Origin of the sequence: Ruminococcus sp., from assembly GCF_019417665.1 — a bacterium.
Lineage (GTDB): Bacteria > Bacillota > Clostridia > Oscillospirales > Ruminococcaceae > Ruminococcus_C.
Genome location: NZ_DXUU01000010.1, coordinates 1 through 57,671 on the forward strand (window position 1 = coordinate 1; position 57,671 = coordinate 57,671).

The 57,671-nt window shown below is 47.9% G+C and carries 44 protein-coding genes, 3 tRNA genes and 1 other RNA gene (1 of these 48 running past the window's edge); 27 read left to right on the forward strand and 21 right to left on the reverse strand.

What is annotated here, in order from left to right; all coding sequences use genetic code 11:
* Positions 1-235: 235 nt before the first annotated feature.
* Positions 236-1,684, reverse strand: a complete 1,449-nt coding sequence (locus QZ375_RS04215) for a serpin family protein (protein WP_295215739.1) — start codon at positions 1,682-1,684, stop codon at positions 236-238.
* A gap of 183 nt (positions 1,685-1,867) precedes the next feature.
* Positions 1,868-2,962, reverse strand: coding sequence for a M15 family metallopeptidase (locus QZ375_RS04220; RefSeq protein ID WP_295215741.1), 1,095 nt, complete (start codon positions 2,960-2,962; stop codon positions 1,868-1,870).
* A 302-nt stretch (positions 2,963-3,264) separates the two neighbouring features.
* Between QZ375_RS04220 and pdxS the strand changes: the two genes are divergently transcribed.
* The 4 genes from pdxS to ssrS all read left to right on the forward strand — a co-directional run bounded on the left by pdxS (position 3,265) and on the right by ssrS (position 5,441).
* Positions 3,265-4,137 (forward strand): pyridoxal 5'-phosphate synthase lyase subunit PdxS, encoded by an 873-nt coding sequence (pdxS, locus tag QZ375_RS04225; protein ID WP_295215745.1) that lies wholly within the window; start codon positions 3,265-3,267, stop codon positions 4,135-4,137.
* Complete coding sequence (gene pdxT, locus QZ375_RS04230) at positions 4,137-4,706, forward strand: pyridoxal 5'-phosphate synthase glutaminase subunit PdxT (RefSeq protein WP_295215748.1); 570 nt, start codon at positions 4,137-4,139, stop codon at positions 4,704-4,706. Before pdxS ends, pdxT begins: the two co-directional genes overlap by 1 nt.
* A gap of 137 nt (positions 4,707-4,843) precedes the next feature.
* Positions 4,844-5,161, forward strand: a complete 318-nt coding sequence (locus tag QZ375_RS04235) for a DUF1292 domain-containing protein (protein WP_295215751.1) — start codon at positions 4,844-4,846, stop codon at positions 5,159-5,161.
* Between the two features lie 89 nt (positions 5,162-5,250).
* Positions 5,251-5,441: non-coding RNA, 6S RNA (gene ssrS, locus QZ375_RS04240), on the forward strand.
* 123 nt (positions 5,442-5,564) lie between these two features.
* Here the strand turns inward: ssrS and QZ375_RS04245 are convergent.
* The 3 genes from QZ375_RS04245 to QZ375_RS04255 all read right to left on the reverse strand — a co-directional run bounded on the left by QZ375_RS04245 (position 5,565) and on the right by QZ375_RS04255 (position 12,153).
* Entirely contained in the window at positions 5,565-6,527 is a 963-nt protein-coding gene (locus QZ375_RS04245; protein ID WP_295215754.1) for a glycosyltransferase family 2 protein, read from the reverse strand.
* Positions 6,528-6,541: 14 nt separating this feature from the next.
* Positions 6,542-9,082, reverse strand: coding sequence for a hypothetical protein (locus tag QZ375_RS04250; RefSeq protein ID WP_295215756.1), 2,541 nt, complete (start codon positions 9,080-9,082; stop codon positions 6,542-6,544).
* A gap of 380 nt (positions 9,083-9,462) precedes the next feature.
* A complete protein-coding gene (locus QZ375_RS04255; RefSeq protein ID WP_295215759.1) occupies positions 9,463-12,153 on the reverse strand; it encodes a YhgE/Pip domain-containing protein in 2,691 nt (896 codons plus the stop codon).
* A gap of 211 nt (positions 12,154-12,364) precedes the next feature.
* Between QZ375_RS04255 and QZ375_RS04260 the strand changes: the two genes are divergently transcribed.
* Both QZ375_RS04260 and QZ375_RS04265 read left to right on the forward strand, forming a co-directional pair.
* The gene (locus QZ375_RS04260) at positions 12,365-12,982 is read left to right on the forward strand and encodes a TetR-like C-terminal domain-containing protein (protein ID WP_295215760.1); all 618 of its coding nucleotides are present in this window, start codon (positions 12,365-12,367) and stop codon (positions 12,980-12,982) included.
* A 138-nt stretch (positions 12,983-13,120) separates the two neighbouring features.
* Positions 13,121-14,632 (forward strand): glycoside hydrolase family 43 protein, encoded by a 1,512-nt coding sequence (locus tag QZ375_RS04265; protein WP_295215761.1) that lies wholly within the window; start codon positions 13,121-13,123, stop codon positions 14,630-14,632.
* 67 nt (positions 14,633-14,699) lie between these two features.
* Here QZ375_RS04265 and QZ375_RS04270 read toward each other — a convergent pair whose 3' ends face one another.
* Positions 14,700-15,182, reverse strand: coding sequence for a small multi-drug export protein (locus QZ375_RS04270; RefSeq protein ID WP_295215762.1), 483 nt, complete (start codon positions 15,180-15,182; stop codon positions 14,700-14,702).
* A gap of 287 nt (positions 15,183-15,469) precedes the next feature.
* Here QZ375_RS04270 and QZ375_RS04275 point away from each other — a divergent pair, with 287 nt between their 5' ends.
* On the forward strand, positions 15,470-18,166 hold the full coding sequence (locus tag QZ375_RS04275) for a hypothetical protein (protein ID WP_295215765.1): 2,697 nt from the start codon (positions 15,470-15,472) through the stop codon (positions 18,164-18,166).
* 89 nt (positions 18,167-18,255) lie between these two features.
* Here the strand turns inward: QZ375_RS04275 and QZ375_RS04280 are convergent, their stop codons facing one another.
* From QZ375_RS04280 to aroB, 4 genes are read right to left on the reverse strand one after another with little or no spacing between them, the layout of a single operon-like run.
* A complete protein-coding gene (locus tag QZ375_RS04280) occupies positions 18,256-18,825 on the reverse strand; it encodes a DUF4364 family protein (protein ID WP_295215849.1) in 570 nt (189 codons plus the stop codon).
* 43 nt (positions 18,826-18,868) lie between these two features.
* Positions 18,869-19,960: a chorismate synthase gene (aroC, locus tag QZ375_RS04285; RefSeq protein WP_295215769.1), complete on the reverse strand. Its 1,092-nt coding sequence runs from the start codon at positions 19,958-19,960 to the stop codon at positions 18,869-18,871.
* On the reverse strand, positions 19,938-21,185 hold the full coding sequence (gene aroA / locus QZ375_RS04290) for a 3-phosphoshikimate 1-carboxyvinyltransferase (RefSeq protein WP_295215774.1): 1,248 nt from the start codon (positions 21,183-21,185) through the stop codon (positions 19,938-19,940). The genes aroC and aroA overlap by 23 nt, the downstream gene beginning before the upstream one ends.
* Positions 21,182-22,234 (reverse strand): 3-dehydroquinate synthase, encoded by a 1,053-nt coding sequence (aroB, locus tag QZ375_RS04295; RefSeq protein ID WP_295215778.1) that lies wholly within the window; start codon positions 22,232-22,234, stop codon positions 21,182-21,184. Before aroB ends, aroA begins: the two co-directional genes overlap by 4 nt.
* A 417-nt stretch (positions 22,235-22,651) precedes the next feature.
* Between aroB and QZ375_RS04300 the strand changes: the two genes are divergently transcribed.
* Genes QZ375_RS04300 through folD form a run of 4 tightly spaced genes read left to right on the forward strand, consistent with a single transcriptional unit; the run spans position 22,652 to position 27,241 of the window.
* Entirely contained in the window at positions 22,652-23,944 is a 1,293-nt protein-coding gene (locus tag QZ375_RS04300; protein WP_295215783.1) for an insulinase family protein, read from the forward strand.
* Positions 23,931-25,214 (forward strand): pitrilysin family protein, encoded by a 1,284-nt coding sequence (locus tag QZ375_RS04305; protein WP_295215786.1) that lies wholly within the window; start codon positions 23,931-23,933, stop codon positions 25,212-25,214. The genes QZ375_RS04300 and QZ375_RS04305 overlap by 14 nt, the downstream gene beginning before the upstream one ends.
* A 42-nt stretch (positions 25,215-25,256) precedes the next feature.
* The gene (lgt, locus tag QZ375_RS04310) at positions 25,257-26,384 is read left to right on the forward strand and encodes a prolipoprotein diacylglyceryl transferase (protein ID WP_295215789.1); all 1,128 of its coding nucleotides are present in this window, start codon (positions 25,257-25,259) and stop codon (positions 26,382-26,384) included.
* Between the two features lie 5 nt (positions 26,385-26,389).
* Positions 26,390-27,241 (forward strand): bifunctional methylenetetrahydrofolate dehydrogenase/methenyltetrahydrofolate cyclohydrolase FolD, encoded by an 852-nt coding sequence (folD, locus tag QZ375_RS04315; RefSeq protein ID WP_295215791.1) that lies wholly within the window; start codon positions 26,390-26,392, stop codon positions 27,239-27,241.
* A gap of 141 nt (positions 27,242-27,382) precedes the next feature.
* On the opposite strand, the gene QZ375_RS04320 is transcribed toward folD, so the two are convergent.
* The 6 genes from QZ375_RS04320 to QZ375_RS04345 form a co-directional block, all read right to left on the reverse strand.
* Positions 27,383-28,270, reverse strand: coding sequence for a carbohydrate ABC transporter permease (locus QZ375_RS04320; RefSeq protein WP_295215793.1), 888 nt, complete (start codon positions 28,268-28,270; stop codon positions 27,383-27,385).
* Positions 28,270-29,313: a sugar ABC transporter permease gene (locus QZ375_RS04325; protein WP_295215795.1), complete on the reverse strand. Its 1,044-nt coding sequence runs from the start codon at positions 29,311-29,313 to the stop codon at positions 28,270-28,272. Before QZ375_RS04325 ends, QZ375_RS04320 begins: the two co-directional genes overlap by 1 nt.
* Before the next feature lie 115 nt (positions 29,314-29,428).
* The gene (locus QZ375_RS04330; RefSeq protein ID WP_295215796.1) at positions 29,429-30,925 is read right to left on the reverse strand and encodes a carbohydrate ABC transporter substrate-binding protein; all 1,497 of its coding nucleotides are present in this window, start codon (positions 30,923-30,925) and stop codon (positions 29,429-29,431) included.
* 345 nt (positions 30,926-31,270) lie between these two features.
* The gene (locus QZ375_RS04335) at positions 31,271-32,053 is read right to left on the reverse strand and encodes a helix-hairpin-helix domain-containing protein (protein WP_295215798.1); all 783 of its coding nucleotides are present in this window, start codon (positions 32,051-32,053) and stop codon (positions 31,271-31,273) included.
* A gap of 288 nt (positions 32,054-32,341) precedes the next feature.
* On the reverse strand, positions 32,342-33,520 hold the full coding sequence (locus tag QZ375_RS04340; protein WP_295215800.1) for a malic enzyme-like NAD(P)-binding protein: 1,179 nt from the start codon (positions 33,518-33,520) through the stop codon (positions 32,342-32,344).
* A 130-nt stretch (positions 33,521-33,650) separates the two neighbouring features.
* The gene (locus QZ375_RS04345; protein WP_295215802.1) at positions 33,651-34,601 is read right to left on the reverse strand and encodes an L-lactate dehydrogenase; all 951 of its coding nucleotides are present in this window, start codon (positions 34,599-34,601) and stop codon (positions 33,651-33,653) included.
* A 463-nt stretch (positions 34,602-35,064) separates the two neighbouring features.
* Between QZ375_RS04345 and QZ375_RS04350 the strand changes: the two genes are divergently transcribed.
* Entirely contained in the window at positions 35,065-37,239 is a 2,175-nt protein-coding gene (locus QZ375_RS04350; protein WP_295215803.1) for a glycoside hydrolase family 9 protein, read from the forward strand.
* A gap of 79 nt (positions 37,240-37,318) precedes the next feature.
* Entirely contained in the window at positions 37,319-38,647 is a 1,329-nt protein-coding gene (locus tag QZ375_RS04355) for a cation:proton antiporter (protein WP_295215805.1), read from the forward strand.
* A 105-nt stretch (positions 38,648-38,752) separates the two neighbouring features.
* On the opposite strand, the gene QZ375_RS04360 is transcribed toward QZ375_RS04355, so the two are convergent.
* Positions 38,753-39,937, reverse strand: coding sequence for a serine hydrolase domain-containing protein (locus tag QZ375_RS04360; protein ID WP_295215808.1), 1,185 nt, complete (start codon positions 39,935-39,937; stop codon positions 38,753-38,755).
* 71 nt (positions 39,938-40,008) lie between these two features.
* Positions 40,009-40,084, reverse strand: a tRNA-Lys gene (locus tag QZ375_RS04365).
* 302 nt (positions 40,085-40,386) lie between these two features.
* Here QZ375_RS04365 and QZ375_RS04370 point away from each other — a divergent pair.
* Together QZ375_RS04370 and QZ375_RS04375 are read left to right on the forward strand one after the other, a co-directional pair.
* Positions 40,387-40,632, forward strand: coding sequence for an AbrB/MazE/SpoVT family DNA-binding domain-containing protein (locus tag QZ375_RS04370; protein WP_295215811.1), 246 nt, complete (start codon positions 40,387-40,389; stop codon positions 40,630-40,632).
* A 242-nt stretch (positions 40,633-40,874) separates the two neighbouring features.
* Positions 40,875-40,951: transfer RNA gene (locus QZ375_RS04375), tRNA-Arg, on the forward strand.
* Between the two features lie 302 nt (positions 40,952-41,253).
* Here the strand turns inward: QZ375_RS04375 and QZ375_RS04380 are convergent.
* Positions 41,254-41,340, reverse strand: a tRNA-Leu gene (locus QZ375_RS04380).
* A gap of 77 nt (positions 41,341-41,417) precedes the next feature.
* Between QZ375_RS04380 and QZ375_RS04385 the strand changes: the two genes are divergently transcribed.
* From QZ375_RS04385 to QZ375_RS04435, 11 genes are all read left to right on the forward strand, one after another.
* On the forward strand, positions 41,418-42,440 hold the full coding sequence (locus QZ375_RS04385) for a DnaD domain protein (RefSeq protein WP_295215813.1): 1,023 nt from the start codon (positions 41,418-41,420) through the stop codon (positions 42,438-42,440).
* Positions 42,441-42,451: 11 nt separating this feature from the next.
* The gene (locus tag QZ375_RS04390; RefSeq protein WP_295215815.1) at positions 42,452-43,450 is read left to right on the forward strand and encodes an ATP-binding protein; all 999 of its coding nucleotides are present in this window, start codon (positions 42,452-42,454) and stop codon (positions 43,448-43,450) included.
* Positions 43,451-43,516: 66 nt separating this feature from the next.
* On the forward strand, positions 43,517-43,870 hold the full coding sequence (locus QZ375_RS04395) for a zinc-ribbon domain-containing protein (protein ID WP_295215817.1): 354 nt from the start codon (positions 43,517-43,519) through the stop codon (positions 43,868-43,870).
* 98 nt (positions 43,871-43,968) lie between these two features.
* Positions 43,969-44,796 (forward strand): zinc-ribbon domain-containing protein, encoded by an 828-nt coding sequence (locus QZ375_RS04400; protein WP_295215820.1) that lies wholly within the window; start codon positions 43,969-43,971, stop codon positions 44,794-44,796.
* Positions 44,797-44,937: 141 nt separating this feature from the next.
* A complete protein-coding gene (locus QZ375_RS04405; RefSeq protein WP_295215822.1) occupies positions 44,938-46,935 on the forward strand; it encodes a leucine-rich repeat protein in 1,998 nt (665 codons plus the stop codon).
* Positions 46,936-47,143: 208 nt separating this feature from the next.
* Complete coding sequence (locus QZ375_RS04410) at positions 47,144-48,025, forward strand: LysR family transcriptional regulator (protein ID WP_295215824.1); 882 nt, start codon at positions 47,144-47,146, stop codon at positions 48,023-48,025.
* Between the two features lie 222 nt (positions 48,026-48,247).
* Positions 48,248-49,816, forward strand: coding sequence for an N-acetylmuramoyl-L-alanine amidase (locus tag QZ375_RS04415; RefSeq protein WP_295215826.1), 1,569 nt, complete (start codon positions 48,248-48,250; stop codon positions 49,814-49,816).
* A 271-nt stretch (positions 49,817-50,087) separates the two neighbouring features.
* The gene (locus QZ375_RS04420; RefSeq protein WP_295215828.1) at positions 50,088-50,501 is read left to right on the forward strand and encodes a phage holin family protein; all 414 of its coding nucleotides are present in this window, start codon (positions 50,088-50,090) and stop codon (positions 50,499-50,501) included.
* 1 nt (position 50,502) lies between these two features.
* Positions 50,503-51,216: a glycoside hydrolase family 25 protein gene (locus QZ375_RS04425; RefSeq protein ID WP_295215829.1), complete on the forward strand. Its 714-nt coding sequence runs from the start codon at positions 50,503-50,505 to the stop codon at positions 51,214-51,216.
* A gap of 501 nt (positions 51,217-51,717) precedes the next feature.
* A complete protein-coding gene (locus QZ375_RS04430; protein WP_295215830.1) occupies positions 51,718-52,188 on the forward strand; it encodes a MarR family transcriptional regulator in 471 nt (156 codons plus the stop codon).
* Positions 52,160-53,239 carry an FUSC family protein gene (locus QZ375_RS04435; protein WP_295215831.1) on the forward strand — a complete coding sequence of 360 codons (1,080 nt, stop codon included), beginning with the start codon at positions 52,160-52,162 and terminating at the stop codon, positions 53,237-53,239. Before QZ375_RS04430 ends, QZ375_RS04435 begins: the two co-directional genes overlap by 29 nt.
* A gap of 523 nt (positions 53,240-53,762) precedes the next feature.
* Here QZ375_RS04435 and QZ375_RS04440 read toward each other — a convergent pair.
* On the reverse strand, positions 53,763-56,900 hold the full coding sequence (locus QZ375_RS04440; protein WP_295215832.1) for a YfhO family protein: 3,138 nt from the start codon (positions 56,898-56,900) through the stop codon (positions 53,763-53,765).
* Positions 56,901-57,106: 206 nt separating this feature from the next.
* Between QZ375_RS04440 and QZ375_RS04445 the strand changes: the two genes are divergently transcribed.
* Positions 57,107-57,487, forward strand: a complete 381-nt coding sequence (locus QZ375_RS04445) for a hypothetical protein (protein WP_295215834.1) — start codon at positions 57,107-57,109, stop codon at positions 57,485-57,487.
* Here QZ375_RS04445 and QZ375_RS04450 read toward each other — a convergent pair.
* Positions 57,462-57,671: the end of an RsmE family RNA methyltransferase gene (locus tag QZ375_RS04450; RefSeq protein WP_295215836.1), read on the reverse strand. Its footprint extends 510 nt past the window's final position; only the last 210 of its 720 coding nucleotides appear in the window; the start codon falls outside the window, past its right edge; its stop codon occupies positions 57,462-57,464. The two genes, QZ375_RS04445 and QZ375_RS04450, sit on opposite strands and share 26 nt — an antisense overlap.

The window sequence follows — 57,671 nt, forward strand, 5'->3', positions numbered from 1 at the left end:
TACTTCCAGACATTCTGCTTGCCATTCAAGGGCTGTTTTAAGTTAATGACATTGCGAACAAGACCGCCCCGCCTTGTGAAACCATCTTAACAAGTAAACCCTTGGAGACGTCCCGGTGGGATGTTTTCAACGAAATCAGTTCTTAAACACCGGATACTATAAACCAACAAAAAAAACGTTCCAAGCGCTTTCCATTTTGCGCCTGGAACGTTTTTCTTTCAAACAATTTTAACGATTATTCAGCCATAGACAGCATCGTGCCCATAAACACCGGCAATGAAGTTTCCGTATCCACAATGCAATAGACAAACGGCCGGTCAAGAACCACTTCATGCCCTATGGGAGCGCAGCCAGCCTCCATCATGACAACTGTTGCTGCACCGGCTCTGGTACCGTTTTCATCCACATCAATATGCGTCTTGTGCAAAACATCGCCGATATAGAGTAAACCGCTTGCTGTATCTGCCATGTTGGAGAAATCTGCTGTCGGTTCAAATGCACCAGGCATGCCCATTGCCGCAAGAGCTTCGTTCAGACTATTACCATAGTCACAGCTGAACTTCGGCAGTCCGGTGATCACAGAGGTACGTTCTGGACTTGCCAGCGTCTCATGGAGCGACTCCGGCGTCAGTCCGTCCAGATATTCTGTAACTGTGATTCCCTCATTGGGCAATAATGCCGCAAAGGCATATCGTCCACCCTCATAATATTTGTAGAATCCGGTGGCATTTTCATCCTCCAGATAGTAATATTCATCAGAATACATCATTTCAACTGTCTGGGTGCTGCCGTCATAAGCAGTAAACGTCCCATCGCTGATCTGATTCTCAAAATAGGGACTCTGCCATTTTGCATCAAAGGTCACTGCATTGATCAAACACATAACGGTAGCCGGGTCCAGCTCTTCGATCATCTTCGGGATCATGTAATCTGTATTCTTGGCGATCCAGCTGTTGATGTCCCGTACTGTGCTGTCATCAAAAGGTGCGCTGTATGCCGCTGCGTCATAATAATCTGTGTTGGTTTGCAGGAAATCCTGAGAAACTTGGAGACGCTCTGCATCATCCCGATACCAGATGGAATTGGCAGTCAGCAGCTTGCAGGAATCGCTGTCCGGCTGAGAGGTACGCTGGGTGTACAGGTACTCGTTCAGCTCGTCCAGCGGCAGTCCTCCCAAAGCGGTTTCCATTTCTGCTTTTGTCTCACCGTTCGCACCGTTCGCCGTCATAGCAAGGGCTTGCATCACAGAATATGGAGAAATCAGTGTGTTTTGGTCATTTTCCGCTGTATGCTGCAGCAGAGACAGGGCAAAGTCCGTCTGCGCCAGAACAAAATCATCATCAGCTTCTGCACCTGCCACATCTCGTGATACCAGATTTCTGAGAAGATCCTCTGCATCAAACACAATGCCCTTTTCCAGCAAAGCATGTTTTAGCAGCGACAGATCAAACGCATTGACAGTTTTGTCCTCGTTCATATCCGCCGCCAGCCATTCTTCCTGTGTAAAGTTTCTTGTATTCAACAGATACCGCTGCATCAGCACGGCATCCGAAATACTCAGGTTTCCGTCCAGATTGATATCCCCGGCAGTACCTGACGCCGCTGCACTGCACACAGGCAGACCAGTGACACTCAGTACCACTGCGGATAAAGCTGCGATCCATTTTTGTTTCATAAGTTTCATAAAAATACACCTCTCATTTTTGTTTACATCATTCATATCTCCATAGAACCGATTCCCGGCACGTGACAAACCCAGGGAATCTTTTCTCTCTATCAGGTATAACGAAACAACTGGGAAAAATTGCGGGCTTATTTTGTAAATATTTCAAAAACAATAAGTGCATACCGAAACAAAATAGAATCTTTATTGGCAGGTAACGATATATCCGCTGATATTGTCGCCGGATGCAGTGTAATTTTCGCTTGGGATGGTCACATCTACATCATTTGTGCCGCCAATAGAAACATAGAATACGGAATAGGTTGTCTCATCCACAGTGATTTTCAGAGGATCATCAGCAGAATATCCGTGTACCTTTTCTACATATTCTTCCAAACAAAGCTTGTGCTCCGTCATGTACACTGCATGGGGAACGCCTACATAGCGGAAAGTATAGGAACGGCTTTCCTCTCCGGTGATGCTGTCCTTGCCGTCCGGATAGCGGACAATAAAGCCATACTCTGCCGCATGTTCGGAAATCCAGGCATAGTCCGGATATTTCTCCGCATTATAATAGTCGGAGGTACCGTCCCCGAAGTTGATCTTCAAATTAAAGCTTCTGCCGCTGTGATAGTCGGAATAGCCGCCACGGAAACCTGTGCTGCCGCTGTCATGACGGCTATCCTGATCTTCCTTGGTACGATATCCGCTGAATACCTGCATACCGCTGAAACCGGTTTCCTCCTCGAAAGCTGCCATCATGGCATTCAGCTGCGCAATGGTCTCCTCGTCCAGCTGTACTTCCATGTCGCTGACACTATAGGAACTGTTGCGCTCCTCATAGACGCTTTTCAGCTTCGGGTCACCAGTAGGAAAATCATAGCTGTGGTCATTATTGATAACGATCAGATCGCCCTTGTTGACACCTTTTTCTGACAAGGTGATCTGCTTTGCGTTTGCGCTGACATTGGCACTGCTTTCCGTGGTAATCGCTGCGGCATCTGTAGTATCTTCTGTTGTAGACTGTACTGTTTTGTTCGTGGCAGTTGCAACCGGAGTCGATTCCGTACTGCTCTCACCGATGTTCAGTCTGCCGCTTTTGTTGCAGCTGTGCAGACAAAGTGCGCCGATCAGAATGATGATCAAAAGCATAGGAATGACCACAACGGCGATCCGGTCGAATCGGATCTTTCGGCGCTTGGCGTGACTTCCACCCTTAACACGGGGTTTCTGGTCGGATGTTGGTTTTTTATGCGGCTCCTGAGGAGCGTGTTGGTTTGGATTGGGTTTTGTGCTCATGCTGCATGATTCCTTTCTCAATGGGTTTCTCAGAATCCGGCAGAAGCCGGATCTCGCTTTCTTTTCTGATTTTTCTATTATACCATAAACCCATTCTCTTTTCAAGTCAAAAAATTCTTCTTGGCATTCCGTTCTCATCTGGTATTGAAAAAAGTTGCAAAACTGGCAATTGCAGCAGAGCCAATTGCATGGTATCCTAGTAGCAAGGTGGAATGAATTAGAAATGTAAGAGCAAAACAAGCACCGTCATTCCTAACTCCTATTTCACATTATTTTAAAAAGCAAATTCAGGAGGAACAGCAATGGGAAATCGTTATGAACTCAACAAGAACCTGGCACAGATGCTCAAGGGCGGCGTCATCATGGATGTCACCACACCGGAACAGGCAAAAATTGCCGAAGCAGCCGGTGCATGTGCCGTTATGGCACTGGAGCGCATTCCGGCAGATATCCGTGCAGCCGGCGGCGTATCCCGTATGAGTGATCCGAAGATGATCCGTGGTATCCAGGAAGCTGTCAGCATTCCGGTAATGGCAAAGTGCCGTATCGGTCATTTCGCAGAGGCGCAGATCCTACAGGCAATCGAGATCGACTATATTGATGAGAGTGAAGTGCTCTCTCCGGCAGATGACAAGTATCACATCGACAAGACAAAGTTCGATGTTCCCTTTGTCTGCGGCGCAAAGGATCTGGGCGAAGCACTCCGCCGTATCAACGAGGGTGCTTCTATGATCCGTACCAAGGGCGAGCCGGGCACCGGTGACGTGGTACAGGCAGTACGCCACATGCGTATGATGCAGGCAGAGATCCGCCGTCTCCAGTCTATGGCTGAGGATGAGCTATTCGATGCTGCAAAAGAACTGCGTGTTCCCTACGATCTGGTACAGTATGTTCACGACAATGGCAAACTGCCGGTAGTAAACTTTGCAGCTGGCGGTGTAGCTACTCCGGCTGACGCTGCACTGATGATGCAACTGGGTGCTGAAGGCGTTTTCGTCGGTTCCGGTATCTTCAAGTCCGGAGACCCGGCAAAGCGTGCCGCTGCTATCGTAAAGGCTGTCACTAACTATCAGGACGCAAAGATGCTGGCTGAGCTGTCCACTGATCTGGGCGAAGCTATGGTTGGTATCAACGAAGATGAGATCTCCCTGCTGATGGCGGAGCGTGGTAAGTAATGCGTATCGGTATTCTGGCACTGCAAGGTGCATTTGCAGAACACAGTGCGATCCTGCGCCAACTGGGTGCAGATTCCTTTGAGATCCGCCAGAAGCGTGATCTGGATCAGCCTATGGACGGTTTGATCATTCCCGGCGGCGAGAGCACGGTTATGGGAAAATTGCTGAAGGAACTGGACTGCTTCGATGATATTCAGACACGGATTCGGAATGGTCTTCCGGTATTCGGCACCTGTGCCGGGCTGATCCTGCTGGCAAAAGAAGCCGAGGGCGGCAAGGTACAGCTTGGTACCATGGATATTTCCGCACGCCGCAATGCCTACGGCAGACAGCTGGGCAGTTTTTCTGTGACTGCGGAAATGAAAAGCGTAGGCGAAATTCCCATGGTCTTTATCCGTGCACCTTATATTACGGCAGTTTCCGGGAATGCAGAAGCGCTGGCAGAAGTGGACGGCAAGATCGTTGCCGCACGGCAGGGCAATCAGCTGGCAACAGCATTCCATCCAGAACTGACAGATGATACACGAGTACACCAGTATTTCCTGGAAATGATAAGTGCTGCAAAATAAATTTAAATTCAAGTGGTTTGAAAGAAAAAGCATATCTTTCACAAAACCACTTGATTTTTTTGTGATAATCCTGTATAATAAGGATACCGGCATTACATCCGGAATAACCGCCGATTTGGCAGATAGGAGAAAGTCCCATGGCAGAAGAAAACGAATTCGGATCAGGTCTGCTGTACACTCTGGAAGATGAGGACGGCAATGAACAGGAATTTGAGGTGCTGGGCGAGCTGGAATACAACGACGCCATCTACTGTGCCCTGATCCCGTTCTATGAAAACGAGGAAGATTTGCTGAATGATGACGGTGAATTTGTCGTTCTGAAAAAGGAAATGGTTGACGGTGAAGAAATGCTCTGCACCATCGAAGATGACGCTGAGTATGAAACAGTCGGTAATATGTTCCTTCAGCAGCTCAACGAGCTTTTCGACGAAGAGGACGAGGAAGAAGAAGCATAATCCACGTCTGATAGCAGGATAACAGAAAAATTTTCACAAATTTCCTATTGATTTTTGTGAAAGATTATGTTATACTAAACATAGAAAAATAAATACTGCCTGGTGCGAGACATTGCGGTTTTTATAATCCAACACTCTTTTTTAGGGAATCCTGACTCCAGCTGTGGATTGCAGACCTCCCGCTTCGGCGGACGAAGGGAGCGTGAAGCAGACGGGAGGATACCCACCTTGCTGTAATGGCTTGGTTTTATTCGCTGCAAGACGGCCAGGCGGTTTTATTTTTCTATAGGAACACAATGCACCTTGAGATGATTGTCTCAAGGTGCTTTTTGTTTTGTTGATTTTTATTGAAAAGATCCTATTCAAACAAAAAGGGCGAACCATGTTCACCCTCCTGCATATATTAGATATCCGCTGCATCCTCATCCGAGAGATACTGTTCTACAATATATTTTGGACGTTCCTTCGTCTCCAGATAAACTTTTCCGATATACTGCCCGATGATGCCAATGGCAAGCAGCTGCAAGCCGCCGATCGCCCAGACGGACACGATCAGAGAAGTCCAACCAGTCGTGGTAGCGCCCATAAAATGGCGTACCACAGAATAGATCAGCATGACGATACTCACCAGAAAAATCACAGTTCCAAGCCGTGTAATCATGCTGATAGGCTTTGTGGAAAGTGATGTGATACCCTCCCAGGCAAAGGAAAGCATCTTTTTCAAAGGATATTTTGATGTACCGGCAAAGCGTTCCTTTCGTGCATAATACACCTTGTCACTGCGATAGCCAATCATAGGCACTACGCCTCGCAGAAACATATTCACTTCTTTGAAAGAACCAAGACCATCCAGCGCTCTGCGGCTCATGAGACGATAATCGGCATGGTTAAACACCACATCTGCACCCATATACTTCATGACTTTATAAAATCCCTCAGCAGTGAATTTCTTGAAGAACGTATCCGTGTCTCTGGCATTGCGCACGCCGTACACCACGTCATTTCCTTCGTAATATTTTTCTACCATTTCGTCAATGGCATCAATATCATCCTGCAAATCTGCATCCAAGGAAATTGTCATGTCGCAGTGATCTTTTACTGTCATCAATCCAGCAAGGAGCGCATTCTGATGCCCTTTGTTCCGGGACAGGCAGACTCCTTGATACATGGGATTATCCCGATGCAGCTGTTCGATGATTTCCCAGGTGCGATCCTTAGAACCGTCATTCACAAAAACGATCCGGCTCTTTTCCGAGATTTTCTGTTTTTCGATCAAAGCTGTCATCTTCGCCAGCAGTTGTCGAGAGGTCTCCGGCAGTACTTCCTCTTCATTATAACATGGAATTACCAGATATAACGTATCCATTCTAAATTTCCTCCTTACTTCCAGAATGCAACCAGCTGATACAAATGGTCACATAATGCTGGATACTGCTCCTGCGGAAATGCAAAGTTGAAGATCTGCACCCCATTGACAATAATGGCACAGATCATAGAAACCGCCATGAATTTCCGCATCAGATCCTTTTTTGTCTCATTCTGGGATTTCCCATACAGGAAAAACAGAACGACATATGCGCCCAGAATAATCTCCCAGGAGAAGTCCGCCGTATACCGGATGGCATAGCCGCTTTCCCAAATCGAGCAGATGATGACCAGCGGCATAATCACACAAGGCAGCCCCACCAAGAGTGCATTTTTCCAACGAGACTTTCGGTCGGGAAGTTTTTGGAGGGCTTTGCAGCAGAAAAAGTATGCGAATACCGGAATTGCCAAGAACAGGATACCTGAAGTATTGCCCGTATCGGAGAAATAATAACCATTGGCTTCCATTTTCGAAAATGGCGTTGTAATAAAGGGATATTCCGCCGAAAATGCTGGCACTGCAAAGAGATAATTCAGCAGTCCGATGAGGACAAAATGTGTGTGATACTGAGAATTGGTAAAATCGTTAATGGTCAGGGAATACTGGATGCCAAAGTCAAAGGGCGAATCAAACCGTACATAGTTATACCACATCTGCGTGATCCCCAGTGCTGCCAACGGCAATACCGCACATAAAATATATCCGATGCGGCGCACTTTGTTGATACCATTTACTGTACCCTCTTCCAAAATCAATCCTGCCTTTGGAATACCCACTAAGAAGTAAATGCAGGCACAGACGGCATAGACTGCCAGGGTGGGACGACAGAGCACAGCAATGCCCAAGAACAGCGAAGCCAATGCTGTTCGTATCAGCGAAACCTTTCCCTGACCCAGGATATTAGAAGTGATCAAACAATAAGCTCCCATTGCTACAAAAGCAAATCCCGATGAAATTGAAATCTCATAGAACAATGTTCGTCCGACGCTGAACCAGATGCCACAGGCGCTGAACACAATCGCAAGTCCGGCAATGATACAGCCGGCAGGGATCTTCCGGAACCATCGCTTCACAAATGCCAGATAGGTCATGCCCAGGAAGAGCAGACCGATCAGGCTGAACAACAGCACTGACAAATTGGTAGAACAATAATACCCAGTCAGCTTGTGGTAAGGCAAGTACAGCAGAACAACCGGCGCAATACCATAATAGGAATAATACTTCCCATCATATAATACATGATCCCATTCGGCCGGTGCATTTGCACTGCCGCGCATACTCCAGTCATAGGGATTTTCCAGTGCCAACAGTTCCTCCGACGGTTCTTTCAGCAAAGAAGTCTGTCCGCTTTCAAAGGCATCTACCAGTTCCTGCGTGATCTGATTCCCTGTTTTTTGGGTCAATTGCTTTTTGATGCCGCCGTCCGGCAGTTCAACCATAACAATGAGAACAGCAAACACCATGACAAGCGCCGTCATCCATGTTACTACCTGGCGGCAGAAACGAGTTGTTTCTTCATAGGGCTTTTTCATCAGTGGCGCAACGGCAATGGCATACGCCAGCGTCCCCAACCCCACAATCAGGATCATGCGAAGAGGCGATACCCCAAAAGGAACGGGGGTATTCAGCTGAATTTTTTGCAGCGTTACTATATCGTTGTCATTGTATCCTGTCAGCTTCACACGAAGTTTCTGGACATCCCCAGACAGCTGGCAGGGTATATACTGGGTGTTTTCACGCCCGTCAATGAGATCAGCGGTAGCAAAATCATAACGATATTCCACGTGAGTTACATCAGCGGCATCCAGCACCACCTTCGTATGCTCGGTATTTTTGTCGAACTTCGCTTGTACCTGTACCGTACCCACTGGGATATCCAACCCCTCAAAGGTAATGACAACTTCATTTTTTCCCTTGATTTTCAAACTCTTGGTGGTTTCATCCAGTTCATAGTCCCCGGATTCGATCTTGGCTTCTGAAGGAAGCAGCGTTTTCTGGGGATATTCCCCCAGGAGCAGATGATAGGAAGGAAACTGAAAAATCGTCAGTTCCAGTACTGTTGCCGCAAGAAGCAGCTTTCCGAAAAAGCGAACCGTTTTGTTTGCTCTGTACTGATATAAAAGGCAAACGCCATACTCCAGCAGCGCAGTACACCCCGTCAAAACAAATGCGCCGTTATAGGGTGCGAAATCCACAATGTGAAACAAATCGACCAACCCCAGCAGCACCAGTATGCCCAACATAACCAGCAACACGATATCTCGCACCGACAAAGAGTGGCTGGGTGCAGACACTGATTCCCGCACAGGCTTTTTTTCTTTCTGTGTATGCAGTTTTTGCTTTTCATGAGAAGAACTTTTTTCTGTATCCGTTTCTCCCTGATTTACAATTTCTTCTTTTTTTGATTTTGACAGTGTAAAACCAGCACGTAACTTATACAAAGGCCATAGCCAGTCCTCTCGGGAGCATGTTTTTCTTGCACTACGCAGCAACCCCACGGATAGCCCGGCAGTCAGCAACAATGCCAGAAAAAATACAACAGTTGCAACATTCATACTTTTCAAGTCCTTTCTTCTTTTTCATAAAACAGCGCATTCCCATATTGTAAATTGTAACATATCTTCTTATTCTTGTCAACTGCGATTCACAATACAGAATATTCCCACCTGCCCTTGTCAAAAAGGAAATCCATTCTTATACATAGGCATTTTTGTGAGCGTCATGTTATAAAGAACCGACAGAAAAAATGAAAAACCTAACATCTTCTTTATATCTTTGTAAGACTGCACAAATTATATTTCCTATATTTATGCAAATTTGCAGTTTTATTGGCACAATCCGATATAAAACATTTCCCAGCAAGACAGCTTTTCTAAATAAAAAAATCACGCTGCACCAATGTGATACAACGTGACAAAATGAGAAATTGTCAGAATTATGCCTGCACGGGAGTACCGGAGAGCACTGTCTCAGATACGGTATCTTCTGCCTCTTGCTGACGCTTCAGACGTGCATGGAAGCCCATGAGAAGTAATCCTGCAAATACTAAGGCAATGACCGCCAGTACAACACAGTCCATTGTGACATCCTGACCAGATGCGATACCGCTCCGGAAGCCGTGCACAGTATAGGTGAAAGGCATAAAGGGATTCAGGATCTGATAAAACCGGGTGGATAGTTCCAGCGGATAGGTGCCGGCACATCCGCTCAGCTGCAATACCATGAACACCAGCAGAACAAAGCTGCCAATGATGTCCAGGAAGAAGTTCGTGCAATATTCCAGTGTCAGGAATGCAATAGAAGAAAGACAAGCGATAAACAGCGTTCTGCCCAGATTTTCCGGCTGAAAATCGTTGAATGCCATCAAACAGCCGACCATCAACACTGCCTGCACAATTGCCAAAAGCCAAAGGGTGCCGAGCTGCTTTGCCCATGCCACACCGGCATTTCTGCCTTTGATCTTTTGGTCGTGAGGTGAGAGCATAACGCAGAACGCCAGACCAGCCACCCACAGTCCTACTGCCATCATATATGCTGCCATAGCATTGCCATTAGAAGGCACTTCTGTGGCAAAGGATTCCTCTGCTTCCACCGGTGCGGAAAACATATCATAGGTCAGTTCGCTGGCAGTAATGCCGTTTACTTCTGCGGCACCGTCGGACAATGCCAGCTGCAGTGTATCTGCACCCTCGGACAAGGTGCTCAGACCATCTCCCAGTTCCGCTGAACCATCAGCCAGCTGGGATGCACCGTCCTGTATTTGCCCTGCACCGTCAGTCAGCTGCGCCGCACCACTGGTGAGGACTTCGTTATTGGCAGTCAGTTCCGCCGTACCGTCCGCAAGCTGCGCTGCACCGCTTTGAAGCTGAGATACTGCGCCGGTCAGAGTCGGTGCACTGTCCGCCAGAGTCTTCGCACCATCATACAGCGATGAAGCGCCACCGACTAGAGAAGCTGTATTGGCGTCCAATGTTCCCAGTCCATCTGTCAGGCTGGAAACACCGCCGGTATAAGATGAAACGCCGGATTCCAGAGCACTGCTGCCGGAAACCAACTGATCCAGTCCGGCGGTAATGCTTTGTGCACCGGGCAGCAACTGACCATCCACTGCCTGCTGTACTGACTGCAATCCACCGGAAAGAGAAGCTATCGCCTGCTGTGCCCCTGGGATCGCCTGATCTGCACCTGCCGCCAAAGCACTGACGCTGGTTTGCATCTGAGAAATGGCTTCGCCAGTACTGCTCAGATCTGTCTTCTGAAGTGCAGAGGAAAGTGCAGTCACCTGGGTGCCGATATCTGAAATATCCGTTCCGAGGGATGCCATGGGTACGGAGAAACAATTCAAAAGCTCCTGTTGAGACGTCGCATCCAGAGACTGAAAAGCCGTTGTCTGCGTCATAGCTGTCAAAGATGTCTGCATGGCAGTCAGCTGTGCACCGGCATCCTGTGCACTGGTGCCGATCGCTGTCAGGCTTGCCGTCAGTGTCTCCGTGAGACCGCTGACATCCGGCAATTCTGTAGACTGCAATGTTGCATTCAAAGCATCTATTCCCTGCTGCAGCTGCGTCAGTCCGGCATTAAGCTGTTCCATCTGTTTGGTACTGTCTGTTGAAAGGCTGCTGCTTAGAGAATCGGAAAGGTTCTGCAGGCCGGCAGTCATCGCTGCACTGCCCTGTTGAAGCTGTACTGCACCGTCCGACAAAGAAGCGACGCCGTTTTTCAACTGACTGCTGCTGCCAGACAAGGTCTGGGCTCCACTGTATGCAGCAGCCACACCGTTGGTATAACTGTCCACACCATTGGAAAGAGTACCCGAACCATCAGAAAGTGCCGTCGCACCGTCTGCCAAAGTCCCTGCACCTGCCGCCAGCTGATCCATGCCGTCTGACAAGGTTTTTGCACCGTCATTGACTGTGGAAACCCCGGCAGTATAGGTTTTTACACCGTCCTCCAGTGTTTTGGCACCATCCACGAAGGTAAGCGTACTGTCGGAGAGAAGTTCCAGATTTTCCGTAATCGTTATATTGCCCTCTTCCAGCTGTGTCACGCCATCAGATATTTCCGATGCACCGTCAGCCGCTTCTGTCATACCATCGCCCAGAGTACCCATCTGCTCAAAAATCGTTTCTGTATACTCCTGCGTCACACTAGCGGAGATTTCTTTCTCCATTTTTGCAAGGGCAGATTCACTCATTTTTGAGGCAATGTAGTTCGTTCCCGGATTTGTCTCGTAGAGCAGCTGCATCTTTTTTGGATCTGCATCCATCAGCGTAGACGCATTTTCCGAAAATTCTGAGGGAATCGTGATCACCATATAATAAGTGCCGTCCCGGAGACCATCCTGAGCTTTTGCGCTATCCACAAAGTGGAAATCCATCTGCTGGTTTTCCTGGAGCTTTTCCACCAGCTCGCCGCCCACATCCAGAGTCTTTCCCTCATACTCCACTGCCTGATCCTCATTGACTACTGCAACTGGCAGCTGATCCACATTCCCATAAGGATCCCACATAGAACCAAGAAACAGCGTCGTATAAATGGTCGGGATCAATACGATGGCTGTCAGTGCGATTCCTTTGAAATGCCGATTCAAAAAACTCTGTTTCTGCTTTGAATCGCTTTTCTGCATGTTTCCTACACCCTTTCTTTTCGTACGCCGCCGAACCCCGAATACGGCTTTGTACACCTGAAGTGACGAAAAACATTTGTCTACAAATAGAAAGTTGTTGACTTTTCGTCCTGTTTCTATTATAATATAGGAAAGGTTGATTTGCAACCGTTGATTTCACGAATTATGTCTATTATTCAACATTGTGTTTATTATCGAAAGGATGGGTCAAATGACGGATTCCCTAAAACAGGAACGGCGCTATCGCCGTACAGAAACTTTGATTTTAAATGGACTGACCACACTGCTCCAGCATAAGAGCATCAAGGAGATCACAGTCCGGGAACTTGCAGATCTAGTGGACATCAACCGTTCCACCTTTTACCTGCACTACACGGATATTTACGATCTGCTGGAAAAAACGGAGCAACGGCTGTTACAACAGCTGACCGCCGCTATTAATGACAAATGGGAAAATCAGGGGGCACCTAACCATTTCTTCGAATTTCTGGAACAGGCATTTACGATTCTGTCTGAAAACGCCCTGCTCTGTTCTGCACTCATGGGACCAAACGGTGACATTGCCTTTCTGCGCACCATCGAGACATTGTTCCGGGACGAAGGTGTCAAAACGCTGCGTGCCTTTGCACCGAAAGAACTGCGGGATCAGGATCTGCAATATGCCATTTCCTTTGCCCTTGCCGGATGCATGGGACTGGTGGAACGATGGCTGAACAACGGCTGCCAGGAAACGCCTACCCATATGGCAGAGCTGACCCTGCTCCTTCTTCGGGAAGGCACCACTTCCATCGGCACACCGCCGCTGCACGGCGCAATGGTATATCGATAAGCACACATTTTTTGCGGCAAAACATGAAAATTTGATTTCCTCACTTTTTACATGATATATGGTGACAAGAGAGAAAAAACATGCTATAATAAACCTATCAAACCGCCGTATTGTATTGCGGCAGAACGGAGTTTCATCATGCAGTACACCAACCCCATTCTCCCGGGCTTTCATCCAGACCCCAGCATTTGTCGTGTGGGAGATGATTTTTACCTGGTAACAAGTACATTCGAATATTTTCCGGGCATTCCCATATTCCACAGCCGGGATCTGGTGCACTGGGAACAGATCGGGCACTGCCTGACACGGGATTCCCAAGTGAAACTGGTGCCAGGCGCACCCAATTGCATCAACATCTACGCCCCTACCATCCGCTATCACGAGGGAACGTTTTACGTTATCGTCACGAATGTTACCGGTGATAACCACGGCAATTTTATTGTCACGGCAACAGACCCCAGCGGCGAATGGTCTGAACCTATCACTCTGCCGTTTCCAGGCATTGATCCGTCCCTGTTTTTCGACGATGACGGAAAAGTATACTATCTGGGGACAGACGGTGAAGTCTACCTCAACGAAATGAACATCCAGACAGGAGAAGCCGTCGGCGAACCGCATTCCCTCTGGCAGGGCACAGCGAATAACCCGGAGGGCCCTCATCTGTACAAAATTGAAGGCATGTACTATCTGCTCATTGCCCAGGGCGGCACGGAGATGTGCCACATGGCAGTCATGGCACGGAGCAAAGATATTCTTGGCCCGTATGAACCGTGTCCGCACAACCCTGTCCTCACCAATGTGGGACATGCTCTGCCCATAAAGGCAGCCGGACACGCTGATCTGGTAGACGACCCGGCTGGAAATTGGTGGGCAGTATGTTTGGGTAATCGTCCCCTTGCCTATCCGTTCCGGCACAATCTGGGGCGGGAGACCATGCTGGTTCCCGTGAAAAAGGAAAACGGCTGGTTTTCTATGGGCTCAGACAGTGCAGTTCTGACCGAATTTGATGTGCCGGAGCTGCCGCCGTTCCAAACCAACGGCTATGTACCAGGAAGTGCCGTGGAAGATCATTTCGACGGAAAAGTTCTGCATCCGTCCTGGAATTATATCTACAATCCAGTGCCAGAATTGATCCGGCTGACAGGAAAGCAGTTACAGCTTCGTGGGAATGCCGTCGGGCTTTCGGAAGATGCCCCCAAAGCATGGCTTGGCAGACGGCAGGAACATTTCTGCTGTACAGCCGAGGCGGATATTACATTTGCACCGGAACGTGATGGCGAAGAAGCCGGTCTGACAGTCTACATGAACCCGGGACATCATTATGAGATTGCAAAGACCCGCCTGGACGGAAAAGCATACATCATTCTCCGCCGGATAATCGGTTCACTCCAGAATGTGGAAAACATGATTCTTTGCGATGCGGAACAAGTGACCCTGCGCCTGGAATGCGACAGGGATTGGTATCGTTTCTTCTTTGCAGTTGACGGCGGAGAAATGGTGCTAGCAGGCAGCGGCGAGACCCAGTACCTGACTACCGAAGCAGGCGGCTGCTTTACTGGAAATTATATTGCACTGTTTGCCAGCGGAAACGGTGCACCTTGTGAAACGCCGGCAGATGTTACAGCTTTTCGCTATCTCCCCCAGGAATAACCGCTGACAAATATAACAACGGCGCACATTCTCTCTCCGGAATGTGCGCCGTTTCTGTTTTAGTGAATTACGAAAAAATTGAGGTGATGGCGGAAAATACGCCTAAAGTACCCAGAGTCATAATAATGCCGGCAAGCAGTACACCCAGTACCACCGCAATCACGCTTCGCTTAAAACCCATATTGAGCAGACTTGCAGCAAGCGTACCGGTCCATGCGCCAGTACCCGGAATGGGGATACCTACGAACAGAAGCAATGCCAGGGACAGTCCTCGCCCCGCCTTTTCCTGGAGCTTTTTGCCGCCCTTTTCCCCTTTTTCCAGACACCATTTAAAAAACTTCCCGATAAAACGCTTATCCGAACCCCAAACCAAAATTTTTCTGGCAAAGAAATAAATAAACGGTACAGGGATCATATTTCCGATCACGCAAACGATCAGTGTAGGCAGCCAGGGCAGACCCATAAAGCCTGTTCCGATGGGAACCGCGCCACGCAGTTCAACGATGGGAACCATTGAAACGAAAAAAACAGCCAGATATTTTAAAAACATATGTTACTCCTTTATTTTTCTAAAAATGTCACACAATAATGACTTTAACCTCTGCAAATATACAATATGCCTTTATAGAATACACGAAATCTCAGATCTATTGGTGAATTTTTATATGATATATTCTGAATTTTTTTAAAACGCACGGATAATTGATTCTATAAGGATTGCATAGTGCTTTGATATGGCAATACCGTGATTTTTTCTGTTGCAGAATTTGTCGAATTATGTTATAATATAGGAAATAATGTCGAATTGCTTCTTCTCACAAAAAAAGGAGGCATCCAATGCAAGCCAAACACACCGCATCAAGTTCTCGATTACAGAAATTCTTCTGCTTCATCATCGCAGGAATCTTCCTGAGCCTATACTGCATCCGTCCCTTTTCCATCTCCGCCGTCCTGGAAGTGTCACCAAATGGCAGAGGCACGCCGGAATCCCCCTATGAGATCAGCACCGTCCAACAGCTGTTCTGGTTTGCTGAAGCCGTAAACAGTACAGATACCGCCAACGGACAGCCAGGTCTCTACGCAATCTTGACCGATAACCTCACCATCAGCAACAATCCCTGGACGCCCATTGGTACAGAGCAAGCCCCTTTCACCGGAACATTCGATGGTCAAGGGCACACTATCACCGGAATGTCTTTTCAAAGCAATTCGTTGATCTATGGCGGTATGTTCGGTGTCATCGGTACAGATGGTGTTATTCAAAATTTAGGTGTAGAACAGATCTCTTTCTCTGGAAAGAGCTATGTGGGTGGGATTGCCGGAAAAAACAACGGCACCATTCGAAACTGTTACTGCACCGGCGAGATCTCTGCGGTCAGCCGTGCCGGCGGCATCGCCGGGGACAATGTATCTACCCTGGAAAATAGCTATCACATCGGGAACATTGTCATCGCAGACAGCAATGCTGGCGGAATCGCAGGAACTAGCAGCGTTTCTCCTCGCTGCTGCTACCACTTGGGGGACATTATCCCCACTGAAACAAACGAAAATATTGGAATGCTCCTAGGCAAATATTCCGGCGATTCCGATGCTCTGCTGATTTCCTGCTACATGTCCCAAGAAAGTGATTTTGAAGCGATAGGGGCAAACTACAGTTCTATTGATCCTTCTTCAGAAACAGCAAAGCCCTTACAGGCATTTCAGAATGGTACTATAGCAGCCCTGCTCAACGAATTTGCCGAAACACAGACTGGCTGGTCTGCCTGGACAATTCAGGACGATACCACAGTCCTGGCCATTTTCGCCGACACGCCGGCGGAAAGCACTACTGCGGCAACTACGGAAACCACAACACTGACAGAAACGCAAACAACATCCCATACAAGTACCACCTCTGAGACGACCTCCTGCACAGAAACTACCGTTCCAGAAACTGTAACAACAGAAACCTCTGTCACTGATTCTCATTTGACAACAAGTGAGATCACTTTTACCACAACAGAAGAAAGTACGGATTCTTCCGAAACAGAGACAACAATGATCACAACAACAGAATCAGCAATAGAAACTACCTCCGATACAACAGCTCCCAGCTCAGTTACCACCGAAACTACGTCTATTGTTTCTGCCACAGAAATAGAAACAAGCACTTCGCCCCAGACTTCAAGTATGGAAGCCACCGTACAAACCACAAGTACTGCCACAGAAACCACGACATTTTCTGAAACACTCACTTCCGCCGGTCCTATCAACACTACTTCTTTTACTGTTACAACGGAAACCCAGACTACGACCACTTTCTCCGATAAAACCACATCCGACAGTATCAGTACTTCCACAACAACAACAACAACAACAATAAGCTACGTTGTAACCACCACACTAACATCCTCCAATTCCACCGCCGTCACAAGCACTACTAACCTGACGACAGCACCCACAACAACTACCGTCCAAAAGACAACCGATTCCCCGGTGACAATCGTTTCCTCGGCAACAACCGTTTCCTCGACAGTTTCTACAGCTAGTTCCACTTTTACTACTACCACAATTGCAATAATAACGAGCACAACCTCCGCTTCTACAGAAAGCGTTACTCCTGCTACAACACAAACAAGTACAACTCCTGAGGTCACCGACACCAAACCTCTAACGACTTCCGCAGAGACGACATTTTCAACAACTTTAACTTTTACAACAGAAACCACAACCGTTTCTACAAGCACATCCTGCCCGACCACACCGACTTCGGCAGGTCCAACCAATACCACAAGTCAGACCATAAAAACAGAACAGACCAAAACAACCGTGACAACAGCTTCCTCTATGATTTCTACAGCCAGTCTTGTTTCCGCCACTTCCACAACAGCAGTAACAACAAGCACAACTTCTGCCCCTACAGAAAGTGTTACCTATACGGCAGCGAAAACAAGTACGACTTCTGAAATCACCAGCACCGAGCACCGGACAACTTCCACAAGCACGTCACACCTGACTATACTGACTTCGCCAAATCCCACCAATACCACAAGTCGGACCACAGAAACGGAACAGACAGAAACAACCTTGACAACAGTTGTCGAAACAACGACACAAAGCACCACTTTTTCTTCAACCTCAACTGCCACATCAACTGCAACGACTTCCATAACAACAACAACATCTGTTACAACAGCCAGCCAAACCACGCAAAGCACGACAGTTTCCACAACTGTCACCGAAACTTCTTCTACAGACGCAACAAAAGATGCCAATGCAGACTGGACACCGAAACTCCGGGGAGATACAGACCGAAACGGACGCATTGATTGTGATGATGCATACCTGGTGCTGGTGTATTATGCAAATCATTCTGTAGGAAACTCGAATTTCACCCTTACAGCATACCCAGAGGTGGAGGAGCAGCTTCTGAAATTGATCGATGTCAATAAAGACAATGCCATTGATGCTCAAGATGCCTATCTGATCTTGATGTATTATGCCATGGAATCCGTAGGCGAACATCCTGTCTGGGATGAAATTGCAGCAAGGTGATACAAACCAGTTACTTGTGTTCCCACACATATCAAAAAGGCACAGAGCAGTTCAACCGTTGCTCTGTGCCTTTCTTATTATAAATTTTCTTAATTACCGCTCAGATCGTAGTTTTCTTCCTCGTTAGAGAATGCAGCGTCCAATATTTTCCCATAAAATCCGGCAGGGTTCAGCATAATCTGTTCCCCCAGATATTTCGCCTGGGTATAATCCGGCGCATACAATTTCAGATCCAGCAGATCGTCCTGGACATCCAGACAGCGTACATGCACATAATACCCCTTTTGTAGGGGAATGTAGTCGATCTTCACCTCATTTTGCCGCTTGATCCGGGCAAAATAATGCAGTGCCGCAGAGACAAGCTTGTCCCGATACGCCTTTCCCACATAATTACGCAATTCTTTCGCCGTGCGAATGCCATTTTCCGTCAAGGTGTAATATTCTATCCCGTTGTTATGTTTCTGCACCAGCACAGAACCATGACTGGTCAAGTAGGTAATAGAATCCTGATAGGCAAAATAATTGATGATGTCACTTCCCACAGCAATATCATACAAATGGGCTACACGAACCGGTTTGTCGATCCGATAGAGCAAATAACAGATGAGAATATTCGCTGTATGGGGATCCATAATCGGCGGCGTTGCCATTTTTGACATTTTCAAAAGGTTTTCTTCCTGCACAGCTGCCACCTCGAATCAGTTAAAAATTCGGATAATCCATCATATGAGAAAGCAGCGCAATATTCACTGCCGCTTCCACGCACGGCACAGCACGGGGAACGATACATGGGTCATGCCTGCCATGAATTTGCAGTGTCTCATTGGTTTTGGCACGGAAATCCACCGTTTCCTGGGGCTTTGCAATAGATGCCGTCGGCTTGACTGCCACATTCAGTGTAATGGGCATACCCGATGAAATGCCTCCCAGAATGCCGCCATGATTGTTGGTTTTGGTTTTCACGTGGCCCGCATCATCAATATAAAACGGGTCATTATTCTGACTTCCCACCATTTCTGCCACTTGGAAACCAGCGCCAAATTCCAATCCCTTCACTGCCGGAATGCCGAAGATCAGCTGAGCAATGGTATTTTCCAGTCCCTCAAAAATGGGAGAGCCCACGCCGGCAGGTACATTGATCGCCACGCATTCAATAATACCGCCCAGAGATTCTCCACCGTGACGGGCATTGCGGATATCTTCCCGCATCAGTTCTCCCTGTGCATCGTTGCGCACCGGAAATTCCTTTTCCCGTACTGCCAGAATATCCTCTTTGGTCACCTTTGTGCGGCTGAACGCATCGTCCTGAATTCCGTGAATGGACGCAATGTGTGCACCGGTATAAATGCCGCGCCGTTCCAGGATCTGACCACATACTGCACCAGCAAAACAGAGAGGTGCTGTGAGACGACCGGAGAAATGCCCGCCGCCGCGCACATCATTAAATCCCCGATACCGCATAGCACCTGTATAATCCGCATGACCCGGACGGGGCAGACGTGCCAGATTGCTATAATCCTTGGAACGGGTGTCCGTATTCTGAATAAACGCACAAAGGGGCACGCCGGTGGTGCGATCATTGAGCAGACCAGACATGATCTGAGGCAGATCTTTTTCTCCCCGGGGTGTCGTGGTACCGTCCTTTTTCGGAGCACGACGTGTCATAAACTGCCGCAGTTTTTCCAGATCAATATACTCCCCCGGCGGCAGGTTATCAATGACCACGCCGATTGCCGGGCCATGGGATTCCCCGAAGATAGAAATGGAAATATTACGATTCCAGAACGATGACATGGGCAATTCCTCCTAATTGTTGATAATCCTCAAAGAATCGTGGATATGATTTTTCCACGCAATCTCCATGTATAATAGTAACCACGCCTGTACAGCGTGTGGCAGCGACCGCAGCGCACATAGCGATGCGATGATCACCGAAGCTGTCCACCATACCGCCGTGCAGTTCCTGCACCGGTTCGATCTCCAGTCCGTCTGCCGAAGCTGTCACCTTTCCACCCAATCGATTCAGCATATCAGCCGTAGCTGCAAGCCGATCGCTTTCCTTGATGGCAAGGCGGTGTGCACCTGTGATCCGGGATGGCGCTGTACCGAATGTTGCCAGCACTGCCAGAATGGGCACAAGATCGGGAATGTCCGATGCATCTACAGTGAAGCACACCGGCTTTCCCTCTTTTTGATTATAACACATTTGTGATGTAATTTCAACGATTTTTTTATCACCTTGGACGCTGTCCGGATTCAGATTAGTCAGTTCCACATCACTTCCCAGGGCATTTGCAACATAGAAGAACGCTGCCTGAGAGTAATCTCCCTCCACAGCCAAATCACAGGAATGGAGTTTCTGCCCACCGGGAATATAATAACCGTTCTTCGTCTCCCTGATCTCCACGCCAAACTGCCGCAGACAGTCAATGGTCAGATCCACATAAGGTCTGGATTCCAGCCGGGATAGCATCCGGATCTCCGAATCTCCATCCAACAGGGGCAATGCAAAAAGCAGACCCGTTACATACTGAGAAGAAACATTCCCCTCCAGTTCGTAAATGCCGGACTGGAGCTGTCCCTCTATGGTAAAGGGCATGGTATTCTCATAGTGGAAGGTGATGCCCTTGGGGGGCAATTCCCGGAGATATGCTGTAATGGGTCTCTGAGGCAGGCGTCCCTGGCCGAAAAATGTGGTGTGTATGCCCAACGCCGCAGCCACCGGGATCAGAAAACGAAGCGTTGAACCGCTTTCGCAGCAATCAGCAATGGCTTCTTTCGCCGCTGTCCTGCCGCCGACACCGGTGACGGTAATGGTACTGCCGTCCTGGGAAAAAGATGCCCCAAAAGCAGTGAGCACTTCCATTGTAGCGGTAATATCTCTCGAAATATCCACGCCGGAAATCACTGAAGTTCCCTCTGCCAGCGCCGCACAGATCAGCATCCGGTGCGCCACACTCTTGGAAGCGGGAATACGCACGGTACCGTGCAGCTTCGACGGTGTGATCTCTACGTTCATGCCGTTGTGCCTCCCATCCATGCTGCAAATTCCCCGAAGGGCATGGTACGGATCTGCGCCGCTCCGATAGTCTCGCAAACGATAAACCGCAGGGATGCGCTGGCACGCTTTTTGTCATTGCTGCAAAGGGGCACAAGTTGATCCATAGGTGCCTCCACGGAAGTTGGCAGTCCATAAGATGTCACGCAATTACAAAGCCGCTGATAAACCTCGGCTGCACAAGTCTTTTCTGTCATCATGCACATACCTGCAGCCACTGCCGCACCGTGGGTATATGTTTCATAGTGATAGTAACTCTCCACCGCATGTCCCAGGGTATGTCCGAAATTCAGGATCATGCGTTCACCAGCTTCAAATTCGTCATGCTCCACCACATCACGCTTGATGTCGATGCAAGTGGCAATGATCTCTTCCATGACCTCTGCCACGTTTTCCAGGGTATGCTGTTCCAGCAGGGAAAAGAGTTCTGCATCCCGGATCATGCCGTACTTGATGACCTCTCCCATGCCATCTGCCAGGAATTCCTTGGGCAGCGTTTGCAGGGTATCCGGATCGCACAGCACTGCAACGGGTTGTTTGAATGCACCCACCAGATTTTTACCGCCGGGCAGATCAATGGCAGTCTTTCCGCCTACAGAGGAATCCACCTGTGCCAGCAGACTGGTAGGAATCTGCATATAATCCAGCCCACGCAAATAGGTTGCCGCTGCAAAGCCGGTAATATCTCCCACAACACCGCCGCCCAATGCGACCAGGCAGTCAGTACGTGTAATGTTATTTTCACACAAAAAGTCGTAGATCTGATTCAGCGTGGTGCTGCACTTAGACGCTTCTCCATGGGGAATGACGAATTTCAACACACGAAATCCGTTCTGTTCCAGTGACTGCACCACAATATCCCCATATATGGCATCCACATGGTCATCTGTAACCACCGCCGCCGTCTGGGCTTTGGTCTGTTTCCGCAAAAGTGCGCCGCACTGCGCCAGCAAGCCCCGTTCAATCCAAATGGGATAGGTCTGGCTCGCATGTACTGTAATCGTTCTCATTCGCTTCGGGCTCCTTCCTCCGGAGCAGCGCCCCGGACTGCAAAATCCAGCCAGCACGTACAAGCTGCGCTGGTATATCAATTTTATTATACTAAAAATCCATTTTCTTTTCAACAACAAATTGTAAACCCTGCAAAATAATTTCTGATATTGGATGTGGTATTCCGTTGAAAACGTCCCGCTGAGGTGTTTCGCCGCCAGCATTTTCGAGAAATTGCTGGATCAAAAAGTTTCATTGCCGCCTGCGGCGATTTCTTCTGGAAAAATTATTCTGATAATTTGGTGAAAGGCATAGCAATTCTCACAGAAATGTGGTATAATACTTTTGTATGCTTATGCCCGGTACAGAATTTCTCTGCTGCTGCCATTTCATACGCTCATAAAATGTACAAATGATATCGCAGAAAGGACGATTTTATGACAACCTCATATCACCGGATCCCCCTTTCAGAAAGTATTGGCTTCACTGAAATTCTGGATCCCAAATTCAAGACCAATGCGCTGAGAATCCAGCTCATCCAGCCCCTCTCTCCAGAGACGGCTTCTGCCTGCGCACTTGCAGCTGATCTGGCAACCTCCAGCAGCAAGGCGTATCCTACAAATGCTGCCATGAACCAGAAGCTGCACCTACTGTACGGTGCAGATCTCAGCTGCACCATTTCCAAACAGGGCGATCTGCAGATCATCACCCTGCGTGCGTCTGCCATTGCTGACCGCTATGCCCTGAACGGAGAAAAGGTATTCGACGAGCTGGTGGACATTCTCATGGGCTGTCTGCTTGCACCCAATGCCGAAAACGGCGCTTTTGACGAAACAGAATTCCGTATCAAGCAGAGCAATCTGCTGGACTGCATTGATGCAGAGATCAATGAAAAGCGCAAGTACGCCCTGCAACAGACATACAATACTGCCTATACCAACGAGCCTGCTGCACATTCCTGCTACGGCACACGGGAGAAAGCGGCTTCGCTGACGTCATCCGGTGTCTATCAGGCTTTCCAGAAGCTGTTGCAGCAGGCAAAGATCGAGGTCTTTTTTGTAGGACCGGAATCGCAGCCGACACTCCCCGGAAAATTCCAGGATGCTTTTTCTGCTATTCCCAACCGCAGTGTACCTGATTTCCCTTTCCTATCCCCCAGCCCGGCAAAGCCGGAGCCTGTCACAGTACGGGAAGCACTTCCGGTGAATCAGTGCAAGATGGTCATGGCATGGAAAACCGCTTATCCGAGCCGTTATGCCGTCAAGCTTATGGCTGTGCTTCTGGGCGGTACGCCAAGTTCCAAGCTGTTTGCCAATGTCCGGGAAAAAATGAGTCTTTGCTACTACTGCGCCGCCAATTATAACGAGGCCAAGCAGACCATGTTCGTGGATTGCGGTATTGAAACAGAAAATATCGAGACAACACGCAATGCCATTCAGCAGCAGCTGGACTCCATTTGCAGCGGTGACATTTCGGACGAAGAGATCCGAAACGCTTTGATGTCCATCCACAACACCATGCGGAGCATCGGCGACACGGCTTCATCTTATATCACATGGTATTTCGGACAATTCTGCCGGGGCACAAAGCTGACGCCGACGGAGGAAGAAGAGCAATACCAAAAGGTCACAAAGGAAGAGATCATTGCTGCGGCAAAGTCCATGCAGCTGGATACCATTTATATTATGGAATGCAAGGAACAGGAGGAAACACCTCATGGAGACAACTAAGACAATCGTCCGTTCACCACAAACCGGTGATCAGTATGTGCATATTCACCACAAGAGCGGTCTGGAGATCCTGGTGTGCGAAATGGAAGGCTTCAGCACCACAGAAGCGATGTTCGGTACAAAATACGGTTCCATTAACACCCAGTTCAAAACGGCTGCGGATCATGACTACTGCACTGTCCCCGAGGGAATTGCCCATTTTCTGGAACATAAACTCTTTGAAAATGAGGACTGCGATGTATTCGATCTTTACGCCAAAACCGGCGCAAATGCCAACGCATTCACTTCCTTTGACAAGACTTGCTACTATTTTGACTGCTCAGACAACTTCAAGGCATCCCTGGAGATCCTGCTGTCCTTTGTCCAGTCTCCTTATTTCACCCCGGAGAGTGTTGCCAAGGAACAGGGCATTATCGGTCAGGAAATACGCATGTGCGATGACGATCCCGGCTGGCGTGTCTTTTTCAATATGCTGGGCGGACTTTACCAGAAGCATCCGGTACGCATTGACATTGCTGGTACGATTGAAAGCATTGCCCAGATCACAGACGATCTGCTGTACCGCTGCTACCGCACATTCTATAATCTCCACAACATGGTACTGGCGGTTGCCGGAAACTGCAAGGTGGATGAAGTACTGGAAGTGGCAGACCGCCTGCTAAAGCCCTGTGAGGATCAAAAGCTGGAAACTGTTTTCCCTGTGGAATCTCTGGATATCGTACGCAGCGAAACTGTAGAAACAGCAGCAGTAGGTCAGCCCTTGTTCCACGTCGGCTTCAAGTGTGCCCCCAGAACCGGTGCCGAAAATCTGCAAGCCCAGATCGAAGCGCACATTGCTATGCGTGTCCTCGCCGGCACTTCTTCTCCCCTGTACCAAGAACTGCTCCAGGAAGGTCTTATCAATCCCACATTCTCCAGCGAAATTTTCAACGGCGACGGATTCTTTACTGTGATCTTCGGCGGCGAATCCCGTGATCCCCGTGCTGTCCGTGACCGCATCGCAGCTGCACTGACAAATGCACAGGAAACCGGACTGGACGAAGCCCTTTTCAACGAGTTCAAAAAGTCCACATACGGTGCTCTGGTACAGGAACTAAACAACGTTTCCTCCGTGACAAATTCCATGATCGCATCGCACATGGCAGGCTGCGGACTGTATGACACCCTGCGTGTTCTGTCGGATCTGAAACCGGAGGACTGCAACCGATTCTTACAGAAAGAAATGGATATCCAGCGCATGACGCTGTCCATTATCGAACCTGCAAAATAACGGGAAGGAGGCACAGGATTCCCCGGGATCCTGCAATCACATATGGCAACAGAAACAATCGGCTCCCTTGACTATAATGAGATCGTGTTTCCGAAACTAGGAATTGATCTGCATCTCAACAGCACTGCCTTTGAGATTGGCGGTCTGTCCATCCAGTGGTACGGCATTCTGATCACTCTGGGACTGGTGCTCGCCCTGATCTACGCCTTTACCCAGGTAAAACAATACGGACTGAATCCGGATCGTTTTCTGGATTCAGTCATCGGCGGCATTGTGGGCGGCATCGTGGGCGCACGTACCTACTATGTGCTCCTGAACTGGGACAATTACGCTGGAGACTGGAAAAGCATATTCAACCTGCGGGAAGGCGGTCTTGCCATTTACGGCGGCATTATCGGCGGACTGCTGGTGGGCTGTCTGGTGGCAAAGCTGCGCAAGGTACGCATCCTGCCCCTGCTAGACATTGCCGGTATTGGATTTCTTCTGGGACAAGGCATCGGACGCTGGGGCAATTTCTTCAATCAGGAAGCATTCGGCTGTAATACGGACAGCATTTTTGGCATGTCCGGCGGACGCATCCAGGATTGGATCACCAACAGTTATCCTTACACCTCATATTACGCCAACTTCGGCACACAGCTGGATGCCTCCCAGCCAGTCCATCCCTGTTTCCTCTATGAATCCATTTGGTGTCTGCTGGGCTTTGTGCTTCTGGCACTGTTTGCAAAGAAAATTCGCCGCTATGACGGTCAGATCTTTCTAATCTATATTGGCTGGTATGGCTTAGAGCGTGCCTTTGTGGAAGGACTGCGCACAGACAGCTTAGTTATTGGTAACATCCGTATTTCTCAGCTTCTGGCGATCCTCTGCGTTGTTGCGTCCATTGTGCTGCAAATTGTCATTGGCACAAGGGTAAAACGAATGGGCTGCGACTACCATTTATATAAGGACACCAAGGAATCCAAAATGCTTCTGGCAGAGCTGGAACAAGGAAAAGCGGTTTCCTCTAAAGATGAAACGACTGCGCCGGAATCAGACCTCACAGAGGATGAATCTGAAACATCCGATGCAGCAAAGGTATCTGCGGAAGATACAGCACCATCAGAAGAAACAGACGCTACCGACGAGAAAACCAATGAAACAAAAGAAAACAAACCGGAAAAGGAGTAAAGAACATGGGTAAAATTATTTCGAGCAAGGAAGTATCTGCTGCAATCCGGCAGAAGATTCGTGAAGATGCACAAACACTGCGAGAAAACCACGGCATTCAGCCGGGACTTGCTGTCATTCTAGTGGGAAATGACCCCGCATCGCAGATCTACGTTCGCAACAAGCAAAAAGCATGCGAGGAGGTAGGCTTCCATGCATTTGAATATCGTCTCAGTGAGAATTCCACGGAAGAACAACTTCTGGATCTGATCGGCGTCCTCAACAAGGACAACAAGGTACATGGCATTCTAGTGCAGTTGCCTCTGCCGGATCACATTGATCCCCAGACTGTTATCAACACCATTTCACCGGACAAGGACGTGGACGCATTCCATCCTTTCAATGTTGGAAAAATCATGATCGGTGACTATGAATTTCTCCCCTGCACACCAGCTGGTGTGATGGAACTGATTGACAGTACTGGTGTAGAAATCAGCGGCAAAAACTGTGTTGTGGTCGGACGAAGCAACATTGTGGGAAAGCCCATGGCAATGCTGCTGCTGCACCGCAACGCAACCGTAACCATCTGCCACTCCCGCACTAGAAACCTGGCAGAAATCTGTGCAAGTGCCGACATTCTGGTCAGTGCAGTGGGCAAGGCGCATTTCATCAAGGCAGACATGGTCAAGAAAGGCGCTATGGTGATTGATGTTGGCATGAACCACGACGAAAACGGTAAGCTCTGCGGTGATGTAGAATTTGCCGAAGTTGAACCCAAGACCAGCTACATTACGCCTGTTCCCGGCGGTGTCGGACCCATGACCATCACCATGCTCATGAAAAACACCCTGCGTGCAGCAGAATTAAAACAGAAATAATCGCATAAAGCTATGAAAAGAACCCCTGCCGGGCAAGCTTAGTCCGGCAGGGGTTCTATTTGTTATACATCCACAAAGAAAAAGAGCCGAAGCCCGAGGACAACGACTCTTTTTGAGATCAACATCATAGTATGATGGTCATTATTCCTTTACGCCGCCCAGTGCAACACCAGCAACGATGAATCTGGACAGAAGCAGGTAAATAACGATGATCGGAATAACAGAGAGTGCTACAGCAGCATACTGTGCGCCCAGATCCGGGTGTTTATCCTGTCCCAGTACGCTCTGAATCATGATCGGCATTGTGAAACGCTTTTCATTGGAAACAATGATCATATTCTGTGTATAGAAGTTGTTCCAGTTCTGTACGAATGCGAAGATTGCCTGTACAGCGATCGCCGGCTTACACATCGGGATCGCAATGGTCAGGAAAGTGCGGAACTCGCCACTTCCATCGATACGAGCAGCTTCTACAATGTCCAGCGGGAACGAAGACTTCATATATTGTCTCATGTAGAACACAACAGCAGGAGCAGCAACCGCCGGAATAATCAGCGGAATATAGCTGTTCGCCAGACCCAGTGTACCTACCATAAACTTTACAAAACCGGTAGATGTAACCTGAATCGGGATCATCATAACTGCCAGAATGAATGTATATGCACCATCACGAAGCTTGAAATCATAAACAGTTAAACCGTATGAAGTCAATGCGGAGAAGAATACTGTCAGAATGGTAGAACCACCTGCAATGATCAGAGAGTTTCTGTAGCCACGCCAAACATTGAAGTTCGGAGACTGCGGAAAATCACCGCCGGCAATATTCTTGATGTTGGTTATCAGATCGCCGCCCGGTAAGAACTGCAGCGGTTGTGCACGCAGTGCAGCATCACCATGAGTTGCATTCATGATCATGATATACAGCGGAATCAGGCAGATCAATGCCAACAAAACACAGACGATGAAACATCCGGCCGATTTCAGTCTCTGCACCAACATATAATTGTCTTTTACACCAACATTTTCCATTATGCGCTGAGACCTCCATTCTTCGCCAATTTCTGCTGTGCCTTATATTCCTTTACCAGAGCCTTGCGCTCCATCTTCTTACGATGCTCATCTTCATCACGATTCATGCGGAATACAAGCATACCCAGTGCAGCGGTAATGATAAACAAAATTACCGAAGCAGCACCGGCAATACCGTAGTCCGGCTCGTGAATCTTTGCACCAGAACGGAACTGTTCATAAACGAACACGGCAACCGTACGCAGATTTGCGTTGATCTTACCAGCACCTGTGTGATACAGATACGGAATATCGAACATCTGAAGACCACCGATCATAGAAGTGATCAGGGTATAAACTACCATCGGACGCAGCAGCGGCAGAGTCACCTTACGGAGTACCTGACCACTGGAAGCGCCGTCAATTGCAGCAGCTTCAAACAGAGACGGGTTAATACCCATAATACCAGACATCATCATAATCATGGTATTACCGAACCACATCCACGTTTGAATGAACATGACAATACCACGGCTCCAAACAGCAGATGCCTCAAACTTGATTGCATCGCCGTCATTGAGCATCAGCATAGTATTTACAGCAGAAAGCTCACTGTTAGAGATAAAGCGCATGAACAGTGCAGCAACAGATACTGCAGTGATGATATTCGGCAGGTACATAACTACCTTGAAAAAGCCCACACCCGGGATATGCAGCTTCGAATCTGTGAACCAAACAGCCAACAACAAAGACAGAAGGATCTGCGGAATAAAGTTACCCACCCACAGAATGACAGTGTTCTTGAAAGAGCTCAGGAACAGATCCTGCATTGCCTTGGCACGACGGCCCATGCCTTCGCCGGAACCAAACAAGATCGTTGCATAGTTATCAAATCCGACAAAATTGCCTGCGTCACTGCCGTTTCCCTGAAAACTCAGGATAAACGTCTGGATCAGCGGCCAGACCTGGAAGAAGCAATACACGAGAAAGAACGGGGCAATGAACATGTAACCATACTTGGCGTAGCTAATCGATTTAATACGACGTTGTGCAGCTGATGCCATTTGCACACACCCTTTCAAAAATTCAATAGAATAGTAAGAGATAAACATACGCCTATAGGATACAATCATCCTATAGGCTGCATGTTTTATAGAGTGAAATCAGAGATAATAAAACTTATTCTACAGTGATCTCAGTTACGTCAGCAGCAACAGCATCCAGGAATGCATTCATGCAGTCTTCCTCAGAAGCAGTTACGCCATTGCAGTAATCCTGTACAGCATTCTGCAGGTCAGTGTTGATCTTAGCATCGTACTGAGTAGCAATGCTCATATCGATCTTGTCAGCAGAACCAAACAGAACCTGGAACTGATCCTGACCACCGAACAGCGGGTTGCTGTTTGTGCCAGCTTCAGTTGTAGCAGACATAACGCCCTTGTTGTTTACGAAGTCGCCGCGAACGTCTACATACTTCTGCATTGCATCAGCATCAGCAGTCATAGTGTAGATGAACTGACCAGCTTCAGTAGCGTTATCGGTCTTCGGATATACGCAGATCCATGTACCGCCCCAGAACCAAGAGGTCGGGCCTTCACAGATTGCATACTTACCATAAGTAGAGCCGCCTTCGCCGCCCTGAGCCTGTTCCAGAGAACCGCCTGCTGCGATAGCCCATGTCGGGAAGAAGAAGCCGAAGGTCTTGTTAGCCTGAGCGCCGTCAGACTGACCCTGCGGGAGCCAGTCATCTGTCCACTGAGTTGCACCAGAGATGTAACCCTTGTCATAGTTCTCCTTTGCCATAGAGAAGAAGTCACCTACAGAAGAAGAATCCAGCTTGCCATCGTTCACCCAAGACTTAGTTCTGTTACCGTTGGAGTATGCTCTCCAAACGCCGCCCAGAGAGTCAGCCATAGCAGTGGTGTTGCCAGACTTCTCATATACAGTAGCAGCGGTTGCCCAGAAGTCATCCCAGCTGCCGATCTGTGCCTGCATATCTTCCGGAGTAGTTACACCCAGGTATTCTTCAGCCAGGTCAGCTCTGTATGCATAGCCGCCTGCTGCTGCCTGCCAGGATGCACCCTTCAGATTACCGTTAGTATCCTTACCCATGGATACAGTGTAGCCATAAGCATTTGCATACATATCCTCAGAGATACCTACTGCGGACAGCGGAGCAGAGTACTCATCGTTGTTCTGATAAGCCATGTTCCAGTCTGCATCGCAGAAGTACAGGTCAACGTCATCACCAGACAGGAATACCTGTGCATACTGCTCGTTAGCCTCTGTACCATTGGAACCAACCTGCTTGAAGACCATCTTGCTCTTGTCCATGCCAGTTGCATCTGCAACGATATCGTACATGTACTTCAGGTCATCCTCAGTCCAGCACAGAATGGTCAGAGCGTCGCCGCCTTCAGCCAGAGAACCGTCCGGTGCGCCCAGAGCCGGGATCTCAACATTCTCGTAGCCAGCAGCAGATTCAGGCTCAGAAGATTCTTCAGCCTCAGAAGACTCCTCATCGCCTGCCGCTTCGCTGCTCTCTTCTGCATCAGCAGAGCTCTCAGCCTGAGAAGAAGACTCAGAAGAGCTGCTTTCCTCGCCGCAGCCTACGAATGCAGTTGCAGTCATAGCCAGGGCAGCCATCAAAGCCAGTGTTCTTTTCAACTTGTTCATTGGAATTTTCCTCCTTAAATATATATATTACACTGCTCTGCCGATTAGCACACCAGTGTAATAAGCAAATGTAATTCGTACAGCACATGTCCTATGCTGCACTGCCTTTCGTTAATATTCTCTGTAATAATGCACAAATTGGGCATAGAGAACATTTCCTGTGATAAGCTTAATATACAACAATTCGCAACGATTGTCAATGGCTTATACCGTTCTTTCATTTTTTTCGGTTGAATCGCACAATAAAATCAATCGTTTTTTGTGCATATTAACGATATTTTTTAGTGTTTCCGAAAAAAGTTACAAAACGGTTAAATCCCCATTCTATTCGGAAAAGTAGTCAGTTTATGTACCATCTGAACAAGACATTTGTATATAATCACGAATTTGCTTGAAATATGTCTCCGTCATGCCGTCCAGGTAGAGCAGCTCATATACTGAAGAATACCCCTGTATCTCCTCGCGGAATACCAGAATCTCATCCGCAAGCTCCGAAGTCATTTCTGGCAAGCGGAGTAGTTCCTCTTTTGTTGCCGTATTCAGATCTACTACAAAGGTCTCTGTCGATTCTACCGTCTCCGCAGGCATTTCCGTCGGAAACTGCATCTCAGGTTCCGGTTCTTCTTCCGGTTCTTCATAGAATTCTGATTCGGGGTAGGTCTCATTTGTCACATAAATCAAGTCATAGATTTGAGACAAAACACCCTCGCCGATGCCATCCACTTCCATCAATTGTTCCCGATTGGAAAATCTACCATTTTGAGTACGGTAGGATATAATTCGTTCTGCCAGCACTGCACCGATGCCCGGCAACTGTTCCAATTCCTCCGCAGACGCTTCGTTCAGCTCCAGAGGAAAGGATATCATTTCTTCCTGGATCGTCTGCTTTGCCTCAGTTGTTATTTGAGTTGTTGTACACTTTGATACAGCGGCAACAGTACCAGTTGTACCAGATGCTGCGGAAATTTCTGAAACAGCAGTAGTAACTGCCTGCATCCGCCGAGGTGTCATATCTGCCTTTTCATGGTTAAGATAGCCTATACCCTGCCAGCCGATGATGCCAACTGCACCCAAAAGCAATCCTATACCCAGAATCCTGGTCAGCCAGTCACGTCGCTTGTGTTCCATAGCATCCTTCCAAACTGATATTTTCTACCGATTTCTATTTTAACACTTTTTTTATGACTTTGCAAGGCTTTTCTCATTTTCTTTCAATTTTCAATGTATTTTCAAAAAATAAATTGTAACACAGGGTTCTCGCTTTCAATTTCCTTGTAAGCGCATACCAATTTATCATTTAAGCAATACTGCATAAAGATTGTGCATCAGGCCTTCTTTGTGCGGTATTGCCTTTATACAAAAAGCAGGAAATCCAATGGTTTCCTGCTCCTGTTTTACTGATTTTTTCAATTCATTTTAAAGGCGAGCTACGCCAGTATCCCGTGCAGCCTGTGCCACAGCCTTTGCCACTGCTGCACCGACGCCATCCTCCAGAGGGCTGGGGATAATATAATCTGCTGCCAGCTTTTCAGCCGGTACGAAATCAGCGATCGCCTTTGCAGCTGCAATTTTCATTGCGTCATTGATATCCTTTGCACGAACATCCAGTGCGCCTCGGAAAATGCCAGGAAACGCCAGAACGTTGTTGATCTGATTCGGGAAGTCGCTGCGTCCTGTGCCCATAACTGCTGCGCCGGCTGCCAATGCTTCTTCCGGCATGATCTCCGGTGTGGGATTTGCCATAGCGAAGATAATAGGATCCTTCGCCATGGTCTTAACCATATCTGCCGTTACACAGCCTGGTGCAGATACGCCAATAAAGACATCTGCACCCATGAGCATTTCTGCCAATGTGCCTTTTTTATGTCCGCTATTGGTGATCGCTGCCATTTCTTCCTTCTGGGGATTAAGATCTTCACGCCCTTCGTAGATGGCACCGTGACGGTCGCAGAGAATGACATGATGGGGATCCAGACCCATAGCAATGAGCAAACGGATAATGGCAATACCGGCAGCACCTGCGCCGCTGGTAACCACTTTAATATTGTGAATATCCTTTCCAGTCAGCTTCAGAGCATTGAGCATTGCTGCCAATGTGACAACAGCAGTGCCATGCTGATCATCGTGGAAAATAGGAATATCACAGCATTCTTTCAGCCGGCGTTCAATTTCGAAGCAGCGGGGGGCGGAGATATCCTCCAGATTCACGCCGCCAAAGCTTCCGGCGAGAAGACGGACAGTATTGACAATATCATCCACATCTTTCGAACGAACGCAGAGAGGGATGGCATCTACATTGCCAAATTTCTTGAACAGAGCGCACTTGCCCTCCATAACCGGCATACCGGCTTCCGGACCGATATCGCCCAGACCCAGCACGGCAGTACCGTCAGTGATCACTGCCACCAGATTGCCCCGGCGTGTCAGATCATAGCTCTTCGAAACGTCCTTCTGGATCTCCAGACATGGCTGGGCAACGCCCGGCGTATATGCCAGAGAAAGATCATCTGCCGTTTCAAGGGGGGCACGAAGTGTCACCTCTACCTTTCCCTGCCATTCATAGTGCAGTTTCAAAGATTCTGCTGCATAATCCATAGTTGTTACAATTCCTTTCCAATTACAAGCAATTCACAGTTCCTAGTTCGTACAGATACACCCGGAAAACCACCGGAGCATTGCTTCACACAAATCTCTCCGGTGGTCTCTTCCTATATTACGAAATCAATCAGATGGACATTTCGTCGATAACCGAACGAAGCGCAGTACCGCTCTTCTGGAAGCGTGCAATCTCTTCCTCTGTCATAGGCGGTGTGATCTTCCGCTCAACGCCGTTTGCACCAATCACACACGGCAGGCTCAGGCAGACATCCTTGACACCATAATTCGTGCCGTCCTGCAGAGTGGATACGGTCAGAACTGCCTTGGTATCACGGAGAACAGCCTCAGCGATCTGGCTTACAGACAGAGCAATCGCATAATAGGTAGCACCCTTGCACTTGATGACCTCAGCGCCGCCCTCACGGACTTCCTGCTCAATGGCAGCCTTGTCGCCCAGATCCTCCACATCTGTGCAGTACTCATCAAACTTCATGCCTGCAATGCTGGACAGAGACCACGGAACCATAGAGGAATCGCCGTGTTCGCCGAATACATATGCGTGGATGTTCTTAATGTTCAGACCAGCGTGTTCTGCCAGACATGTACGCAGACGGGAAGAATCCAAAACAGTACCAGAACCGAATACCTGATTCGGGCTGAGACCGGAAACACGAATTGCCTCATAGGTCAAAACGTCAACCGGGTTGCTGACAACCAGATAGCATGCATGAGGCGCATACTTTACGATCTCCGGCATAACAGATGCCATGATCTTTGCATTGGTCTTGCACAGATCAATACGAGTCTGACCCGGCTTTCTGGCAATACCAACGGTAATGATGACCATATCGGAATCTACAGCATCTGCATAATCACCGTCATATACATCACAAGTAGGACAAAATGCATTACCCTGCATAATGTCCATTGCCTCACCCTTTGCCTTCGGCTTATTGATATCCACGAGCAGCAGCTCGGAGCAAAGTCCCTTGATTGCCAATGCAAACGCAATAGAAGCACCAACATTACCGGCGCCCAGAACAGTTACTTTTTTTCCTTTTTTCAGTTTCTTTTCCATTATCCGTATTCCTCCTAACATTTTGGAAGCACTGACGTTTCTGCCCGATCAACCAGCTGAAACCGTCGGGCGCATCCCGTCTCAGATCCCGCAGTTTCTTTACGAAATCAACGATGCAGGCAGACAAAAACACACTCCGCAGAATATCTCTGCCGCCGCCCGCATACACAAGCTTATTATAACACGAAACGAGAAAATTTGCAAGTTCCAATATATCATTTTATATTTTTTGTCACTTCATACAGAATTTCCAGGTGATATGCGTGCAAACTCAACAAAAGCCAGCGCATCGTACCTGATTCCGCCTGCCGCTTATCCATCGTAACCCATACATTATATATGTGATATTTTCATGAAAACCGCTTGACAATAGGGTGAAAACGTGCCATAATATAAAAGATATCGACAGCTCTGAGGTGATCTGTGCTGTCAAAATGTCAATACAACGAAAGGAAGATGCAATATGCGGAAACGAAACCGACTGATCGCCTGCCTGTTGACAGGCTGTATCAGTGCAAGTATCATCACTGTACCACAGACCGTCTCTGGAGCAGAGTTTTCTGCAAACTATGCGGAAGCACTGCAAAAGTCCCTGTACTTTTATGAGTGCCAGCAGGCAGGACCGCTCCCGGACTGGAACCGTGTAGAATGGCGTGCGGATTCCACCGTCACAGACTATGTCACCGGCGGTTGGTATGATGCCGGCGACCATGTGAAATTCAACCTGCCCATGGCTTACTCAGCCTCCATGCTGGCATGGGGACTCTATCAGTATCCGGACGGTCTGGAAAAAACCGGTCAGATGGAGACCTATGTGAACAATCTGACCTTTGTGTTGGACTATCTGGCCGCCTGTGACGAAGGCGATACCGTGGTTTACCAGGTAGGAAACGGTCAGATGGATCACACCTGGTGGGGACCTGTGGAACTGCTGGAATACGGCATGAAAGACAATGGCGCTGACTATGAGGCAGCACGTGCAATCCTGAAGGGCACCAGCTCTGCGGTGTGCGGCGAAATGGCAGCAGCACTGGCTGCTGGCGCTGCCGCCCTAAAAGGGAAATCTAACAAGACAGAGGAATATCTGGAACACGCAGAGAATATCTTTCACCTTGCGGACGAAACCAGAAGCGACGATGAATACAATAACAGCGACGCCAGCGGCTTCTATCGTTCCTCCCATTTCTATGATGAACTGTTCTATGCCGCAAACTGGCTCTACATTGCCACTGGGGAGCAGTCCTATCTGGACAAGGCAGCTTCCTATATTCCCCACCTGGACACAGAGCTTGGTTCGGATGAACTGAAATATTCCTGGGGCATGTGCTGGGACGATGTCATGCAGGGCGGCCTGCTCCTCTATGCCATCAATACCAACGACAGCTTTTATATCAGCCGGGTACAGAAGCATCTGGACTACTGGACAGATTCTGTGGCAACACTGGACGGCGGCGGAAAGTGGCTCACTACCTGGGGCTGTCTGCGCTATGCCACTACCGCCGGATTCCTGGCAAGTGTTGCGTGCGATACCGTCCTAAGCAGCACCAATACCGACAAGTATCAGCAGTTCTACGAGGATCAGATCAACTACTGCCTGGGCAACAACCCAGATAACCAGAGTTTTGTGGTGGGCTACGGTGAAAATTCCCCGCAGAATCCCCATCACAGAACAGCCCATAGTTCCTGGAAAAACGCCCTGGATACGCCGGATACCAATCGGCACATTCTCTACGGTGCATTGGTAGGCGGTCCCAACCAGGACGGCACCTATGAGGATGACCGGCAGAACTATATCAACAACGAGGTAGCCTGCGACTACAACGCCGGATTCACCGCACTGCTCTGTAAAATGACAGATGCCTACGGCGGCAAGACCGACCCCGATTTCCCAGAGCCGGAAACACGGGACAAGGAATTCTATGTAGAGACAAAGCTGACCGAAGCATCCGGCGGTGTGAGCCTGAGCTTCAAGTTCACCAACCACTCCGCATGGCCGGCACGTATTGAGGATAACATGTCCTACCGATATTATATGGATCTCTCCGAGGTCATCAATGTTGGCTATCAGCCCACAGATATTGTCATGCGAGTGGATCGGGATCAGGCAACCATGTACGACGGCTATACACCGGTGCAGATCTCAGACGTCCAGCACTATAAGGATAACATTTATTATATTGAAGTCACTTACGCTGACGGCCGTGTGGCAATGCCTATTTCTGAAGGGCAGCACCAATGCGAGTTGATGCTGGCGCTGGTATTCCCGAACTATCAGAGCGGATGGGATGCTGCGAACGACTATTCTAACGAGGATCTGTTAAAAACACCGGAGGAATATGTGATCTCCGATAAGATCCCGGTTTATCAGAACGGCGTGCTCATTTCCGGCGTGGAACCAGACGGTACCGCTGCCACACAGCCGCCGGCAGTTACCACTTCCACTACAGAGGAAGCCGGCGTACTGCTGGGTGATGTAAATGGAGATAACAGCGTAAAAATGAGCGATCTGGTGCTATTGGTGCGCTATCTGGTGGGCGATGCCCAACTGTCTAAGCAGGGTTACACCAATGCAGACGTCTGTCTGGATCAGAAAGTCAACGGACTGGATGCGGCACGGCTGCGGCAGATACTTTCCTGATATCACATTCTTATAATAGGACAGCTTGCATTTTCAGACAGAATACTTTGAAATTTGAAAAAAAGGGAGATAGATTCCTATGGGATTGAAAGATTTCTTGTTCAACAATGATTATTCTTTCTTACTGCAAATTGCGATCATTCTTTTGGCAACAAAACTGCTGGGACTGCTGACAAAACGTATCAGTCTGCCTCAGGTGGTAGGCGCATTGGCTGCCGGTATTATCCTAGGACCAATGGTACTGAACGTTGTAGAGCGAAACGATCTGATCGTCAGCCTGGCAGAGCTGGGTGTCATTGTCCTCATGTTCAGCGCCGGTCTGGAAACGGATATCCAGGAGCTAAAAAAGGCAGGTCTTGCCTCCTTTGTCATTGCGCTGCTGGGTGTCATTGTTCCCCTGGTGGGCGGATTTATCCTGTCAGACATCTACAATACGGAACAGGATCCGGAGATGGCGTCCCTGTTCTGGCAGAATATCTTCATCGGCGTTGTCCTGACAGCAACCTCTGTCAGCATCACCGTAGAGACCCTGAAAGAACTGGGTGCTCTGAGCTCCCGTGCCGGAAACGCCATTCTGGGTGCTGCTGTCATTGATGACATTTTAGGCATCGTTGCCCTGACCGTTGTCATCAGCCTGGGCGGTAAAAAATCCGGCGGCGGCGAAGCAGAAAAGACCTTCGGTTCCCTGCTGGCAGGTGACGGCGTCTTTGCCGTTGTCATCAATATTCTGGCATTCTTTATCGTAGCAATCGGTGCAGCGATCCTGTACCACTACTTCTTCAAAAAATGGCGGGAATCCAGCAACGAAAATCTGCGCCGCCATAATATTGTGACATTTGTATTCTGCTTGCTGCTCTCCTTTGTGGCTGAGATCCTCTTCGGCGTGGCAGATATCACCGGCGCATTTGTTGCTGGTCTGGCAGTTTCGGGTCTGAAGAAAAACGAATATGTCGTTAACCGTTTCAACACTTTGTCCTATATGCTGCTCTCTCCCATCTTCTTTGCTAACATTGGTCTTGCCATGACCCTGGACGGACTGACCGGAAAACTCATTGTCTTTATGCTGCTGCTCATGCTTATTGCAGTTGTGACAAAGGTTGTGGGCTGTGGTCTCGGCGCAAAGATCATGCGGTATACCACGAAGGAAAGTTTGCAGATCGGTATTGGTATGATTTCCCGTGGTGAGGTTGCCCTGATCGTGGCAAACAAAGGTGCTTCTGTAGGACTTATGAACGAGAAATTCATGACACCTCTGGTCATTATGGTTGTATTCACCACGATCATCACGCCAATTCTATTAAAATTTGTATTCCCCAAGAAAAAATCCGGAGACAAAAGCGATACGGCTGCGCCGGAAAATATTGGTCTGGAAAAATGCGGAATTGACGCTGGACTGGAAGAGACCTGATAACGCTATTATATAAAAAGCTGTTGCAATCAGTCAGAATCACGAGGATATACATATCCGTTTGTGTAATTCTGCTGTATTGCAACAGCTTTTTATTTTAGTTCTTTATGAAAGGCAGCCGAACGCTGCTGTTCTCAGACGCCGTACAATATCGCTGGTACTGCCGCCGCAGACCTGAATGAGATAGATCAGCACCGTCTGATCTCCCGGCGATACGCAGAAATAAGGACCCGTCCAGCCGTCCCAGCCGAATTCCCCTGCTGGTACATTGGTCATACACGCAAAAGGATCTTCCAGCACACGGAACAGATTACCATAAGTATAACCCGCCAGCTGAGGCCAATCCAAACCAACTTTCTGGGGGCTGTTCAGCTGCGGCGTGGTCATATAGCGCCAGGTATTCTCCCCAATGAGACGGGTTCCGCTGGCGGCATGGAATCCCTTTCCAGCAAGCATATTGGCAAACTGGGCATAATCACGCAGGCTGGAGATCAGCCCTGCACCGCCGGAAAAAAATGCCGGCTTTTTCCGATAATCTGTCATACCCAAATGGGGATCCGGTTCCACTTTCAGACCACCGTCCTCATTGTCCCACGCATATAATTGCGCCAGACGAGAACGCTTTTCCGACGGTATATAAAAATCTGTATCTGTCATACCCAGCGGACGGAAGATCATATCCCGGTACAGTTCGTCCAACGGCTTGTCCGCAACTCGTTCCAACACTGCTCCCAACACATCGGCAGAAGCACCGTATGCCCACTTTGTCCCCGGTTGGAACAACAGGGGCACATCCTTTCCCACACGCATGGCAAACTCCTGAGTATCCACCGGATGCTCCGTGGAGAGCCGTTGGTTTATCTCATCATAGAATTCGCCCATTTTCTTCTGGGATAACGACCAGCGATCCGGATACGGAATACCAGAAGTCATATTCAACAAGTCCTGGATGGTAATATCCCGGTTTGCCGGAACAAGTTCGCCGTCCTGATCCACAAGCTTGTTCCGGAAGGTGGGGATATACCACCAGACAGGATCACTCAGTTCCATGATACCCTGTTCCCAGAGCATCATTGCGGCAACAGCTGTCACAGGTTTTGTCATGGAAAAGATCCGGAACAATGCGTCCGTCTGCATGACACGCCCGGTCTCCTTGTCGGCAACACCGTACGCATCAAAGTACAACTCCTTCTGGTTCTGGTAAATGCCCACACAAGCACCAGGGATTTTCTGCTCCTGGATGCCCCGTTCCAAGATGGACTGCACGCGGCGGCAGAGCTCTGTATTCATATGAATCAACCTTTCTGTTTTCATGGGTAAAACAAAAAATCCGTATCACAAAATTCATGATACGGATCTCTTGGTGAGATATGAGGGATTTGAACCCTCGACCCTACGCTTAAAAGGCGTATGCTCTGCCAACTGAGCTAATATCTCATTTTGATATTTTGTCACAAGCAAATATATCATTTTGATATATGCCACAAGCAACGTATGTTATTATAGCACAACTCGTCCGGTTTGTCAAGCACTTTTTTTTGAGTTCTGCATTTTTACCATAAAAATTTCTTATCGTTCCATAAGTTTACATGATATTTTGAAAAAGTCAATTCTACCGATTGACAGAATTCGCCAAATGCTGTATAATGAAGATTATGAAGCGGCACAAAAATACGTCGATTCATTATGAAAACATCGTTTGCTTTATAAAAAGGCAGACAGAAAGGAAGAGAGCTAACATGAAAGATTCAGGAATTATGCGCCGTGTCGACAGTCTCGGACGATTTGTTCTGCCGAAAGAACTGCGTCGTCAGCTTCAGATCGAATGCAACGATTACCTGCAGATCTATACTGAGGGAGAAAAGATCATCATCCAGAAGGCACAGTGCAGCTGTGCACTTTGTTCCCGTACAGACGATCTCATCGACTTCAACGATAAGAAGGTCTGCAAGTCCTGTATTGGTCTGATCAAAGATTACTTATAATCCAATCAAAACACTGTCGGGTGATTTACATCTGACAAGAAAAGATACTCCGGCTTTTTCTGATCCCGGAGTATCTTTTTTGCGAAACCGATCTCCCAAGCAATAAAAAACGACGCAGTTTCGCCGCATTTCTCTGATTTTCAAAAAAATCGAAAAAATTTGAAAAAAGGGGTTGACAAGCCGAAAAGAATGTGCTATAATAAATAACGTTGTGAGAGACATTGATAAGAAAAATCAAACATGTGCCCATAGCTCAGCTGGATAGAGTGACTGGCTACGAACCAGTAGGTCGGGGGTTCGAATCCCTCTGGGCACGCCAAGTATTTCTTTCGAAGTACGGAAATTTTACCCGTGTTACAATTTGTAGCATGGGCTTTTTTTCTATCTTCTGTTCTGGATAGGATCGGCCGGCGCATAGGATGGATGGGTGTGCTGTGATAGGATATGTGCTATGTAGAGTGAGTTCATTACAAAAAGATGCACCCTGATTCTCACTAACATTTTTAAAAAATTGCTGAGTCAAAAAACTTCATTGCCTGGTTGCCTTTCTGAAAGCAGAAGGAAACATTCAAAAAATAAAAACCGCCAACGCAGTTCTGCATTGACGGTTTCTAACCAATATGGTGCCGACAGTGGGACTTGAACCCACACGCCATCGCTGGCAACGGATTTTGAGTCCGTCTCGTCTGCCAATTCCGACATGTCGGCGACAATATTTATTCTATCATATTTTTTTTGCGTTGTCAAGCCTTTTTTCGCATTTTTTTCGCAAGGAGGAAATTTTTTTGGATCTGACTGTACATACAACTGGATTCGGACAGATGTTCGGCGTGCCGAATGCTGTGGTGGATCAATATTTAAAGCTGGCTACGCCATCGCAGCTGAAAGTATTGCTGTATCTGCTGCGCCATAACCGCCAGACCGTGGATCAACGTGAGATCTCAGAGGCGTTGTCTATCTCAGAAGAACTGGTGGAGGAAGCGCTCTTGTTTTGGACGCAGACAGACCTGTTTGCCGTATCAGAACCGAAAGTGCCCGGACAACAGGCATCCCAGTCTCATCCCCAGACCGTCCCGCCGCAGCCGGCTGCCCCTGTCGTTGAATCGGCATCGAAGCCGGCATCCCGTTCCGGTCACGCTGTGGCATTATCCAGTGCCAAAAGCGGCGAACTCAGTCCGGCAGAAATTGCCGCCGCTCTGGAGGCGTCCAAGGATCTGAAAACCCTGTTCCAGTTGTCGGAACAGCAGTTGGGCAGACCTTTGCGCCATATTGAACAGAAAGCCCTCATCTGGATGCATGATTATAACAACATTGGCAGTGACATCATTCTGACTGTCCTGCTCTACTGCAAATCCATCGACAAATCCAGTGTTTCCTATGCGGAGTCCATTATCACTGCCTGGTGGAACGAGGGCATCCAGACCCTGCCTCAGGTCAACGCCGCCATCAATGACATGGAACACCGCCGAAGTTTTACCGGACATATCCAGAAGGCATTTGAAATGAACCGCAAGCCCACCCCGAAGCAGCAGGAATTCATTGACCAATGGCAAGATAAACAAGTGCCCATGGAACTGATCACCTACGCTTATGAAAAGACACTGGAGGGCATCGACAAGCTGTCCTTCCCTTATATCAATAGCGTACTCATGCGCTGGATGGAAGCAGGCTACCGTACCCGAACAGATGTGGATACCAAGGATCATCCGACACCCCAAGATAACCGGAAGCAAATCCGTGGAAAACAGATCCCAGAGAGCGACAATGCCCAGGCATATAAGTCCTTTATCTATAATTTGGATGAGTGAGGTACAGTATCATGAAAGAGGAACATTTGGAACACGCCATGCAGGTCGTCTCCGCCAGACGAAACGCTGCTATGACCCAGAATCGGGAGCGCATCCAGGAGATCGAACAGCGTATTCCTGAAGTTACGGAAATCAACCGGCAGCTGTTCCGGACAAGCCGGGATCTTATGCGGATCATCCAGCAGGGCGGTGATGCCAAAACAAAGGTGGAAGCACTGCGTCAGCAAAATCAACAGGCACAACAGATGATCCGCCAGCTTCTGACACAGCACGGCTATCCGACAGACTATCTGGACATGCATTACACCTGTGAAAAGTGCCAGGACACTGGTTACGCCAATGGTACATTTTGCAGCTGTCTTACGGAGCTTTCCGGAAAGCTCGCAATGCAGGAACTGAACCAGAGTGTACAATTTGAGCAGTGCAGTTTCTCCACCTTTTCCCTGTCCTATTACAACGGACAGCACACCGAAAGCGGCACAAGCTGCTATACGGCAATGGAACGGATCCTGTTTTTTTGCCGGGAATATGCCAACCATTTTTCCCTGGATTCTCCCAGCATTCTCATGTTTGGCAAGACCGGACTGGGAAAGACGCATCTGTCCCTTGCCATCGCCAACGAGGTATTAAAAAAAGGTTTTAGCGTTCTCTACGATTCCGTCATCAATTTCCTGCGCCAGGTGGAAAAAGAGCACTTCGGCAGAGAGGAACGGAATATGGATACCCTGGAATCGCTTCTCTCCTGTGATCTGCTGATCTTAGACGACCTGGGCACGGAGTTCCACTCTCAGTTCTATCAGTCGGTCGTGTATAACATCATCAACACCCGGATGAACCGAAATAAGCCCACCATCATCAGCACTAACATGGACTATGACGGTATCTCCTATCACTATGACGAGCGCATTACTTCCCGGATCTTCACCACGTATACCTGTCTGCAATTTGTTGGAACCGATGTGCGTGTGCTGAAAAAGCAGGCACATCAACAAAAGAACAACAGAATTTGACAAAAGTGTTGTCATATGGTATACTAAACCTAAGGAATCATACAGATTGGAAGGGACGTGATTTACATGCGGTATTGTCCACGCTGTCAGGCATTGGTGTCAAAAGAGAGCCGATTCTGCATGTACTGCGGTCAGCCATTTGATGATCGGGCAGAAGGTTTGAGCGTTGCAGCATTGGTTTGCGGCATTCTTTCTGCGGTAATGCTGTGGTCAGGTACTGGATTATTTGTCGGCATCCCGGGGATCATCCTTGCACGTATCGCTGAAAAACGTGCTGTAAATCCAAAAAATGCACAGCGCGCCAGAATGGCACTGGTTTGTTCCATCATTGGGATCATCGGTTCTATCGCAGCTGTCCTGCTTTTTATCGGACTGCTTTTACTCATAGGCAAAGCAATGGTGGACGGTATGCCAAGGTAATTTGCTGATATCAATCTGTCAAAGTTCTTGATCTTTTTTATCAAAATCAACTGGAAATTACAAATAAACAGAAACATCTATAAACGGAGGAATGATTCATGATCACTTGTGAAACCTGCGGCGAATTGCTGCCTGACGACACTCAATTCTGCTCCAACTGCGGCACACCGCTGTCCGATACATCGCCGAAACCGGATACGATCGACACACCCGCACCGGATACTACAGACAGCATCCCGGCAGAATCGGCTGCTGCACCGGAACCACCTGTCCAGGATTCCGTACAGCCAGCATCACCTACTGAGACATTTTCTGGGACATCCCAGTCGGAATCCCCTGAGACATACAATCCCTATACCATGCCGGAGACTTCTGCACAGAATCCCTATGCGCAGACCAGTTACCCAAATCAGCCCCAACCTGCACCCCAGCAAAATTACAGCCAACAGCAGTACGGGCAGGTTTCCTATGGGCAGCAGAATCCTCAGCAATCTTATGGACAACAGCAGAGCTACAACCAGCCAAACTATGAACAGAACACCTATGGGCAATCTGGTTATGGACAACAGACCTATGGACAGCCGGGCTATGGACAGAATCCTTATACCCAGTATCCTCAGAACTATTACCAGAATACACAAAAAACAGACGGCAAAAGTGTTGCAGGAATGATTCTTGGTATCATCTCTATTCTTGCCACCTGTACTTATGGTGCCGGCATTATCTTTGGCATTGCCGGACTAGTCTTTTCCATCCTTGCACGGAAAGATGCAAAGGTCAAGCCGGAATTCTCCAGCAGCAGCAATAGCATGGCAAATGCCGGTCTGATCTGCTCCATCATCGGTGTTGTACTCTCTGTACTGGTCATCTTATGTCTTATCCTCGCTATGGTGGCAGTAGAGTTTACAGCATACGATTATTATTAAGGCAACAGCAGCGCACCGGAGATATTTCCTGTGCGCTTTTTTACAGCCGTGCTGTAGAGAAGGCTATCAGCATCTTGCATATCCACCGCTGATGTGGTATACTTATCTCATATCCACATCAAGACACGAAAGGACACATATATGAAACAGTTTTGGAAAATCGGAACAACAGTGCTCACTGCCGCAGTAATGCTGATACAAACAATGCCTGTTCTCGCAGCAGATACCACAGAAGTACTTTCCTATGGGGATATCACATATCGGGAAAAATCAGACAGTACGCTGGAGATCACCGGTCTCACTGAACCGTATGAGGCAACAAAAGCAAACATTCCGGCAGAGATCAATGGAAAAACCGTCACCAGTATCGGTGCAGATGCTTTTAAGTACGTGGGACAGGAATTGACTGAGGTCACGATCCCTGATACTGTGACAGTCATAGGAGACGGTGCATTCTGGGACTGTGATAAGATGGTGACATTCGAACTGCCAGACGGACTGACTACCATTGGCGAAAGCGCATTTATGGGTTGTGATGTGCTGAAAAGCATCGTGATCCCGAACAGTGTTACTACAATTGGAAAAGAAGCGTTTTTCTGGAGTGCCCTGGAAGAGATCCAATTGTCCGCCAATCTGACAGAAATTGCGCCCGAACTGCTTGGCGGCTGTGATTATCTGAAAACAGTGACCGTACCTGCTGGCGTTACCACCATCGGAGACAGAGCCTTTGCTTATATGGACGCCCTGGAATCCGTCACGCTCCCTGAGGGTGTGACTACTATTGGTGAAGGGGCATTCAGCGAGTGTACTGCATTGTCCACCGTTACCATCCCCTCTACTGTCACAGAAATTGGTGAAAAAGCATTCTATCAGGCAAGCGGTCTTCTGGAGATTACCATCTTGGGTGAAATCACCACGATTCGTGACTGCACTTTCTCCGAGTGTAAGAATCTAAAAACTGTAACTCTTCCCGACAGTGTCACTACCATCGAATCATGCGCATTCAGCTGGTGTGACTCCCTGGAAACTGTGACTGTCCCTGCGAATCTAAAAACCATCGGCGAAGACGCTTTTTATCCCGACGGTGCGTTACAGTCTTTCTGGCTGCCGGACGGCGTAACAGAAATCGGCAAAGGTGCGTTTCATGGCTGTACCTCTCTTACAGAATTTTATATTCCCACTGGCATAACAGAACTAAACCCCAGCACCATAAGCAACTGTTGGAATATGACAAAGCTGACCATTGGCGATACTTTAAAAGAAATTTCATCCTATTCTATGTACGGCACGAATAAACTAACGGAAATTTCTGTTTCAGAAAACAATCCATACCTGATGGATTCTGACGGTGTTGTATATGATAAAACTATGACAACACTAGTCGTCTACCCCATGGGGAAAACTGACGAGTTATACACGATCCCGGACGGTGTGACGACCATTGCATCACGTGGGCTGATCTGTTCCGACCTGACCAATTTGTACCTGCCTGATAGTCTGACTTCTATTGAGGAGAACAGCGTATATTCGGATGCGCTCACAGATGTTTGGTATGACGGTACAAAAGCCATGTGGGAGAAAAATGTCACCATTGCAGAAAACAATGAAACGTTCCAAAGTGCAGCAATACATTTCAAGGAAGAGCCTGTTGTAACCCCCGTTGTCCCAGAACAGAACTACGCATCCGGCGATCCCCTGCCGACAATCACATTATCTGAAGGAGATACACCGGGCACGATTACCTGGACAGAAGATACAACAAAAGTTCTTCACGGCGGTGCAAATCTTCTGCATTGGGTATTTACCCCTACAGACACCGCTGCATACCGCACCGCATCCGGCACAATCAATATCAAAGCGACCTTTGCAGAGGATGAGGGCACCCGCGGCGATGTGGACGGAAACGGCATTATTAATGCAGATGATGCCTATCTGACGCTAATATATTACGCAAAGCGTTCCTTGGGTAACACTAGCTATACCATGACCGGCAGCGCAGAGGCAGACCAGGCACTGATACCCTTGGTAGATGTGAACTGTGATGGCACAATTGATGCAGATGATGCATATCTGATGCTGCTGTATTATGCCAAAACCTCTGTCAGCGGGACAGATGTACTGTGGGAAGATCTGGTCTGATAGAGAAAAATCATAGGCAATACCGCACGAAGATTGTACGTCAGATGTGCAGTCAGATTTTTCGTCAGATGAAACAAAAAGCGGAGTGAATACTTTGTGTATTCACGAGCATTTTTGTGAAATATGACGGAAAATGTGCAAGCATATGACGTGCAAAGCCGTCAGGCGGTCTTTGTGCGGTGTTGCCCATAAATTAGAGGGGTGTGAAATGGAGTTATTACAACTGGAATACTTTTATGCGGTTGCCAAAAATCAGCATGTAACACGTACTGCGGAACAACTGCACATTGCTCAGCCATCTCTGACCCAGAGCATCCGAAGGTTGGAGAAAGAATTGGGTGTCCCCCTGTTTTATCACAACGGCAGAAATATTGCTCTGACGGAATATGGCGTCTACCTCCGGGATGCTCTGACGCCTATTTTGGACAATCTGCACCAAATTCCAGAAACCATCCAGGAATTGGCGCAGATTCGAAAAAAGACCATCCGGCTCAATGTTTTGGCTGCTTCTACCCTGGTGACCCATGCGCTGATCTCCTATAAAAAGCAGCACAGCGGTCTGAATTTCCGACTTATCCAGAATTCCCAATGCGAGGATGCAGACATCACCATCTTTACCCGGTCATTTTTTCAGGAACCATCCGATTCTAAAGAACGTTATCAGATTTTTACAGAACGAATCTTTCTGGCAGTCCCCCAGAATTCCGCTTATGCGCACTGTACCAGCGTTCTGTTGAAGGATTTCGCCCAACAGGATTTCATTAGCTTATCCGGCTCTCGAAGCATTCGTACGATCTGCGACCGCTATTGTCTCCACGCTGGATTTATGCCCAACATCATCTATGAAAGTGACAGCCCTGATACGGTAAAAAACCTGATTGCCGGCGGCCTTGGGGTTGGCTTCTGGCCGCATTACACCTGGGGTAAGGCAGATATGGAACAGATCCAGTTGCTGCCCATTGCAGAACCCACCTGTCAGAGAGATATTATCATTCAGCTGCACCAACGTGCCATAGAACATGAAGAAGTCGTCAGTTTTTTTGAGTTCCTGAGCCGGTATCTACAGAATCTGAAACAACATCCAGTGTAAAAAGATATCGCCTGTCTTAATTTGCATCCCTCTATATGTAAGATAACGGCAACACTGCACAATCTTCGTGTGGTGTTGCCTAAATTAATTTCTAAGTTAATTCTCGTGAAAAATGTAGCAATTCCCTTGACAAACTGAGAAAAATATTGTAAAATGTTCTATGTATGATAACGACAGCCTGTCTCCGACCAGGATGCAAGCAAGAGAAATGAGGAATCTAAAATGCATTATCCAAAACTGTTCCGGCTGCTTTTGCCGCTGAGTGCAGCTGCCAGTGGAATCCTGCTGTTCTCTGGGACAGCTTCCGCAGAAGCCACAGATACAGCTGCTGTGCCTGTTGCCACTGGCGTTCCCGTGGCAACGGCAGTCCCTGTAGCAACAGACACTGCACCGGAAATAAATATCCCCGAAACAGATCCGGTCTCCCCGAAAGAAGGCGACTGGATGGATTCAGCTGAGGGACGAAAATACTGTTATGACGACGGCTCCTTTGCCATAGATGTACAGATCATCGACGGTATCCCCTATCTGTTCCAGAAAGACGGCACTCTGCTGACGGGCTGGCAAAATTTTGACGGTGCTTGGCATTATTATGATCCGCAGACCTATCAGGCGGCAGTGGGCGTCCAGGAAATCGACGAAAGCATCTATCTATTTGACTATACTGGTACTGAAAAAACCGGCTGGCGTACAGTAAACGGCATCCGGCGTTATTACGATCCTGAAACCGGACAACTGTGCAGCGGTTGGTTCACTTATGCCGGAAACCGCTATTACATCGATCCCGAAACCGGAAAGGTGACAGGAGAATTCACGCTGGACGGTGTGAAATACTTATTCGACAGCGAATATGGCACCCAGAAAACTGGATTCTGTACATTTTCGGACAAAACAGTCTCCTACTATGAGACAGACGGTTCGCCTCTTTCCGGCTGGCTGGAACAATCCGGAAAAAAGTATTATTTCAACAATAACTACGTGATGCAGACCGGCTGGCAGGTCATTGACCAGAACAAATATCACTTTGCACCTGATGGAACCATGCAAAAGAGCTGGCAGACCATTGACGGAAATCGCTACTATTTCCTCGGCACTGGCATTATGCAGACCGGTTGGCTGACACTTTCCACCGGAGACTATTATTTCCTGAATGACGGCACTATGGCAACCGGTGCACAGATTATTGATGGAAAAAAATATCTGTTTCAAGAAAATGGCACGTTAAAACGCATTCGTGTCTGTCTGGATGCCGGACACTACGGAAAGTACAACCGCAGTCCTGTGAATGGTGCATATTACGAGTCGGATATGAGCTGGAATCTGCATCTGAAACTGAAAGCAGCACTGGAATCCTATGGCATTGAGGTCGTTACTACTCGTCCCACTCAGGCAGGCGATCTGGGATTGGAAGAACGAGGAAAAAAGGCGGCAGGCTGTGACTTATTTCTGAGCCTTCACAGCAATGCCGGCAATAGTTCTTCTATAGACGCTCCCCTAGCATGCTGCACGGTAACAGGTGCTGGGGATGTGCTGGGACAAAAACTAGCAGATACGGTGCACCAGGTCATGGGCACTTATCAGGCAGGCACCATTTGGAAACGTGTGGGAGAACATGGAGATTATTACGGCGTGCTCCGAGGTGCTACCTCTGTAGGTGTTCCGGCGATCTTGCTGGAGCACAGCTACCACACCAATCCGCGTGCCACAAACTGGCTTCTCAACGATGCCAACCTACAACGCATGGCACAGGCAGAAGCGGCTGTGATCGCAACATATTTCGGTGTATTATAAAAATACAATATCAATTTTTCACCCGGAATCTTATGAATTCCGGGTGTTTTTCTATAAAGGCAACATCACACAAAACTTCTAGACATTCTTTGTGTGATGTTGCCTAAAAATATTTTGAGAAGAGGGATTGACTTTTTCTGATCTGCTGGTATATTCCTGAGATGCGGAAGGAGATCATGGGAAAATTTTTGTTGGTAAATACATCTGGCAATCTGAAACCAGAAATGTTAGTACCTATGACTGGAGATTTTACTATAAAGGAGGATGTGAAGTGAAGGAATCTATTTGCGCCGTGCTTGGCGTTGCTGGCAGCTTTATCGCTGGATTGTTCGGAGGTTGGGATGCGTCACTGACAACATTACTAATCTTTATGGGTGTGGACTACTTGACCGGGCTTATTGTTGCGGCGGCAGGCAAGTCCCAAAAGAGTGAAAATGGACATCTGTCCAGCCTCATCGGGTGGACAGGACTTGCCAAGAAAGGCGTGTCCCTACTGCTAGTATTGGTTGCAGTGCGGCTGGATATTATGCTGGGGACAAGCTACATTCGGGATGGGGTCTGCATTGCATTTATGGTAAACGAGCTTATATCTATCGTGGAAAATGCAGGTCTGCTTGGCGTGCCTATGCCGGAAGTATTGACAAAAGCAATTGATTTGCTGCAAGGCAAAGGAAAGGATGATTGACATGGCAGTGAAAAACTATACTTACAGCGACACCACACAGCTGACACCGCATTTCAAGGCAAGCGAATTTCGCTGTAAATTCGGCATTGCCAAATCGTCCATGATGGGTAGTTCCGGCGTGAAAGCCAAAGGCATTGACGTTTCTAAGCATCAAGGTGTAATCGACTGGGATAAGGTTAAGGCATCTGGCAAGGTGGATTTTGCCATGATCCGGGTTGGTGTCGGCAGCGATATCGCCAGCCAAGATGATGCGCAAGCAGTGCGGAATATGACGGAATGCGAGCGTGTGGGGCTGCCATACGGCGTGTATCTGTATTCCTACGCATTATCAACAAATGAAGCGGAAAGCGAAGCAAAGCATGTTTTGCGTGTGATCTCCGGCAGAAAGCCTGTGCTTGGCGTATGGCTGGACATGGAGGATGCTGACGGATACAAGTCACGGCACGGAAAACCCCTGAATGCTGCAAACGGCAGCCTGTACACACAGATTTGCCGGACTTTTTGCAGTCGGATTGCCGGGGCTGGTGTGTACGCAAGCAAGAGCGTGCTGGCGGATATCCTAAGTGTATCCGACCTGCCTATCTGGGTTGCGCAGTGGGCAAGCAAGTGTACTTATAGCGGTGCTTATGATCTCTGGCAGTACAGCAATGTCGGAAAGGTGGACGGCATTTCTGGTAATGTGGATTTAGATTATTCGTATCGAGACGTTTTATAGTAAGCAAGAATCGAAAGACACATTAGAACAGATCCTGGATCATGTCGCAAGCATTGATAAAAAATTGAAGTGATAAAACACGGGTTAAATACCGTTTATATGCAATGAAAAACGCCCTTGAGCAGCAACGTTCAGGAGCGTTTTTTTCGTTTTGCGTGTCAATTTTTTGCACTTTGTGCGGCAAGCTGCAATTTTGTCGAGGCATTGCCAAAGGATAAAGCTGTATGCAGTACATCTGTTGCAGCGAATTATTATTTATGATGATCTTAATTCCTTTCCAAGCAGAGTTTCTTCTTAATATGTATTACAAAAGGCTTTGAAGGATAAAACAAATTTCACGTTTTAGTCATAAAAAGAAATGATTCTCTTCTTCAAAACATAATAAGTTATCGCTTGACAAAAACTTTATTATCTGTTATAATTGTAAGTAGTTCACATTGTAAACCACTTGAATTTAATAAACTTTTTATAGCCCAATATGATAGGAGGATATAAGTCTGTATGGAAGAATTCGACCGAACTGATATGATAGAAAAAATGCAGGATATTCGGCTTTTTGCCAGTCTCCATGTCAAAAGAAATAAACGAGGGAGTCTCACATCTGCTCAAGAAATTACTCTTCTGTCACGAATTGTATTATCTGACTCGCCGTTAACACCTATGGAATTGACCATACTGACAGGGCTTAGCAAATCTTCGGTAAGCCGACTGATCGAACGTTTAACCCAAAAGGAATTTATAACCAAGCAATACAGTGTCAAAGACAGGCGGAGTTACACTCTTCTGGGTACCGAAAAGGGTAATCAGGAGCTTGAACAAACTTACCGATATTATTTATCACCCATATATAAGCTTAGAAGAACTCTTGGAGAAGAACGATTTGCCTCTTTAATCGATCAGATAAAAGAGGCAAATAAAATGTTATGCGATGAGGAGGTAAAAAATGACATTTTATCAGGAACTTCAACTTAATCAAGCAGGCTCTAAGGATTATATTGCCAGCTTTAAAACGCGAAAAGAAAAAGCCAAACACATTGGAATTTATTTTTTAAAAATTCTCCTTAACATTGCTTTCTGTACAGCATTCATCACTCTGTTCAGTATCATTTTTGGCGAAAGAAACGCTATTGCAGGTTTGGCAGTACTGCTAAGTATAATGGCATTTCGATTTTCAGATTTTGGGATTCGCACATCCCATGCTATTTTCTGCGTCTTTGTTGTATTCGGAATTCTTGCAGTAGGGCCTAAGATCATCAGTGTTCTTCCCGTAGGCTGGGCCTTCTGCGTCAATATGATCTTCATTTTTCTTTTACTGCTGCTCGGAAGTCACAATGTAATTATGTTTAACCATTCTACATTGGTGCTCTCCTATCTGCTGCTTCAAGGATATAACGTTAGCGGTCATGCATTTAAAATGCGCTTGATAGGACTTTTTGTCGGCGCTGTGCTCACATCTGTTATCTTATACCACAATCATAGAAAAATCGATTACAAACGCAGTTTAAAAAATATTTTTCAGGAATTCAGTTTATCATCTACCCGAAGCAGATGGCAGCTTCGTCTCACTTTCAGTGTTTCCACTGTACTGTTGATAGGTTCTCTTTTAAATGTTCCTAAGGTATATTGGATGGGTATCGCTGCAATGTCTGTGACTGTGCCTTTCCGAAACGATCTTGTACAGCGTACAAAACATCGTATCATAGGAAGTCTTGCAGGAAGTGCTTTGTTCTTAGCCGCTTATTTGCTTGCACCGGAAAGTCTGCGTTCTATTTTCGGAATAATCGGCGGAATCGGTATGGGACTTTCTGTTCATTACGGCTGGCAAACTACATTTAATGCTTTTAGCGCACTTTCTACGGCAGTCAATATACTTGGTCTGAAATATGCTGTTATGTTCCGACTTTTCAACAATATTTTCAGCGCTGTTTATACATTCCTATTTGACCGTGTATTTGAGCCGTTTCTTATTTTTATCAATGATATATATATAAATATTTTATGTAAAAAATATTGCAGTAAATAGAAAAAAGGAACTGTTGCACCAACAAAAAAGTGCAGCAGTTCTTTCTTGATCAACCAATTCCAAAAACAAATGAACAGAAAGATATTATGAAAAAAGGAGCAAGGAATCAGACCCAATGCAAATTATGACTGAAAAAACACAAGACCCATCTTCTTAGAGCCTGTTCAGTATCTTTTTATGTGCGGATTTTCGAGCATAATTTTGTCGTTTACAAGGAAAAAATCCGCAGGCATACTGACGTATGGCAAGGATTTTCGACGCAGTTAACGGCAAAATTTGCCGAAAAGACGTGCGAAAAAAGATGCTGAACAGGCTCTTATAATCAGTCAGATCGAAGCTGCTTTTTCACGATGTATAAATCGCTGCCGGATACATAATTTCCTCGTGGAAGACGAAATGTGCAGATACATTTTTGGTGTAGGCTGCACAAAAAAATAATAAACAAAAAACAGCGCTGTGCCCATGGAACAATTTCCACCAAGCACAGCGCAGTTATTTACACTATAAAAGCGAAACGCTCTGATTACGTTTCATTCTTTTTCTTTTGAATTGCCACCTTTTTCGCTTCGTACTCTGCATCGGTCAGAATCCCTTGCTTATGCAGTGTCTCCAGCTTTTCCAGCAGCTTTTCAGGAGAGTCCTCATCGGAAGGCTTAGACTTCAGCTTTGCCCGCTTTTTCGCCTGCTGCCGTTCCCGTTCCTTTTCAGCTTCCAGTTCCACCAGCATTGCTGCATAGCGTTTCCGGTCTCCGAACCAGAACAGTACGATCAGAATCAGTCCGCCGCCAAGCAATCCGATGCCGATCCACCACCCCGGCGGTGTATAAGTCATAGTTACCGTGTGTGTACCCGGCTCCAGCTCTACGCCAATGAGGGCGTCTACGATCGCCAGCTGATCTACCTTCTTGCCGTCCACCCTGACAGTCCAGCCCGGCTGATCCGGAATGGTGGTCATCATGAGCTGACCTTCTTCGGCAGTAATGGTACCAACCAGCTTTCGGTCATTGCTCTTCTCCGTGTCAATCTGCCACTGATTCTGTTTCAGTTTGTCGATATCCTCCTGGAATACATCCGGATGATAGGTGTAGAACAGGAAGTTCTTGACGATAGTAAACTTCTCCGAATTGGCAACCGTCATTCGCAGGGTGATCTTGGTACCCGGTTCGAAGGTTCCCAGGCGCAGTGCAATGTAGTTGTCGCCCTCGAAATACTGCCCCACGGATTCAAATCCGCCGTTGTCCCTTGCATAGCCGTCTGCATCCACCCATGTGAATTCGCCGGAGTTGTTCTCTCTCCATGCAGCCTCGTTTTCGCTCCACTCTGCTTCATCCCAAGTGGACATCCAGAGGTTGACTTCCTTCTGGAATTCCGTCTTGAAGTAGATGTAGATGGGCTCCTCCGACTCAGCCACCAGATGGAAATCCACAGTGGGGTCGCTGTCGCCGGTGACATCATACTTCGTCTGCTCGCCATAAGGACTTGTTGTAATGGAATCGCTGACAATGGGATTCTCCGCCAGATTCAAGGGCGTATAGTACTGCGTCCAGCCTTCAAACTGACCGGCGTCATCGAATGTAGTATTGCCGCTCAAGGTACTCATGAAGATATTCTGGCTGTTGAAAGGATTGTCGTTGCCCAGGTGGTCGATCTTTGTCACCGTGCTGTCCACCATATAACCGATAGAAAGGGCATTGGTATTTTCGTAGGCTGTGATAGTCTTATCCGTACCATTTTCATTGGTATAGTCATATGCCCATCTTGCCTCATATGCCGGATTCAGGCGGCGTTTCTGGTCATTGCTATCGCCCCGATCCAGGACATATTTGATACCCAAGAGAGAGTCTGCAACCTCTGTATTACCGTCGTAGCGTGTGTAATAACTGTGCATACAATAACCCAGCGTCTCAATGAAATTGATAATACGGGTGTTCATGACGGAGCTGGAATGAGAAATACCGTTCAGGCCAAAGCCGGCATTGTCATTCACACAACGGTAGAAGGTTTTTTCTGCACGGTAGAAACCGTCATCCTTTTCTTCCAGCATATCCGTTGCGGCACGTCCGTTCTCCATGTAATTCTGATAGGACTTTCTGGTGGAATATGCGACTTCCTCATCAATGTCCTTCATAGAATCCACAGCATTATAAACCGCCTCACCGCCTACCATGCAGAGCATCATGGTGGTCAGTGCAATGCTGATGCCTCGTTTGCCCTGGGTGATCTTTCCGCCGGTCATAAAGTACAGCAGGATCAGATAGATACCCATAATTGCCGCAGAAATCCAAACAGCGCCCTTTGACATCTGCTCAAACTTCATGCCGGCTACAACGGCAATGAAGATGACCAAGCCAATGGCAGTACCCAGAAGATGTTTTTTCTTGATGCCCTCCAGGTTCGCAAAAGCTGTTGCTGCCATGGTCAGGAACACAAAGGACAACAGGAAGGCATAACGGAAGGGCAGCCAGTTCGGCACCTGTCCGCCATGCCACATCATGTCCACAGGTGTGATGAGCATGCACATGACCATAACAAAAATCAGGGCAGAATAGCCGATCTTTTTCTTCCGGTTGATATTCTTGTTCAGATAGAACAAGGGCAGGAGCACTACCGTCAGCAGACCGCAGTAGATCTCCGGTTTACCCTGAACATTGACTGAATCATACTGTGCCGGCAGCAGTTGAGGCAGCATGTCCAGCAGATCACACAAGAACACCATCAGCGGCGAATCCTGTGCACTTTCCAGGAGTGTCTTGCTCAGAGGGAATGATTGGAACCGGAAGCTGTAGTCCGGGTCAGTGAACTCGAATTTACCCAGTTTCAGCGCATTGTACACCGGCAGGAGCATGAATGCAGCACATGCCAGGGCAATAATGGATGAATAGGCGATCCGTACAATGACGGTGAAATAATCATATGCCTTGCGCTTCTTGTCCGAACCCAGGAACAGATAGAACAGGAAATAGAGGATCACGAAGAAGCAGATCATATAGCCGATGTAGAAGTTTGCCACACACATGATCGCCAGGGGAATGATATAGTGCAGCCGTCTGCCATCGTCCACCAGGTATTCAATACCCAACATGATCAGGGGCAGGAACACCAGACCGTCCAGCCACATGGGGTCGATGAGCTGGATCACTGCATACGCCATCATTGCGTACATGGTGGAGAAGAGCAATGACGGATAGGGCTGTATGCCCCGGCGCTTCTGCAGGAAATAATTAAAGGTAACACCTGCGGCACCCAGCTTGCACAGCTGCATGATCAGCAAACTGTTCAGCATGAATTTTTCTGGGAGCAGCAATACAATGAGCGTAAAGGGACTGGCGAGGTAATAGCCGATAATGCCCATGAACTCACCGGAGAGGTTTCGCGACCAGTTATAGAAAATACTGCCGTCTCCCCAGAACGCATCACGCAGTGCTTCGAAGTAGTAGACGTACTGACCGTTCAGGTCGAGACAGAGCACCGACTCTTCGCCGAACGGATACAGCCCGAAAATCGCATATGCCAGATACGTCAGAGCAGCGGGTATTGCAAATGCAATGAGATAGACCCGGTTCCGGACGATCCAGTTTTTCAGGCTGGTCAGAATACCGCCGACGCTGATACTGCGCTTTGCAGGTAAAGCTGCGGCGGCTTTTGTCTTGGTAGTTGCCATGAAATTCCTCCTTAAAAAACCGATACCATACGGCGGTATCTGGAATAGAATGGGGTATTTTTCTGAAAATACCGTCAAAAAGGTGTTCCGCCGTTCCCCCTGGACGGTCAGAACAACAGATAAAAACATTATACCATATTTTTTACACAGTTGCAAGTCTTTTTTGAAATTTGTCACGAAGAATTCAACTGTAGGGAACGACCCCTGTGTCGTTCCCAAGGCGTATCGGAAATCAGACGAGACGACACCGTATCGTTCCCAAGGCGTATCGGGAATCAGACGGAACGACACCGTATCGTTCGCAAGGTATACTTGGAATCAGACGAGACGACACCGTATCGTTCGCAAGGCGTATCGGGAATCAGACGGAACGACACCGTATCGTTCCCAAGGCGTATCGGGAATCAGACGAGACAACACCGTATCGTTCCCAAGGCGTATCGGGAATCAGACGAGACGACACCGTATCGTTCGCAAGGTATACTTGGAATCAGACGGAACGACACAGGGGTCGTTCCCTACGAGAGAATCCGGGCGGATGGTATCCGTTCCAGCAATCCATCACAAATTCCCCGTCAGGTGCATGAGGATGGAAATTGCTGCCAGAGGTGCAGTTTCGCAACGCAGGATACGTTCTCCCAGCCATACCGGCACTGCCCCTTGTTCCTGTAATTTCTGGGCTTCCTCCGGGTCAAAGCCGCCCTCACTCCCCACGATCAGGGCGATATTGCGGCAGTCCTGCAAATCCACCTCCGAAAAGCGCACGCCGCC

Excerpts from the sequence above, each read along its gene's own strand:
- QZ375_RS04215 (WP_295215739.1), bottom strand. The coding sequence starts at position 1,684 with ATGAAACTTATGAAACAAAAATGGATCGCAGCTTTATCCGCAGTGGTA.
- QZ375_RS04220 (WP_295215741.1), bottom strand. The coding sequence starts at position 2,962 with ATGAGCACAAAACCCAATCCAAACCAACACGCTCCTCAGGAGCCGCAT.
- pdxS (WP_295215745.1), top strand. The coding sequence starts at position 3,265 with ATGGGAAATCGTTATGAACTCAACAAGAACCTGGCACAGATGCTCAAG.
- pdxT (WP_295215748.1), top strand. The coding sequence starts at position 4,137 with ATGCGTATCGGTATTCTGGCACTGCAAGGTGCATTTGCAGAACACAGT.
- QZ375_RS04235 (WP_295215751.1), top strand. The coding sequence starts at position 4,844 with ATGGCAGAAGAAAACGAATTCGGATCAGGTCTGCTGTACACTCTGGAA.
- QZ375_RS04245 (WP_295215754.1), bottom strand. The coding sequence starts at position 6,527 with ATGGATACGTTATATCTGGTAATTCCATGTTATAATGAAGAGGAAGTA.
- QZ375_RS04250 (WP_295215756.1), bottom strand. The coding sequence starts at position 9,082 with ATGAATGTTGCAACTGTTGTATTTTTTCTGGCATTGTTGCTGACTGCC.
- QZ375_RS04255 (WP_295215759.1), bottom strand. The coding sequence starts at position 12,153 with ATGCAGAAAAGCGATTCAAAGCAGAAACAGAGTTTTTTGAATCGGCAT.
- QZ375_RS04260 (WP_295215760.1), top strand. The coding sequence starts at position 12,365 with ATGACGGATTCCCTAAAACAGGAACGGCGCTATCGCCGTACAGAAACT.
- QZ375_RS04265 (WP_295215761.1), top strand. The coding sequence starts at position 13,121 with ATGCAGTACACCAACCCCATTCTCCCGGGCTTTCATCCAGACCCCAGC.
- QZ375_RS04270 (WP_295215762.1), bottom strand. The coding sequence starts at position 15,182 with ATGTTTTTAAAATATCTGGCTGTTTTTTTCGTTTCAATGGTTCCCATC.
- QZ375_RS04275 (WP_295215765.1), top strand. The coding sequence starts at position 15,470 with ATGCAAGCCAAACACACCGCATCAAGTTCTCGATTACAGAAATTCTTC.
- QZ375_RS04280 (WP_295215849.1), bottom strand. The coding sequence starts at position 18,825 with ATGTCAAAAATGGCAACGCCGCCGATTATGGATCCCCATACAGCGAAT.
- aroC (WP_295215769.1), bottom strand. The coding sequence starts at position 19,960 with ATGTCATCGTTCTGGAATCGTAATATTTCCATTTCTATCTTCGGGGAA.
- aroA (WP_295215774.1), bottom strand. The coding sequence starts at position 21,185 with ATGAACGTAGAGATCACACCGTCGAAGCTGCACGGTACCGTGCGTATT.
- aroB (WP_295215778.1), bottom strand. The coding sequence starts at position 22,234 with ATGAGAACGATTACAGTACATGCGAGCCAGACCTATCCCATTTGGATT.
- QZ375_RS04300 (WP_295215783.1), top strand. The coding sequence starts at position 22,652 with ATGACAACCTCATATCACCGGATCCCCCTTTCAGAAAGTATTGGCTTC.
- QZ375_RS04305 (WP_295215786.1), top strand. The coding sequence starts at position 23,931 with ATGGAGACAACTAAGACAATCGTCCGTTCACCACAAACCGGTGATCAG.
- lgt (WP_295215789.1), top strand. The coding sequence starts at position 25,257 with ATGGCAACAGAAACAATCGGCTCCCTTGACTATAATGAGATCGTGTTT.
- folD (WP_295215791.1), top strand. The coding sequence starts at position 26,390 with ATGGGTAAAATTATTTCGAGCAAGGAAGTATCTGCTGCAATCCGGCAG.
- QZ375_RS04320 (WP_295215793.1), bottom strand. The coding sequence starts at position 28,270 with ATGGAAAATGTTGGTGTAAAAGACAATTATATGTTGGTGCAGAGACTG.
- QZ375_RS04325 (WP_295215795.1), bottom strand. The coding sequence starts at position 29,313 with ATGGCATCAGCTGCACAACGTCGTATTAAATCGATTAGCTACGCCAAG.
- QZ375_RS04330 (WP_295215796.1), bottom strand. The coding sequence starts at position 30,925 with ATGAACAAGTTGAAAAGAACACTGGCTTTGATGGCTGCCCTGGCTATG.
- QZ375_RS04335 (WP_295215798.1), bottom strand. The coding sequence starts at position 32,053 with ATGGAACACAAGCGACGTGACTGGCTGACCAGGATTCTGGGTATAGGA.
- QZ375_RS04340 (WP_295215800.1), bottom strand. The coding sequence starts at position 33,520 with ATGGATTATGCAGCAGAATCTTTGAAACTGCACTATGAATGGCAGGGA.
- QZ375_RS04345 (WP_295215802.1), bottom strand. The coding sequence starts at position 34,601 with ATGGAAAAGAAACTGAAAAAAGGAAAAAAAGTAACTGTTCTGGGCGCC.
- QZ375_RS04350 (WP_295215803.1), top strand. The coding sequence starts at position 35,065 with ATGCGGAAACGAAACCGACTGATCGCCTGCCTGTTGACAGGCTGTATC.
- QZ375_RS04355 (WP_295215805.1), top strand. The coding sequence starts at position 37,319 with ATGGGATTGAAAGATTTCTTGTTCAACAATGATTATTCTTTCTTACTG.
- QZ375_RS04360 (WP_295215808.1), bottom strand. The coding sequence starts at position 39,937 with ATGAATACAGAGCTCTGCCGCCGCGTGCAGTCCATCTTGGAACGGGGC.
- QZ375_RS04370 (WP_295215811.1), top strand. The coding sequence starts at position 40,387 with ATGAAAGATTCAGGAATTATGCGCCGTGTCGACAGTCTCGGACGATTT.
- QZ375_RS04390 (WP_295215815.1), top strand. The coding sequence starts at position 42,452 with ATGAAAGAGGAACATTTGGAACACGCCATGCAGGTCGTCTCCGCCAGA.
- QZ375_RS04395 (WP_295215817.1), top strand. The coding sequence starts at position 43,517 with ATGCGGTATTGTCCACGCTGTCAGGCATTGGTGTCAAAAGAGAGCCGA.
- QZ375_RS04400 (WP_295215820.1), top strand. The coding sequence starts at position 43,969 with ATGATCACTTGTGAAACCTGCGGCGAATTGCTGCCTGACGACACTCAA.
- QZ375_RS04405 (WP_295215822.1), top strand. The coding sequence starts at position 44,938 with ATGAAACAGTTTTGGAAAATCGGAACAACAGTGCTCACTGCCGCAGTA.
- QZ375_RS04410 (WP_295215824.1), top strand. The coding sequence starts at position 47,144 with ATGGAGTTATTACAACTGGAATACTTTTATGCGGTTGCCAAAAATCAG.
- QZ375_RS04415 (WP_295215826.1), top strand. The coding sequence starts at position 48,248 with ATGCATTATCCAAAACTGTTCCGGCTGCTTTTGCCGCTGAGTGCAGCT.
- QZ375_RS04425 (WP_295215829.1), top strand. The coding sequence starts at position 50,503 with ATGGCAGTGAAAAACTATACTTACAGCGACACCACACAGCTGACACCG.
- QZ375_RS04430 (WP_295215830.1), top strand. The coding sequence starts at position 51,718 with ATGGAAGAATTCGACCGAACTGATATGATAGAAAAAATGCAGGATATT.
- QZ375_RS04435 (WP_295215831.1), top strand. The coding sequence starts at position 52,160 with ATGACATTTTATCAGGAACTTCAACTTAATCAAGCAGGCTCTAAGGAT.
- QZ375_RS04440 (WP_295215832.1), bottom strand. The coding sequence starts at position 56,900 with ATGGCAACTACCAAGACAAAAGCCGCCGCAGCTTTACCTGCAAAGCGC.